This is a genomic window from Myxococcales bacterium, from assembly GCA_016703425.1.
Lineage (GTDB): Bacteria > Myxococcota_A > Polyangia > Polyangiales > Polyangiaceae > JADJCA01.
Map to the genome: position 1 here is coordinate 1 of JADJCA010000016.1, position 57671 is coordinate 57671.

General features: G+C 68.4%; 53 protein-coding genes (1 of these 53 running past the window's edge). 31 read left to right on the forward strand and 22 right to left on the reverse strand.

The features are described 5' to 3' along the window. The 4 genes from IPG50_28560 to IPG50_28575 form a co-directional block, all read left to right on the forward strand. A partial coding sequence (locus IPG50_28560) for a DUF1016 domain-containing protein (protein ID MBK6696117.1) occupies positions 1-172 on the forward strand: 172 nt, incomplete at its 5' end. 38 nt (positions 173-210) lie between these two features. Then, complete coding sequence (locus IPG50_28565) at positions 211-1287, forward strand: hypothetical protein (protein ID MBK6696118.1); 1077 nt, start codon at positions 211-213, stop codon at positions 1285-1287. Positions 1288-1632: 345 nt separating this feature from the next. After that, positions 1633-2598: a hypothetical protein gene (locus tag IPG50_28570; GenBank protein MBK6696119.1), complete on the forward strand. Its 966-nt coding sequence runs from the start codon at positions 1633-1635 to the stop codon at positions 2596-2598. Further along, complete coding sequence (locus IPG50_28575) at positions 2595-3173, forward strand: hypothetical protein (protein ID MBK6696120.1); 579 nt, start codon at positions 2595-2597, stop codon at positions 3171-3173. Before IPG50_28570 ends, IPG50_28575 begins: the two co-directional genes overlap by 4 nt. Positions 3174-3314: 141 nt before the next feature. On the opposite strand, the gene IPG50_28580 is transcribed toward IPG50_28575, so the two are convergent. From IPG50_28580 to IPG50_28605, 6 genes are all read right to left on the reverse strand, one after another. Then, positions 3315-3659: a four helix bundle protein gene (locus IPG50_28580; protein ID MBK6696121.1), complete on the reverse strand. Its 345-nt coding sequence runs from the start codon at positions 3657-3659 to the stop codon at positions 3315-3317. Between the two features lie 317 nt (positions 3660-3976). After that, the gene (locus IPG50_28585) at positions 3977-4378 is read right to left on the reverse strand and encodes a transposase (protein MBK6696122.1); all 402 of its coding nucleotides are present in this window, start codon (positions 4376-4378) and stop codon (positions 3977-3979) included. A 911-nt stretch (positions 4379-5289) separates the two neighbouring features. Then, entirely contained in the window at positions 5290-5598 is a 309-nt protein-coding gene (locus IPG50_28590; protein MBK6696123.1) for a hypothetical protein, read from the reverse strand. 14 nt (positions 5599-5612) lie between these two features. After that, positions 5613-6431 carry a ParA family protein gene (locus IPG50_28595; protein ID MBK6696124.1) on the reverse strand — a complete coding sequence of 273 codons (819 nt, stop codon included), beginning with the start codon at positions 6429-6431 and terminating at the stop codon, positions 5613-5615. A gap of 622 nt (positions 6432-7053) precedes the next feature. After that, positions 7054-8616, reverse strand: a complete 1563-nt coding sequence (gene purH, locus IPG50_28600; protein ID MBK6696125.1) for a bifunctional phosphoribosylaminoimidazolecarboxamide formyltransferase/IMP cyclohydrolase — start codon at positions 8614-8616, stop codon at positions 7054-7056. 163 nt (positions 8617-8779) lie between these two features. Further along, positions 8780-9451 (reverse strand): hypothetical protein, encoded by a 672-nt coding sequence (locus IPG50_28605; protein ID MBK6696126.1) that lies wholly within the window; start codon positions 9449-9451, stop codon positions 8780-8782. A gap of 726 nt (positions 9452-10177) precedes the next feature. Between IPG50_28605 and IPG50_28610 the strand changes: the two genes are divergently transcribed. The 4 genes from IPG50_28610 to IPG50_28625 are packed head-to-tail and all read left to right on the forward strand — an operon-like array spanning position 10178 to position 14557. Next, entirely contained in the window at positions 10178-11035 is an 858-nt protein-coding gene (locus IPG50_28610) for an alpha/beta hydrolase (GenBank protein ID MBK6696127.1), read from the forward strand. Next, positions 11023-11901 (forward strand): ABC transporter permease, encoded by an 879-nt coding sequence (locus tag IPG50_28615; protein MBK6696128.1) that lies wholly within the window; start codon positions 11023-11025, stop codon positions 11899-11901. Before IPG50_28610 ends, IPG50_28615 begins: the two co-directional genes overlap by 13 nt. Continuing rightward, the gene (locus IPG50_28620; GenBank protein MBK6696129.1) at positions 11898-13574 is read left to right on the forward strand and encodes an ABC transporter substrate-binding protein; all 1677 of its coding nucleotides are present in this window, start codon (positions 11898-11900) and stop codon (positions 13572-13574) included. Before IPG50_28615 ends, IPG50_28620 begins: the two co-directional genes overlap by 4 nt. Further along, positions 13571-14557: an ABC transporter permease gene (locus IPG50_28625; protein MBK6696130.1), complete on the forward strand. Its 987-nt coding sequence runs from the start codon at positions 13571-13573 to the stop codon at positions 14555-14557. Before IPG50_28620 ends, IPG50_28625 begins: the two co-directional genes overlap by 4 nt. A 46-nt stretch (positions 14558-14603) precedes the next feature. On the opposite strand, the gene IPG50_28630 is transcribed toward IPG50_28625, so the two are convergent. After that, positions 14604-17081 (reverse strand): response regulator, encoded by a 2478-nt coding sequence (locus IPG50_28630; protein MBK6696131.1) that lies wholly within the window; start codon positions 17079-17081, stop codon positions 14604-14606. 152 nt (positions 17082-17233) lie between these two features. Further along, positions 17234-18457 (reverse strand): SPFH domain-containing protein, encoded by a 1224-nt coding sequence (locus IPG50_28635; protein MBK6696132.1) that lies wholly within the window; start codon positions 18455-18457, stop codon positions 17234-17236. Positions 18458-18667: 210 nt separating this feature from the next. Between IPG50_28635 and IPG50_28640 the strand changes: the two genes are divergently transcribed. From IPG50_28640 to IPG50_28650, 3 genes are read left to right on the forward strand one after another with little or no spacing between them, the layout of a single operon-like run. Beyond that, on the forward strand, positions 18668-19828 hold the full coding sequence (locus IPG50_28640; GenBank protein ID MBK6696133.1) for a hypothetical protein: 1161 nt from the start codon (positions 18668-18670) through the stop codon (positions 19826-19828). After that, positions 19825-21345 (forward strand): hypothetical protein, encoded by a 1521-nt coding sequence (locus IPG50_28645; protein ID MBK6696134.1) that lies wholly within the window; start codon positions 19825-19827, stop codon positions 21343-21345. The genes IPG50_28640 and IPG50_28645 overlap by 4 nt, the downstream gene beginning before the upstream one ends. After that, positions 21342-22679, forward strand: coding sequence for a hypothetical protein (locus IPG50_28650; GenBank protein MBK6696135.1), 1338 nt, complete (start codon positions 21342-21344; stop codon positions 22677-22679). Before IPG50_28645 ends, IPG50_28650 begins: the two co-directional genes overlap by 4 nt. A gap of 12 nt (positions 22680-22691) precedes the next feature. Here IPG50_28650 and IPG50_28655 read toward each other — a convergent pair whose 3' ends face one another. Further along, entirely contained in the window at positions 22692-23372 is a 681-nt protein-coding gene (locus IPG50_28655; GenBank protein ID MBK6696136.1) for a hypothetical protein, read from the reverse strand. Between the two features lie 153 nt (positions 23373-23525). On the opposite strand from IPG50_28655, the gene IPG50_28660 reads away from it, so the two are divergent. The 11 genes from IPG50_28660 to IPG50_28710 all read left to right on the forward strand — a co-directional run bounded on the left by IPG50_28660 (position 23526) and on the right by IPG50_28710 (position 35193). Continuing rightward, positions 23526-25490 carry a glycosyltransferase family 39 protein gene (locus IPG50_28660; protein MBK6696137.1) on the forward strand — a complete coding sequence of 655 codons (1965 nt, stop codon included), beginning with the start codon at positions 23526-23528 and terminating at the stop codon, positions 25488-25490. Between the two features lie 121 nt (positions 25491-25611). After that, positions 25612-25830, forward strand: a complete 219-nt coding sequence (locus tag IPG50_28665; GenBank protein ID MBK6696138.1) for a hypothetical protein — start codon at positions 25612-25614, stop codon at positions 25828-25830. Positions 25831-25904: 74 nt separating this feature from the next. Beyond that, on the forward strand, positions 25905-26231 hold the full coding sequence (locus tag IPG50_28670; protein MBK6696139.1) for an S-adenosylmethionine decarboxylase: 327 nt from the start codon (positions 25905-25907) through the stop codon (positions 26229-26231). Next, on the forward strand, positions 26228-28651 hold the full coding sequence (locus tag IPG50_28675) for a DUF4178 domain-containing protein (protein ID MBK6696140.1): 2424 nt from the start codon (positions 26228-26230) through the stop codon (positions 28649-28651). The genes IPG50_28670 and IPG50_28675 overlap by 4 nt, the downstream gene beginning before the upstream one ends. Then, positions 28648-28821, forward strand: coding sequence for a hypothetical protein (locus IPG50_28680; protein MBK6696141.1), 174 nt, complete (start codon positions 28648-28650; stop codon positions 28819-28821). Before IPG50_28675 ends, IPG50_28680 begins: the two co-directional genes overlap by 4 nt. A 6-nt stretch (positions 28822-28827) precedes the next feature. Continuing rightward, positions 28828-29043 (forward strand): DUF350 domain-containing protein, encoded by a 216-nt coding sequence (locus tag IPG50_28685; protein ID MBK6696142.1) that lies wholly within the window; start codon positions 28828-28830, stop codon positions 29041-29043. 39 nt (positions 29044-29082) lie between these two features. Further along, complete coding sequence (locus tag IPG50_28690; GenBank protein MBK6696143.1) at positions 29083-30681, forward strand: polyamine aminopropyltransferase; 1599 nt, start codon at positions 29083-29085, stop codon at positions 30679-30681. 119 nt (positions 30682-30800) lie between these two features. Beyond that, positions 30801-32306 carry an FAD-dependent oxidoreductase gene (locus IPG50_28695; protein ID MBK6696144.1) on the forward strand — a complete coding sequence of 502 codons (1506 nt, stop codon included), beginning with the start codon at positions 30801-30803 and terminating at the stop codon, positions 32304-32306. Continuing rightward, on the forward strand, positions 32303-33466 hold the full coding sequence (locus IPG50_28700; GenBank protein MBK6696145.1) for a hypothetical protein: 1164 nt from the start codon (positions 32303-32305) through the stop codon (positions 33464-33466). The genes IPG50_28695 and IPG50_28700 overlap by 4 nt, the downstream gene beginning before the upstream one ends. A 131-nt stretch (positions 33467-33597) precedes the next feature. Continuing rightward, entirely contained in the window at positions 33598-34545 is a 948-nt protein-coding gene (locus tag IPG50_28705) for a polysaccharide deacetylase family protein (GenBank protein MBK6696146.1), read from the forward strand. 87 nt (positions 34546-34632) lie between these two features. Beyond that, on the forward strand, positions 34633-35193 hold the full coding sequence (locus tag IPG50_28710) for a hypothetical protein (protein MBK6696147.1): 561 nt from the start codon (positions 34633-34635) through the stop codon (positions 35191-35193). 114 nt (positions 35194-35307) lie between these two features. Here the strand turns inward: IPG50_28710 and IPG50_28715 are convergent, their stop codons facing one another. From IPG50_28715 to IPG50_28730, 4 genes are all read right to left on the reverse strand, one after another. Further along, positions 35308-35682: a response regulator gene (locus IPG50_28715; protein ID MBK6696148.1), complete on the reverse strand. Its 375-nt coding sequence runs from the start codon at positions 35680-35682 to the stop codon at positions 35308-35310. Positions 35683-35719: 37 nt separating this feature from the next. Continuing rightward, positions 35720-37282 carry a PAS domain S-box protein gene (locus tag IPG50_28720; GenBank protein MBK6696149.1) on the reverse strand — a complete coding sequence of 521 codons (1563 nt, stop codon included), beginning with the start codon at positions 37280-37282 and terminating at the stop codon, positions 35720-35722. A gap of 137 nt (positions 37283-37419) precedes the next feature. Further along, the gene (locus tag IPG50_28725) at positions 37420-38052 is read right to left on the reverse strand and encodes a hypothetical protein (protein MBK6696150.1); all 633 of its coding nucleotides are present in this window, start codon (positions 38050-38052) and stop codon (positions 37420-37422) included. After that, complete coding sequence (locus IPG50_28730; protein MBK6696151.1) at positions 38049-38459, reverse strand: hypothetical protein; 411 nt, start codon at positions 38457-38459, stop codon at positions 38049-38051. The genes IPG50_28725 and IPG50_28730 overlap by 4 nt, the downstream gene beginning before the upstream one ends. A gap of 174 nt (positions 38460-38633) precedes the next feature. Between IPG50_28730 and IPG50_28735 the strand changes: the two genes are divergently transcribed. After that, a complete protein-coding gene (locus IPG50_28735; GenBank protein MBK6696152.1) occupies positions 38634-39323 on the forward strand; it encodes a DNA-binding response regulator in 690 nt (229 codons plus the stop codon). 146 nt (positions 39324-39469) lie between these two features. On the opposite strand, the gene IPG50_28740 is transcribed toward IPG50_28735, so the two are convergent. From IPG50_28740 to IPG50_28750, 3 genes are all read right to left on the reverse strand, one after another. Further along, on the reverse strand, positions 39470-41296 hold the full coding sequence (locus tag IPG50_28740) for a PAS domain S-box protein (protein ID MBK6696153.1): 1827 nt from the start codon (positions 41294-41296) through the stop codon (positions 39470-39472). 204 nt (positions 41297-41500) lie between these two features. Then, positions 41501-42268: a protein phosphatase 2C domain-containing protein gene (locus tag IPG50_28745; GenBank protein MBK6696154.1), complete on the reverse strand. Its 768-nt coding sequence runs from the start codon at positions 42266-42268 to the stop codon at positions 41501-41503. A gap of 44 nt (positions 42269-42312) precedes the next feature. Next, positions 42313-42816 (reverse strand): hypothetical protein, encoded by a 504-nt coding sequence (locus IPG50_28750; protein ID MBK6696155.1) that lies wholly within the window; start codon positions 42814-42816, stop codon positions 42313-42315. A gap of 65 nt (positions 42817-42881) precedes the next feature. On the opposite strand from IPG50_28750, the gene IPG50_28755 reads away from it, so the two are divergent. Continuing rightward, positions 42882-43556: a site-2 protease family protein gene (locus IPG50_28755; protein ID MBK6696156.1), complete on the forward strand. Its 675-nt coding sequence runs from the start codon at positions 42882-42884 to the stop codon at positions 43554-43556. Positions 43557-43631: 75 nt separating this feature from the next. Then, a complete protein-coding gene (locus IPG50_28760; GenBank protein MBK6696157.1) occupies positions 43632-44117 on the forward strand; it encodes a hypothetical protein in 486 nt (161 codons plus the stop codon). A gap of 3 nt (positions 44118-44120) precedes the next feature. Here IPG50_28760 and IPG50_28765 read toward each other — a convergent pair whose 3' ends face one another. Then, complete coding sequence (locus IPG50_28765) at positions 44121-45872, reverse strand: IgGFc-binding protein (GenBank protein MBK6696158.1); 1752 nt, start codon at positions 45870-45872, stop codon at positions 44121-44123. Between the two features lie 118 nt (positions 45873-45990). On the opposite strand from IPG50_28765, the gene IPG50_28770 reads away from it, so the two are divergent. After that, positions 45991-47100 carry an S-(hydroxymethyl)glutathione dehydrogenase/class III alcohol dehydrogenase gene (locus IPG50_28770; protein ID MBK6696159.1) on the forward strand — a complete coding sequence of 370 codons (1110 nt, stop codon included), beginning with the start codon at positions 45991-45993 and terminating at the stop codon, positions 47098-47100. A gap of 3 nt (positions 47101-47103) precedes the next feature. Here IPG50_28770 and IPG50_28775 read toward each other — a convergent pair whose 3' ends face one another. Further along, on the reverse strand, positions 47104-48501 hold the full coding sequence (locus IPG50_28775) for a diguanylate cyclase (protein ID MBK6696160.1): 1398 nt from the start codon (positions 48499-48501) through the stop codon (positions 47104-47106). 63 nt (positions 48502-48564) lie between these two features. Further along, positions 48565-49320, reverse strand: coding sequence for a hypothetical protein (locus tag IPG50_28780; protein MBK6696161.1), 756 nt, complete (start codon positions 49318-49320; stop codon positions 48565-48567). Between the two features lie 137 nt (positions 49321-49457). Here IPG50_28780 and IPG50_28785 point away from each other — a divergent pair, with 137 nt between their 5' ends. From IPG50_28785 to IPG50_28800, 4 genes are all read left to right on the forward strand, one after another. Then, a complete protein-coding gene (locus IPG50_28785) occupies positions 49458-49814 on the forward strand; it encodes a hypothetical protein (GenBank protein ID MBK6696162.1) in 357 nt (118 codons plus the stop codon). Between the two features lie 310 nt (positions 49815-50124). Further along, complete coding sequence (gene purE / locus IPG50_28790) at positions 50125-50673, forward strand: 5-(carboxyamino)imidazole ribonucleotide mutase (protein ID MBK6696163.1); 549 nt, start codon at positions 50125-50127, stop codon at positions 50671-50673. Beyond that, positions 50670-51857 carry an ATP-grasp domain-containing protein gene (locus tag IPG50_28795; protein ID MBK6696164.1) on the forward strand — a complete coding sequence of 396 codons (1188 nt, stop codon included), beginning with the start codon at positions 50670-50672 and terminating at the stop codon, positions 51855-51857. The genes purE and IPG50_28795 overlap by 4 nt, the downstream gene beginning before the upstream one ends. A 109-nt stretch (positions 51858-51966) precedes the next feature. Beyond that, a complete protein-coding gene (locus IPG50_28800; GenBank protein ID MBK6696165.1) occupies positions 51967-52467 on the forward strand; it encodes a glutaredoxin family protein in 501 nt (166 codons plus the stop codon). A 53-nt stretch (positions 52468-52520) separates the two neighbouring features. On the opposite strand, the gene IPG50_28805 is transcribed toward IPG50_28800, so the two are convergent. Beyond that, the gene (locus tag IPG50_28805) at positions 52521-53273 is read right to left on the reverse strand and encodes a hypothetical protein (protein ID MBK6696166.1); all 753 of its coding nucleotides are present in this window, start codon (positions 53271-53273) and stop codon (positions 52521-52523) included. Between the two features lie 262 nt (positions 53274-53535). Between IPG50_28805 and IPG50_28810 the strand changes: the two genes are divergently transcribed. Next, positions 53536-54552, forward strand: a complete 1017-nt coding sequence (locus IPG50_28810) for a PilT/PilU family type 4a pilus ATPase (GenBank protein ID MBK6696167.1) — start codon at positions 53536-53538, stop codon at positions 54550-54552. 54 nt (positions 54553-54606) lie between these two features. Here IPG50_28810 and IPG50_28815 read toward each other — a convergent pair whose 3' ends face one another. Together IPG50_28815 and IPG50_28820 are read right to left on the reverse strand one after the other, a co-directional pair. Continuing rightward, on the reverse strand, positions 54607-57222 hold the full coding sequence (locus tag IPG50_28815; protein MBK6696168.1) for a hypothetical protein: 2616 nt from the start codon (positions 57220-57222) through the stop codon (positions 54607-54609). Between the two features lie 113 nt (positions 57223-57335). Next, positions 57336-57671: the end of a hypothetical protein gene (locus IPG50_28820; GenBank protein MBK6696169.1), read on the reverse strand. It continues 384 nt past the right edge of the window; only the last 336 of its 720 coding nucleotides appear in the window; its start codon lies off the right edge, out of view; its stop codon occupies positions 57336-57338.

The following is a 57671-nucleotide window of genomic DNA, read 5'->3' on the forward strand; positions in this document are numbered from 1 at the left end:
GAAAGACGACGAGGTCGTCGAGTACGCGCTCGCCCGGACCACGTCGCCGACGATCGTCGCTGAGTACCAGACGATGCTGCCGTCGAAGGCGGTGTTGCGCCGCAAACTCCATGAACTCTACGCGGAGCTCTCGAAGCCTCCCCGCAAGGGCGCCAAGGCACGGAGCCAATGACGACGAACGCGCGCCCCCCCCAGCGCTACACTCCCCCCGTGACGCCCCCGCCTCCCCTCGCTTCGCTGTCCGCCCTCGCCGCCCGGCGCGCGCGCATCCATGAGGCGCTCGCGGACGCCGGCTCGTACAAGCTGCAGCGCGCCGGCACCGTCCTCGCGCTCGCGCCCGCGCGCGAGGCCTACGCGCTCGCCGAGGGAGAGCCGGCGCTCGCCGTTTGGTCCGCCCTCGCCGCGTACCGCCTCGCGCACCTCGTGATGCGGCAGGAACGAACCCCGGACGTCCTCGAGGAGGCCGACGCGCTCTTCGTGGAAGCGGGACGACACGCGTCGCTCGGCCCTTACCCGCACGTCTATCGGCTCGCGGTGCTCCACCGCCTCGCGGCGCCGCCGCGCACCGTCGAGGCCGCCTTCAAGAGAGCCGTCGACGCGTACGCGGCCTGGACGCGGCCTGCGTCGCGAGCGGCCCGCACCGATGCGGACCGCAACCACACGGCCGGCAACCACACGGGCCGAGCCGAAGGCGAGCCGAGCGAGGACGCGCTGCTCTTGCCTGGCACCATCCAGACCGAGCTTTTCGCGCTCCTCGAGCTGTCGGGCTACTTCCTCGGTCTCGCTCGCGAGCCCCTCGACGGGCGCGGTGCGCGGCTCGATGAGCCGGTCTTTCAGGCGCCGCACTGGCGCTTGGTCGGGCCCGATCCAGCGCTCGGCGACGTCCTCGTCTCCAAAGCCACCGCCGACGCGGAGCTCCTAGACCTCGCGCCGCGCGTGGGCGCCGCCTTCGTCTTCCGGCTACCCGCGAATCGCAACAAGGCGACCCTCACCGTCGGCACGCGTGACCCGAGCCCCTTGCCCCACCGGGCGGCGCGTCTCCTCGCGTGCCTGTTGCGACACGACGCGCGCGACATGGATACGCTGGTCGCGCGCGTCATGGGTGAAGAGGGCTCGGGCGCCGCCTTTCGCCAAGTGAAGGCGCGGCTGCGGCAGCAGCTCGAGGACGCCGGTGTTGCGCTGCCCGCCGAGCTCATCGTCGAAGGGCCGGGCAAGCCTCCTCGCCTCGCGCCGAGCCTCGTGGCCCTCGGCGCCGTGAGCGAGCAGGCGTACCTCGACCGCGAGTAGACAGGGACTGCTCGCCAACGCTCGGTCTTCACGCCGCGCGGGCGAGTGCCCGGGGGGCGCGTTCTTGCTGGGGTGGGGGGGGGCGGCTCCCCTGGGGGGGGGGGGCTCGGCGCGGGGGCGCTGCGTGCGGCGCCGAGCGTGGGCGGGGGGCTTCGGGGACTGGCGTGTTCTGGCGCGACGGGGCGGTAGGGGGCTCTTTGGCGTCGGCTCGCTGGCCCTGACAGGCCGGGAAAGCCGACTTGCCTAGGGGGGGGCTGAGGCGTTCGCGAGGGCAGCCGCAGCCGGGCCCTGTCACGCGCTTGTCACGCCCTCGGTCGCAAGGTGTTCGATGAAAGGAGGTGGCCAATGGCCCACCACGATTCCCTCATCGACGTCTTCTACCGACCCGAGCTCACGGCCTCCGACGCCGCGAGCAATTTCTCCAAGAGCCCGACCAAACCGCGCCGCTTCGTCGAGTGGCTCGCAAGCTCGGCAATGGCCCGCGCCCAGGCGGTGCGCATCCGCGAGGACTTCGCGCCGCTCGAACCGCGGGACTTCCTCGTGGCCCACGAGCGCGACTACGTCGAGGGCTTCTTCGCGGGCGAGGCGCCCCACGCGTCGTCGAACGGCCTCGCGTGGACGCCCGCCTTCGCCGAGACCGTCCGCTACACGAACGCGAGCTTGCTCGCGGCCATCACGGCCGCGTGCGATCGGCCCTCGCGCATCGCGCTCAGCCCCACGAGCGGCTTCCACCACGCGACCCCGTCGGGCGGCGGAGGCTTCTGCACCTTCAGCGGGCAAGTGCTCGCCGGCCTCCGGCTCTATCGCGAGCGGGGCCTCCGCGGCGCGTGGCTCGATCTCGATGGGCACTTCGGCAACAGCATCGAGGACTCGCGCAGCTTCGCGCCCGACCTCGAGGCCGCCCTGCCCTTCAACGTGAACCCCGGCCATACCCACAGCGTCTACCTGGCCGATCTCGAGAAGTCGCTCTACACGGTGGGCCAGGCGGTGATGCGCGGCGAGATCGACTACGTCGCCTTCGCCCACGGCGCCGACTCGCACGAGGACGACGACCTCGGCGGCCAGTGCACGACGCGCGAGTGGCTCGACGCGAGCCGGCGCGTCTACTCGGCCGTCGCGCGTTGGTCCGAGCGGCTCGGCCGACCGGTGCCCCTCGCGCTCGCGCTCTTCGGCGGCTACCGCCGCGACGACTACGACTTCGTCTTGCGCCTGCACGCCGCGGATCTCGCCATCGGCCTCGACACGCTCGCCGGTACACGCTTCGCCTTCGATCCCGAGCGGCGCGACGAGCGGGCGGGAGGTGCGCGATGACGCGGCGCACGAGACGCCCGCGCAAGGCGCCGCGTTGGCGCGACGAGGTGCACCGCATGGAGGCCGAGCGGCGCCGCGCGCGCGTGGTTGCGCGCGCTCGCGCCCTGGCCGAGCGCCCCACGGAGGACGACGTCGCCGCGGCCCTCGCGCAGCTCGCGCGCGTGAAGGGCGACAAGAGCCTCGAGGCGTTCACGCTTTGGACCGTGGAGGACATGCGGCCCGAGGGGCGCGCGGCCGAGCTCGCTTCGTTGCGCCGTGCCGTCGATGCCGGCGAGGCGACGGGCACCGAGCTGTCTCAGCGGCTCGGCAGCTACCGCGAGGCGGGCGCCGCCGCGAGCCTCATCGGCGTCGGACGGGCGCGCAGCCCCGAAGCGGCGACGTTCGTGGCGGCCATGCAGCTCGGCAAGCGCGGCTACTCAGCCCGCGAAGCCGCCGCGACCTGCTCCCGCATGCATGTGGAGTACACGATCTTCTGCACCGAGCGCGGCCGCCGCGAACGAGGCGAGCACGGCGGCGCCATCCGCTGGAGCTTCGAGCGGCAGCTCCGGTGGATACGCGCGGCGCGCGAGGGGTGAAGGGACGCCGCCCTCGTGGCGGCCCTCCTGGCGCCCCTTGGCCTGGTGCTTCTTGGCGAACTCGCTTTGAAACTCGTCTGGCTAGGAGGTGCGGGCTTCGCGGTCGAGGACCTCACTTGCGAGGCCTCGACCGAAGCCGGGCTAGCGAATGAGGCGCGTGAGCATGGCGATGAGGGGGTGCGCGAGGGCTACGCACTCGGCGGCGGACTCGGGCGAGGCGTCTCCGCAGAGGGCGGCGAGCTCGACGGCTGCGACGGCTTCGACGGCCTCGCCGCGCGCGATGGTGAAGGCGCGAGCCTTGTCGGCGCGGCTAACGCGCCCAGCGCCTTCCGCGCAGTTGAGAGCGGCGCTCTTCGCCGCGCGCGTCGCTTCATCCCTGAGCTTCGCATCGCGAATGTTCGCGGCGCGGACGGCCAGCAGCAGCTTCACCGCGGCGCCATAGGCATGGAGTTTGTGGTGAGGAAGCCCCGGGAGTTGGTTGGTCATGCCTCCCCCCAGCGCAGACCGCGTGACAGCGCCACGCTCTTCCGCGCGTCACCGAGAAGCGCTGGCGCGCGGTGCGCGTCTAGGCAGGACCAACCAACTCTCGGGGCGATCGCACAAGCAGCAGCCCGTTGTTGCGGTGCATGCACACTACACGCTGAGCGGTCAAGGAGATAGGTGACAGTCCATGGAGATGGGTGACACTTTCGGCGGATGGATTTTCTACTCTGCGGCTATCGCTGATTCTTTCCCTATTTCTTCTGTGGCGACTGAGGGGATGAATCGCCTTTCTCTTTCGTCGTAGTGACCGAGGTCACGGGCTACCAAAAGCTCACCAGCCACTTCCCGTCCTCAACCTCTCGAAGTCCGACCTGCTCGTCGACGAGCGACGCCGTCAGGCTGAAGCGCCGACGCCGATCGATCGCGACAATGCCTCCCTTCCAAACGGGTCGAGTCATGTCGTGCAGGGGGTAACTGGGCTTGGGCACCTCGCCCTTCCAGACGCGCGGCGAAGGCTCGTACGCGCTGGCTGGGGTTCGATCGCCAAGCGCCTCGTGGGGCCGCTCTTCGTTGAAGCACGTGCGCCAAGCGTCAAAGCGTTCCTGTTGGCCGAGCAGCGTCCGAGCCGCAGGACGTGTCGTTTCTGCTTTCAACGTGCGATGCATCCGTTCGTGGCGTCCGTTCTGCTGCGGACACCCAGGCTCGATTCGCTCGTGGAGGATCCCGAGTCGCGAACCACGCTCCGAGTCGACTCAATCCAAAGAGCGCACGCGGCGAAACGAAGGCTCGCCGTTGTCGCTTCGAATAGCTCGCGGCAGGCCTTTTCCCTGAAGATGTGCTCGAGTGCCGCTCGCACGCCCTGCCGGCCGTCCCGTCGAAGGCCTCGCACACGAGCACGTACCGGCTGAAGGCGTCCGTGACCGTAAACGGGTAGCAGACCGTTCCGTCTCCGAGCTCAAACTGCCCTTTGAAGTCCATGCACCACAGCTCGTTGGGGCCCTTCGCGTCCGTCAGCGGCGCGCGATAAGCCCTCAGCCGCGACGACGTCGCGGCACTGTCAGCTGTTGGCGACGAAGCACGTTGGCAATCGTTGTTCGGCTCGGCAGCTCTACGCCGGGGTGCTCCGTTATCAGCAGCACCCTCAGCTTCTTCGGGCCCCACGTCGGATGTCGCCGCCGCGCGTCGACGATGAGGCTCACGAACTGTTCCGCCAGCGCCGTCGGCGTCGCCTGGGCCGTTGCGACAGGTCCACGAGCCCGGCATCGCCCCAAGCTTCGTAGCGCTCGACGTACTGTGCCGGTCTTCCGGCTCACGCCCACTCCCGACTCAGCTCCGTCATTCGCTCGCCCGCGCGGTAGCGAAGCACCAGTGAATTTCGTTGTTCCAAGACACTCTTCGCTTTCCAAACCACGGCACTTCCTGCCGTTGTTCGCATGCCGGAGTGTCACCTATCTCCTTGGACTGCTCTGTTACCTATCTCCTTAGACTGTACCCGCTCGACCTCGACCTCGACCTCGACCTCGACCTCGACCTCGACCTCGACCTCGACCTCGACCTCGACCTCGACCTCGACCTCGACCTCGACCTCGACCTCGACCTCGACCGCGACCTCAGCCTCGACCTAGCTCTCCCCTCAGATCCCCCGCGGAATCTTGTCGAGATCCACCTGATCCAGCGCCGCGCGAATGAGCGCGCTGCGGCTCGCCTTCGTCACGCCTCGCGACTTCAGCTCATCGACCATCGCGTCGAGCCGGTCGAGATCCTTCGTGTACATGGAGATGCAGATCACCTTGTAGTGCTGCGGCTTGGGCTGCGCCGTGCTGCGCGGCGCTCGTTCCATGCCGCCCACTTCGGGCTTGTAGAAGCTGCCCGAGAGCACACCTTGAACTTCGTCTGCGTCGAGCACGCGAGCCGCGTTCCCACCTTCATCACGAACCGTCATGGGTCACCTTTTCCTTACGCGCTCGCAGCGGCCGCGGGGGCCGCTCCTTTGTTGGCTTCTGAACCGATATTTTTTTGCGCCGCGGGGCCGTCGATCAGAAAGTCGACGAGGCGGCCGTAGTCTTCTGCGGCGTTCGAGTCGGGCGCATATTCGAAGATCGTCTTGCCTTGCGCCGGCGCCTCTTTGATCTTCGTCGCGGAGCGAATGGGCGTGAGGCACCGATCGCCGAAGTGTTGCGTCAGGGTCTCCACGGCGTCGCGGCAGATGCGCGCGCGCGCGTCGTAGAACGTGGGAAGCACGCCGAAGATTTGCACCGGGTGGTGCAGCAGCGAGTTCACGTTCTTCACGGTCTTGATGACCTGCCGCACGCCTACGAGCGAGAGGAAGTCGCAGGCGACGGGCACCAGGATCCCGTCGGCGAAGACGAGGGCGTTCTGGTTCATGAGCGAGAGCGACGGCGAGCAGTCGAGCACGATGACGTCGTACGCGTCGCACGCTGACACGAGGCGATCGCGAAGCACGCGATCGCGGTTCTGGCGTCCCGCGAGGTAGAGCTCGGCCGCCGCCAAGGTCTCGTTGGAGCCGAGCACGTCGAGGTTGGGCCGGACGTTGACGGCGGCGTCCTTGGCCTTCATGCCCATCACGACCACGTGGTAGAGCGACGTCTGCGGCGTCACGTCGAGGGACACGGCCACGTTGCCTTGCGAGTCGGTGTCGACGAGCAAGACGCGGAGGCCGCGCGCGGCGAGGCCCGCAGCCACGCTCACGCTCGTGGTGGTCTTCCCCGTGCCGCCCTTGTGGTTGAAGATGGCGATGCGCCGCGGCGCGTGCATGCCGCGCTTGAGCGGCGTGACTTGCGGGGCCGCGGGCGGCGGCGGACGAAGCGGTGAGCTAGCGCCGCTTCCAGGCGTCGCGAGGGACGCCGTCGGCGCCGCGCTGGTCAGCGGCGACGGCGGCGCGAGCGGCAGCGCGGGCTGCGGAACCGCGGAGAGCGCGCCGAGGCGCAGGCCGCCGGCTTCGGCCAAGAGCTGCGTCCGGCAGGGCTCCGAGCACGCGTAGGTGCGCTCGCCCTTCACGCGAAGGACCTGCGAAACGAGCTCGACGGTGAACCGCTTCGAGCACGCCGCGCAGTTGACGCCGCCTTCCAGCTCACCGCGCACCGCCTTGCCGTGGCAGTCTTGCGAGCAAAAGAACATGAAGCCGCCGTCCCGCTCTTCCATCTGGTAGCGGAACTGCACCTCGAACGCTCGCCGACAGACGCTGCAGCTCTCGGTCATCGCCATGGATCGCCTCACCGGTTGCGCGCGCCCTGGGCGCGCGTCTTCGTGCAAGCACGGTTTCCCCGTGCCTCGTCGGCAATCGCATGCTCAAACGGACTGGGCCAAATATTTGGCGGCCTCAGCCCGTGTGCTCGGGCCTCCCCGCGCGTGGCGTGGCCGTGACGACGCGCCTCGATCAGTGACGGAAGTGGCGAGCTCCCGTGAAGATCATCGCGATACCGTGGGCGTTCGCGGCCTTGATGACCTCCTCGTCCTTCACGCTGCCGCCCGGCTGAACGATGGCGACGACGCCGTGTTTGGCGGCAAGCTCGACGCCGTCGGGGAACGGGAAGAACGCATCGGAAGCCATGACGCTGCCCTTCGACTTCTCACCGGCTTTCTCAGCGGCGATCTGGACGGACATCACCCGCGACATCTGGCCGGCGCCAACGCCAACGGTGGCGAGGTCTTTGGCGAAGACGATGGCGTTCGACTTCACGTGTTTGCAAACGTTCCAGGCAAACTCCAGGCTCTTTCGCTCCTCGGCCGTCGGCTCGCGCGTCGTGACGACCTTGGCCGCCGAGAGCTCCGTCGCCGCCGTGACGTCACGCGACTGCACCACGAGTCCGCCCCCGACGCGCTTGTATTGGAGCGCCTCGTGTTTGGCGTCGAGCCACGTGCCCGTGGCGAGGAGCCGCAGGTTCTTCTTGGCCACGAGGATCTCGAGGGCGGCAGGCGCGAAGGAAGGCGCGACGACACACTCAAGGAAGGTCTCGGCGAGCAGCGTCGCGGTGGCGGCGTCGACCTCGCGGTTGAGGGCCACGATGCCGCCGAAGGCGCTCGTGGCGTCGGCATCGCGAGCCGCGCGGTACGCGTCGACGAGCTTCTCGCGAACCGCGACGCCGCACGGGTTGGCGTGTTTGACCACGACGGCCGTGGGCTCGCTAAACTCGCGCACCGCCTCGAGGGCCGCGTCGACATCCACGAGGTTGTTGAAGCTCAGCTCCTTGCCTCCAGCGCCGAGACCCTCGGCGCGAGCCAAAGTCCCGGCGGCAACCCCCTTTTCGGCGTAGAACGCACCCTTTTGGTGAGGGTTCTCGCCGTAGCGAAGGCCGTAGGCTCGCTCAAACGACAGCGTGAGGTAGCGCGGAAAGTCTGCCGCCGAACCGTCGGTATTCTTTCGTGAAAGGTAACCTGCGATAGCGCCGTCGTAGGCCGCCGTCAGCGCGAAGGCCTTGGCCGCGAGCTTCCCGCGCGTGGCGGCGCTCACGTCGCCGTGCTCGCGCAGCTCCTTCAAGACGAGGTCATAATCCGCGGGATCACACACGACTGTGACGCGCGCTTGATTCTTCGCGGCGGACCGAATCATCGAGGGTCCCCCGATGTCGATGTTCTCGATGGCCTCTTCGAAGGTCGCGTCCTTCGAGGAGACGACCTGTTCGAAGGGGTAGAGGTTAACGATCACGAGATCGATGGGACGGCCACCGAGGCGCTCGAGATCGTTCGCGTCGACGTCACCGCGCATCAAGATGCCGCCGTGGACGCGCGGATGCAGCGTCTTCACGCGCCCGCCCATGACCTCCGGCGAGCCCGTGTAGCTCTCCACCGTCTCGACCGCGATGCCCTCTGCGGCGATGGCCTTGGCCGTGCCCCCAGAGGAGAGGAGCTTTACGCCGAGCTCCGCGAGCCCCCGCGCGAAGGGCAGAAGGCCAGTCTTGTCAGACACCGAAACGAGCGCAGTGCGAGCCGTGGACGCCATGCCCAGAGGGGTACCTGCGTCGCTGGTAGAGGTCAACGACCGCCACAAAACGACTCGAGCCGCAGCGACCGAAGTCGCGTGCGGCTCGTAAGCAAAGAGAAACCTTCAGGCCGGATCAGGAGGGATTCAGGAGCGAATCAGGCGCGACAGACGAAAACTTTGTTCACTCGGCGTCGAATTCTGCGGCGACGAAGCCTTCGACGTCGAAGTCTTCCGCTTCGACCTCGGCCTCGGCCGTCTCTTCCTCGTCGTCGCTCTTGGCGAGGACCGGGAGGCGGCGGCGGCCGACGGGGCCTTCGTCGATGTAGTCGCGAAGGGCGTCCATGTCGCTCAGCGCCTGGAGCTTCGCGAGGCCCTTGACCTCGACTTGGCGGATGCGCTCGCGCGTGAGGTTCATGATGGCGCCGACTTCTTCGAGCGTGGTGCCGCCGCGGTCGGCGACATCGAGAGCGCAGGTTTCGTTCATGTCCCAAACCTCGAGATCGGGGAAATTGAGCTTGATGGCGCCGGTGCGAGCCGACACGTCCAAGAAGAGGTGGTGTTTGCAGGAGACGAAGGGGCACGGCCGCGCGCCGTTGGCGCAGTCGGCGCGGGTCTTGGGGCGCTCGACCTCGACTTCCGGGTAGAGCAGACGACCGAGCTCGAGCTCGCGCTTCGTCATACGCTTCACGCTGATGGTGCGCGCGCGCACTTCGCGCTTGCGACGCGAGCGGCGCTGTTCGCGCGTGACCGGCTCGCCATCGGCAGAGAGTTCGCTGCTCACGTCGAGCGCGAGGGCACCGTCGACACTGAGTTGCATGGTCCCTTCCGCAGCCGCAGTCGCGGTCGCGTCCATGTCGACCGTTTGCGCCTGCGATTGTTCAACGTTCATTGCGTTCTTCGGGTCCATAGCTCCTCCGGTCGTAGCGCCAAAACGCGTGCCTTCGTGCCGGAGGTCGCCTCCCTCGGCACGCACGAGCCCCCCGCGCTCGGTCCCGGGGGGGTCATCTTCGACTCCGAAGCGACCGCTCAGGGGAGCGCACCAGCCTGTCTCTTCCGCCACCCGTCGCCTGCCTGCTCCTGAGAGCAAGCGGCCTGACTGCGGGGTGTGCCCCCTCAAGAGGGGAAGCAGCGGAGATCGCGTTGGTGTCGATTCAGACGACGACGATCACGTCGTCCTCGACACGGAGCGAATACGCACCGCATCGTCGACGGATTGGACCCTAACCGATGCGAAAAGAAAGGGTCAACGTTGTCGGCGTCTTTTCATTTCGCGCTTTCCATAATGGAAGGGGTACGCACCTTTAGCCTCGCCGGGTGACAAAGAATGTCACGCTGAACGAGCCCCTGAGCACCGAAACGAGGTCCGTTTAGTTTGGGAATATCATGGCGTTGTACAGGGGTACCTGTGTGCCACAGTGGGTCCATTACGCCCCCTTCCCCGCATTATGACATCCATCGACCGCAGGCCCTGAAAGCGGCGCCTGCGGCGCGTTTTGCGCGCAAGTGGTGGCTCCGGGCGCGACGCGGCGAGTCTTTCTTGAATCAGACCGACTTGAGTCGGTCTAGGCTCCCCGCGCCCATGCCGAGCGCGACCCCGGTCGAGAATCCCCGCGTGGAGCTGAAGGATTTGGCGACCAAGACGGCGCGTATTCGCCTCGCGACGGCGGGCGAAGGCGCCGCCACGCCCGTCGTCCTGGTGCACGACGTGCTTCAGAGTCACCTCGCGTTCTCGTCGGTCGTGCCGCTCCTGGCGCGCCGCGGGCGATGCTTCGCGCTCGACTTGCCTGGCGCGGGCGAGAGCGAGAAGCCGAGCGCTGCGAAGTTCGCGTACAGCGTGAGCGCCCTCGCCGACGTGGTCGTGGACCTCGTCGCAAGCATGCGCTTGGGCCGCGTCGCGATCGTGGGCCACGGGGTTGGGGCCGCGATCGCCCTCGCTTGCGCGGCCGCCCACCCGGCCGTCGTGACCAAGCTCGTGCTCGTGGCGCCGGTCGTCTACGAAGGGGCGATAGGCCCGCTCGACCGTCTCGCGCGGATTCCACTCCTCGGTCCGATGGCCATCAAGCAGCTCGTCGGCTTCTCGGAGTTCCGGCGCTACTTCGCCAGCTACGTCTTCGCCGACGACGCGGCGGTGGCGGTGGACCGCATCCGCGCCCACTTCGAGTGTTTCAGCTCGCCGGCCGGTCGCGAGGCGACGCTCGCGACGCTGCGGGCGACCGCCGATCGGCGCTCGACGGTCGCGATCCTTCCCAGAGTCCGTCAGGAAACCCTCGTCGTCGCGGGCAGGCTCGATCGACTCGTACCCTTGGCTGACGGTCGGCGACTCGCTCGCGAGCTCGCGAGTGCGCGGCTCGTGGCCCTCGACGCCGGACACTCGCCACCGGAAGAGGTCCCCGAGGCGTTCGCGAAGGTCGTGGGAGACTTTCTTTGGCACGGCTGAGGGGGCTCCACCGCTTTCGCCGAAACCGAGGCGCCGTCGTCGGCCTCGGCCTGGTGGGGCTCGTGCTCCTCTTCGCTGCGCTCGGGCCGCTCTTCTCGAGCCACGATCCCTTTGCGAGCGACTTTGCCCACGGCGTCGACCCCGTCACCGGCCTGCCGGTCGGGCCGTCCTCGCGCTTCTGGTTGGGGACCGATCGGCTCTTTCGCGATCAGCTCGCGCGACTGGCGATGGGCGCGCGCTTGTCGCTCCTCATCGGCGTTGCCGCCACCGCAATTTCGACGCTCATCGGAGCGGCCGTCGGCATCGTGGCCGGGTGGTTCGAAGGGGAGCGCCCCTTTCACTTGGACGTCGACGGCATCCTGATGCGGGCCGTCGACGTGGGCCTCTCGTTCCCCTTTCTCCTCTTGGTCATGGCGCTCGGCGCGGCCATCGAGCAGACGACGTCGCTGACCATCTTGCTCGTGCTCGGCCTGACCGGCTGGCTCGGAACGGCGCGCATCGTTCGCGCGAAGACGTTGACGGTTCGGCGCCTCCTTTTCGTCGACGCCGCTCGAGCCCTCGGAGGAACGACCCCGCGCATCCTGCTCCGGCACGTCCTGCCCAACGTCGTCGGCCCCATCGTGGTCATCGCCACGGCGCAGGTAGCCCAGATGATCTTGGCGGAGAGCGTCCTGTCGTTCCTCGGCGCCGGCGTCATGCCGCCGACGCCAACGTGGGGCGGCATGTTGTCTGACGGACAAGAGGTCTTCACCGCCGCCCCGTGGCTCGTGTTCGTTCCCGCGGGAGCGATCTTGCTGACCGTGCTCGGATGGAACCTGGTGGGCGAAGGTCTGCGGGACGCCCTCGATCCGAGGGAGCAACCGTGACGCGCGCGCCCCTGGCTTGGCCGACGCTGCTCGCCCTCTCGCTCGCCGGCGCCGCGTGCACCGATCGGCTGCAAGGGCCGAAAGAGACGGGTAAGGCCTCGTCGCCAACACGCGGCGGCACGCTTCAGCTCGCGTCCTTCGGCGACATCCGCTCGCTCGATCCGGCGACCGCGTCGGACGCCCTCGCCGGGGTCATGGTGGAGCTGCTCTACGCGGGGCTCGTCGACTTTGACGACGACGGAAAGGTCATCCCCGACTTGGCGAGGTCCTACGAGATCTCGCCCGACGGACGCGAGTTTTCGTTTCACCTCCGCGAAGGTGTTCGCTTCCACGACGGCGCGCTGCTTTCGGCGTCCGACATCAAGCGCTCCATCGAGCGCGCGCTCCACAAGGACACGCCCAACAGCGCGGCCAGCTACTTCGATCGAATCGAGGGCTTCGACGCCTTTCGAGCGGGAAGCGTCGACACCTTGTCGGGCGTCGTCGTGACCGATCCGATGACGGTCAAGGTTCGCCTTCGCAGCAAGGACGCCATGTTCCTCCATGTGCTGGCGCTCCATTCGCTTCGCCCCGTCTGCAAGTCGGGCGGCTCGCGCTACGACGACGCGTGGAGCCCCTGCGGCGCGGGACCGTTTCGCTTGCCGCCGGGCGGTTGGCAACGCGGGCTCCGCGTCCACGTGGTGCGCCACGAGGAGTTCTACGACAAAGACGCGCCTCGCCTCGACGGCGTCGTCTTCACCTACGGCATGCAAGTCGTGACGCAACGGCTCAAGCTGGAGCGTGGCGAGCTCGACGTCCTCCGGGACCTCTCGCAAGGCGACATGGCCCGGTTCAAGGGCGACGCGAGGTGGCGTCCCCACACGCGACAAGAGCCGGCGCGGAGCATCTTCGGCGAAGCCATGAACACCGAACGGCCCCCCTTCGACAACGTTGAAGTGCGCCGCGCCGTGGCGGCGGCCATCAACCGCGACGAGTACCAAGCGCTGCGCTCCGGCTCGGTCGTCGCCACGGGCAAGGCCATTCCGCGCTCGGTCCCGGGCTTCAGCGCCGAGGTGGCGGGGCAGACCTTCGACCTCGAGCGCGCCCTCGCCCACATGAAGCGCGCCGGCTACCCCTACGATCCGGAGACCGGCAAAGGCGGCTACCCAAAGCCCATCTCGTACCTCGCCTACCGGCCCGGCTATTCGGAGCAGAGCGCGCAGCTGCTCAAACAACAGCTCGCGCGCATCGGCCTCCGCCTCGAGATAAGGCTCGTGAGCTTTGCGACTTACCTCACGTTGTCGCAGCGTCGCAACCAAGTCGACATGTCAGCGCAGGGCTGGAATCAGGACTATCCGGAGGCGCTCGACTTCTACGAGGCGCTCTTCTCCTCGCGGATGATCGCCGACGACCAAGCGTCCAACCCCGCGTTCTACAAGAACGCCGAGCTCGACGGGCTCATCGATCGCGCGCGCGAGGAGCTCGACCCCGAGGCGCGGCAGAAGCTCTACGACCGCGCACAAGCCATCGTTCGCGACGAAGCGCCTTGGGCCATGACGTACGAGAACCGCTGGCTCGTGGTCCAGCAGCCCTACGTTAAAGATCTCGTCCTGCACCCGGTGTGGATCTACGGGCTGCGTCGCACCTGGCTCGATCTCGCAGACTCGGCGAAACAAGAGCGAGGCAACCCATGAGCGGGTTTGTGAAGCGCCTCCTCGTCAGCGCCTTCGTCGTGTGGGCCGTCGCCTCGCTCACGTTCGTGATCAGCCACGTGCTGCCGGAAGATCCGGCTCGCCTCGCCGCCGGCGCACAAGCCCGTCCCGCCGACGTCGAGCGGCTGCGCGCTCAGCTCGGCCTCGACCGCTCCTTGCCGGTCCAATACGGCGCCTTCTTCGCGCGCCTCGTCCATCGCGGGAGCGCCGACGCGGCGGCCCACGCGACGTGCGCCTCGTGGGGCTTCGTGCACGTCGATCTCGGACGGAGCTACCAGAAGCGCCTCCCCGTGGTCGTCATCCTGGGCGAGCGGCTCCCGCGAACGCTCGCCCTCGCCGCCGTTGCCGTTGCGCTCCAAGCGCTCCTTGGCACAGCGCTGGGGACCTTCGCGGCGACGCGGCGTGGTCGCTGGTCCGACTCGCTCGTCGTGGGAACCACGCTCGTTGGCATCAGCGCGCCCACCTTCGTCATCGGTCTCATCTTGCAGTACGTGCTCGCGCACCGTCTTCGCCTCGTTCCCCTCGACGGCTTCGGAAAGACCTTCGCCGAACACGCGGCCTGCATCGTCTTGCCGGCGACGACCCTCGCGCTCTACGGCGCCGCGTCGTACGCGCGCATCGTGCGCGACGAGATGATCGGCCTTTTGGGCCAGGACTTCGTGCGCACAGCCCGCGCAAAAGGGCTCGGCGAGATCGCGGTCATTCGCCACGCGCTGCGCAACGCCGCCGGGACCATCGTCACCATCGTCGCCCTCGATCTGGGCGCGCTCGTCTCCGGCGCCGTCGTAACAGAGACGCTGTTCCGATGGCCGGGCATGGGCGCGCTGAGCGTGACGGCCCTCCTCGATCGGGACGGCCCCGTGCTTCTCGGCATCGTGCTCGTGTCGTCGACGGCGATCGTGTTGGCGGGCGCCGTCGCCGACCTCGCGGTGCGCCTGCTCGATCCGCGCATCCGGCGGCGCTAGAGCGCTTCGCTTTCAGGCGTTCCGGTCTTCGTCTAGAGCGGTCGCGTCATTGGAGCATCGCGCGGCACTCGGCGCGGCTCGCGCCCTTGCCTCGATCGACGCACGCCCGGTACGCGCCGCGGGCTTTGGCTCGGTTGCCTTGCGTGTCGTAGGCCGCGCCGAGCGTGAGCCAGGCTTCCGCGTTGGTCGGATCCAGCTCCGTCGCGCGCGTCGCCAGCTCGATGGCGGTCGTCGCGCGGCCGCGATCGAGGGCACGCTGCGCCTGCTTCACGAGCTCGGCCGGCGGCACGTCGGGGAGCGGCGCTGTCGACGGCGCCGTGGACGGCGCTGCCGAGGGCGCGCTGCTTGGCACGGACGTCGGCGGCGTCGACGCGGCGGGCGGTGCGCTGGCGACGGCGGGCGTCGGGAGCGCGCTGCGGCTGGGCTGGGGCGTGCTCAACGCCTCCGTCGGCACCGGCGGCGCCGAGGCGCTTGGGACCGGCAACGCGTACGGCGACGCCGCGTCGAGGGCCGGCGCGTGGCCCCTTCGCTGAAGGCGCGAGTGGGCGTCTTCGTAACGCATGTAGGCTACACCGAACACCAAGACTGACGCAAAGAGCGCCAAGAACACCAAGGCCTGTCGCTTGCTCGTGCGCGAGCGTTCCGCGAGGCGCGTCAGCGACGGGGCCGTCTCGTCGAGGGGCTCGTCGTAGATGATGGGGCCGCTGCTCTCGGCGTAGCGCGCCACGGCGTGCTCGCGCGCCTCCGAGCTCGCGGCCGTCGCGGGCCTCGCGGCGTCGTTGGCGACGTGGAGCGACACGACCCGATCGGGCGCGATGGGCGGCCCCTGCCCGGCGACCGGCTCGGCGTCCGCGCGCCCCTCGTCGGCGTCCTCATCGCCGTCGTCGTCGTCGTCGTCGTCTTCCTCGTCTCGCTCCTCATCGTCGGCATCTTCGTCGGCCTGAGGGCCTGCAGCCTCGTGGTGCCCCGCGGGAGCCTCGGGGTCCGCGCTTACGTTGTCCGGCGCGTCGTCGGCCGCCGCGGCGGCTACGCCGTCATTCTCGTTGGCGCGATCCACAGCGTCGCCGACGGGCCGCTCGCCCGTCGATTGGGGGAGCTCGGCCTCTTCGGCCTCCATCACGGGAGGCGGACTCGGGTCGGTGACCTCGGTGACCGGTGGCGTCAGCCGAACGCCAGCGAGATCATTGAGATCCTTGAGCTCGACCATGGGCGTCGGATCGGACGGCCCGAGAGGCCGATCGTCGACGACGACGCGCCCGAGGTCTTCCGGCGGCGGCAGCGTGCGCCCTCGCGCTCCCGTGAGCGGCGGCTTGACGGTCATCGCGTCGTGAATGATCGGCACGTTCAAGAGCGGCACGCCGCCCTTCTCCATGAGCGTCGGTCCGCCGGCCTGCATGTTCCGAAGCGGCATCGCGGCGACGACAGCGCCCTGTTCCGCCGGCGGCTGCAGCGACGCCTCGACCCCGATGACGGGACCGGCGCCTTCCGCCGGATCGGTGTCCGGCGGGAGCGAGTCGCCGGTGATGGCCGGCGGCGCCGGTTCGGGCGGTGGCGACAGGAACCGCGCCGGCGTCAGCGACACGGGAATGAGGAGGCCCTCGAAGTAGAGCTTCGAGATCGTCGACAACGTCGAGAGGTCTTCGAAGGGCGATGCGTCGACGATCTGCATCAGCGTCCTTCGGCCATCGAACAACCGGAGGATCCCGTTCAGCTCGTCGGGGATCTCGTTCAAGCGGTCGACGAGCGCGTCGACGTCGAGGGAATAGGCGGCCTGGAGCGGCGGGAGCTGCTCGAGGAGCCTCCCCCACTCGTCGACGCGGCGCATGCCCTCCATGAGGATGCCTTGCGTCGACGTCTCGACGATGTCCTCGCGCTCCACGGGACCGAACTCGACGATGAAGTCGCCGTCGTTCCAGACGAGCGCGCGGTAGACTGCCTCTTCGCCGCGTAGATGGCCGAGCTCGGCGTCGACGATCTTGCCGTCGCGGAAGTGAATCTGCGCCTTGGCGATGCCGTTCTGAATGTGGACGACGCCGGTCTTTCGCGAGACCTCGAAGGTCTGCATCAAGTCGACGATGGCCATGTCCTGAATGGACCCCGAGAAGCGCGTGCGCCCGCTCGTGGGCACCCGGGACGCGAACGCATCGCGATCGCGACGCGCGAGCATCAACCGCACGCGCGCGACGAGCTCGCGGAGGAAAATGGGCTTCGTGAGGTAGTCCTCAACGCCCAACTCGAGGCCGCGAATCTTGTCCTCGACGGACTTCTGACTCGTCAAGAAGACGATCGGCACCGAGCTCCACTCGGGGCGCTCCTTCATGCGCCGCACGAGCGCGTAGCCATCGAGCTTCGGCAACCGCGTATCGGAGATGACGAGGTCCGGTGCCCCGACTTCGAGCTTCGCCAGGGCCTCGAGGCCATCGCTCGCCACAGCGACGGAGTAGCCGGCCTTCCTCAGGTTGACCTCGAGGACGCGCAGGCTTCGCGCATCGGCGTCGACGAGCAGAAGCTGTTTCTTGGCCACGGATTGTCCTGGAAGGCCGGCAGGTGCCCGGCGGGGGGGAGGGTATCGCAACCGGCTCCCCGGGTGAAACACGGGCGTGAAACACGACAAAGGAAAACCCCCGCACGGCGTCGCGTGCGGGGGCTGGCCTTACGATTGCGCGGGCGTTTGCCTTACGGGTTCGACTGCGGTGCCGGGGGCGGCGCCGCGGTGCTCGTGCCACAACCGGCGCAGAACTTCGCCGCCGGCAGGAGCTCGCCGCCGCACGACGTGCAGAACTTCTTCGGCTGAGCCAGCGGCGTGCCGCACTCGGCGCAGAACTTCCCCTGGGCCTGCCGCGCGCCGCACTTGCCGCAGCTCACGGACGCCGCGTTCGGCGGGAAGTTTGGCTGCTGCATGCCGGCCTGCGGACCGGGCTGCTGCTGCTGCCCCTGGAAGTTGGGCATCATCGCGCCCGCCATGCCCATGCCGACGGCCGCCTGCGCGGCCATGCCCGCCACGCCGCCGTCGCCGACGCCGTGAGCAGCCATGCCTTGCCCCGCACCGATCATGGCCTGACCCGCCGCGTAGTTCTGGTAGTTGCCCGCGAGCTCTTTGACGTAGCGCGCGTCTTGGCCGAACTTCTGGTCGAGCTCGAACTGCTTCGCGGCAGCCGCCTTCTGCGCGATCGCCACGCCGCGGTTCGCCTTGGCGATCTCCGCGTTGGCCGCCACGAGCCGCTGCCGGTCTTCGTCGCTGAAGTTGATGTTGAAGGCACCCATCTGGTGGATGCGGATGCCCATCTCGTTCAGGTCCGGCGCCTTCGTCATGAAGGCCTCGGCGAGCTTCTGCGTGAGCGAAGTGGCCTGGAGGAGGCTCTTGCCCTCGATCTCGCACAGCTCTCCGAGCGTCGTCTTGACGCCGTTCATGAAGAGCCCCTTGCACCAGCGATCGGAGTCGGGATCGCCGCCGGCCTCTTGGCCGTGGTACCCGATGATGAACCGAACCGGGTCGACGACGACGACGGCGAACTCGCCAAAGATGCGCGGGTTCACCTGCTCGCTCGTCATCGGATCGATCATCTCGCCCAAGGGACCGCCGAAGGGGATCCCGCGCTTCGGCGTGATGCGTACGAAGTAGAGCTCGGCGATGAAGACGTTGCCGCCGGTGAAGTTGTTGACGAGGTTGTTGAGGAACGGAATGTTCTGCGTTTGCAGCGTGTGGCGGCCCGCCGGCAGCACGCCCACCACCCGCCCGTCCTTGAAGAAGACGGCGCACTCGTCGCTGTCGACGGTGAGCTGCGAGTACATCGGTACGTTCTGGTCGGGATGCTTGTAGACCAGCAGCGCCTTGTGCTCGTCGGGGCGCGCAATCATCATCTCGCGCACGCCGTTCTTGACGAAATCGAAGACTCCCATTCCCTGCTCCTCGTCCCTTGAGCTCGTGGCTCGTGTAAGACCCGCTGGAGAGGCTACACTGTCTCCCCTCCGTCGCCATCGCCCGTGCGCTTGACGCTGGAGGGTGGAGGATAATTCCGCTCCGCGACCCGCGAAAGGGGTGGGCGACCGATCTTGCTCGCTTATCCTGTTCGGGCACGTGACGTGCCACTCGCCGCTCGAGGACCTCCGATGGCTGACGCGACCGAAACCACCGCAAAGGGCGCCAAAGCACTCGCCGCCATCGACGCCGCGAGCCTGCCGCCTGCCGTGCAGCGGCTCCTCGACCCGAAGGGTCCCGCGCCGCTCCGCACCATGGCCGCGAAGGGCGTGGCGCCGGGCCTCAAGCCCCACGAGGCGCTCACCGCTGTGGCCATGCTCGCGGAAGGTGATCTGGGTCCCATCAGGGACGCCGCCCAGGCCACCCTCGACAATCTGCCGCCGGCGCTCTTGGCCGGTGCGCTGACGCCGAGCCTCGACCCGGCTGTCCTGCACATCGTCGCCGCGCGCGCCGCAAAGAACGCCGCCGTGATGGAGCGGGTCCTCGCGCTGCCGCAGATCTCGCTAGACAGCCTCGTCGAGGCCGCGGCCCGGGCCAGCGAGGCCGTCTCGGAGCTCATCGCTACCAACGAAGAGCGGCTCCTCAAGAACCCCGCCATCATCGAGAAGCTCTACATGAACCCGGCGACGCGCATGTCGACGGCGGACCGCATCCTTGAGCTTGCGGTGCGAAACAAGGTCGAGCTCAAGGGCATTCCCGCCTACGCCGAAGCCGCCGCCGCCATCATGAACGAGCTCATCGTCGAGCCCCAAGACGAGCCCAGCTTCGACGACATTCTGTTTCGCGAGGCCGAGGAGCTGGCCGAGAGTCTCGCCAACGTCGACCCCAACGACCTTCACGAGGTCGACGAGGCCACGGGCGAAGAAATCGTCGCCCAAAAGGGCGCAGACCTCTCGAAGAAGATCGATCAGTTCACGGTCTCGCAGAAGATCCGCAAGGCGATGCTCGGCAACGCGACCGATCGCGCGCTCCTCGTGCGCGACAAGAACCGCCTCGTCGCGCAGGCCGCCATCAAGAGCCCGAAGATTCAGGAGATGGAGGTTGCGCGAATCTCTGCGAGCCGCAGCGTCAGCGAAGACGTCCTCAGGACCATCGCCAACAGCCGCGAGTGGACGAGCTCGCACCAGATCAAGCTCAACCTGGTGTCGAACCCGCGAACGCCATTTGTGTTCGTCTCGAAGCTGATCCCGTTCCTTCGCGAACACGAGCTCAAGGCCCTCGCGAAGAGCAAGAATGTCCCGGGAGCGGTCGCCACGCTCGCGCGGCAGCAGCTATCGCGGAAACAACCTTGAGCGCGGTCGCTGGCGAGCGACCCCTGTCGGTGGGGCCGGTCGTCGCCACCGTCGTCCCCGCCAAGCCGACCACGTGGCTCTTCGTCCTTTTGGCGGCGACGCTCTTCTATTTCTATCCCGGCGGCGACCCCAACCAGGCGAGTCGCCTCCTCGCCATCGAGGCCATGGCCCGAGACGGTCGCCCCGACATCACGCTCGAGCACTCGCGGACCGTCGACAAAGGCGAAGTTGGCGGACGCTACTTCTCCGACAAGGCGCCCGGCATCGCTCTGCTCGGAGCGCCGCTCTACGCCGCGCTCCGCGCCGCCGAGGGCGCGGCCAGGGTCGACTCAAAGGCCCGCGTCGTGGCGCGCGTGCGGCTGCACGCGCTCGTGTTCCTCCTCTCGTCGTTGCCGGCGACGCTGACGGGGTTCGCCTTGGCGTCGCTGCTCCGTCGACTGGGCACCGGCGGGCTCCGCGCCGACCTGCTGGGCGTGTCGCTCGTGCTCGGCACGTTGCTCTTTCCGTACGGCACGACGCTCTTTGGGCACGCGCTCGCGGCGCTCCTGCTCTTCCTCGCGTTCTCCCTGGTGGCCCGCTGCGAGCTCGACGGTCGCATGCCGATGCCGCGTGGCGCGGCGACGGCGCTCGGAGCGCTCCTTTCGAGCGGGGTCGTGGTCGAATACCCGGTCGCGCTGCCGGCCTGCATCCTCGGGGTGTACGTCCTCGCCAGAGGCGGCCTGGTGCACGCAGGCCCAACCGCGATGGCGATGGCGACGGGAGGCGCCGCTCCCCTCGCGCTCCATGCGGCCTATTCGTATTGGGCCTTCGGCTCGCCGCTGGCCTTGCCCTACCGCTACGTCGTCGAGCCCATCTTCCGCGCTCACTCGACGGCGGGTGTCTTCGGCATGGGAGCTCCCTCCCTGACCGCCGCCTACGGCGCGTTGCTGAGCAGCTACCGCGGGCTCGCGTTCTACTGCCCCATGACGGTCCTCGTCTTCGCGGGCCTCGGCGCTTGGCTCTCGAGCGGAAAGCACCTCCGCGTGCTTTCGCTGTCGGCGGCGCTGCTCGCCGTCGGCGTCTTGGCCTCGGTCTCGTATTACGCGTGGGATGGCGGCTACGGCGTGGGGCCACGCCACCTCGTCCCGATGTGCCCGTTCTTCGTGCTGCCACTCGGCTTCTTGGTCGAGCGGGGCCGCGCGTGGCGCATGATCACGGCCGCCCTCGCCGCCGGCGGCATCCTCGCCATGCTCGCCGTCGTGGTCACCGACATGCACCTGCCGCAGGAAGACACGTGGCGGAGCAACCCGCTCTACGCGTACGTCGTGCCGCGGCTGCTGCGCGGCGAGCTAAACAGCGGCGTCGACGACGCGATCCGCATCGGACCGAGCGGCGACGCCGCGTTCAACGTCGGTTCACTCTTGGGCCTCGGCCCTTGGACCGCTGTCGTGGTTCCCGTCGCGGCATGGTGCCTGGCCGCTCTCTGGCTCCTCCGCGCGTCAGTCGGGCGGGGCAGCAGACTCGAGCCCTCGCGATGAAGCGCGGCGTGACCCTCGCGACCAGAGCCCTCGCGGCGACGTCGCTCTTTCTCGCGGCCTATGTGGTTTACGCGCACCTCGCGTCGTTCCGTCGCGGCCGCGAATACCGGGCGACGGCACGGATCGAGTCGTTCTCCTCGGAGGCGAAGCTCAAGGAGGCCTTTGCGCTCGACGCGACGCCGGGGCTCGACGCGCGCATCGAGGGGTCGACGCTTCGTGTGACGGGACGCTGCGATGGCGCGGGCTCGCGAGTCCAGTTGCTCCTCGCCCCGACGCGCCTCGTGAGCGCGGTCGCGCGCATGCGCTTTCGAGCCTTGGCCGATGCGCCGGTCGATGTGATGGTCGGTGTCACGCGCGAAGGCGCAAAGGGGCGCGAACTGCGATTCGGCGAGGTCCTGGGGATGTCGCGCGGCGCGCTCGCCTTCGTCGGAGACCAGGCGCCCCACGAGCCGCCTAAGGACGGCGACCGCCGCATCCTGACGCTCCCGAGCATGAGCGTGGCCTCGGCTGAGCCTGCGGTTCGTGAGGTTGCCCTCGGTCTCGAGCCCGAGCTAGGCGTGGCCGTCGGCTCGGTCGACGGCGCGGTGATTCAGAGCATCCCGGCCTATTGGTTCGACGGCGCGCTCGTTCGTCCAACGTTTTCAGTCGTGTGCCGAGACGCGAGCCCGCGCGTGGACATCGAGATTCACCAGGTCGCGTGGGAGCCCGTCGTACGTGACGTCAGGGTCGTCGACCTCGACGACGAGTTTCGCGGAACGGTCTTCGACCCGCGTTGGCGGGTCGCACGCCCCGCGACGCCGGATCTGGCCGACGTCCACGTCGGCACGGGCGGCGGCCTATCGCTGAGCGCCAAAGGGAAGTCGATCCTTGGGCCGACGCCGCTCTTCTCCCTCACGGCACCGCGGATGGCCCTCGAGTCCTTCGACGCGACACTCGACCTTCGTTTGACGCGCCTCGAGCGCGGGGCCGTCTACTTCGGCGTCGCGAACGGCCTCGGCGGTGTGTTCTTCCGGTCCTTCGACGTCGGCGTGACGGAGCGCGGCGGACGCTTGATCCCGTTCGTCACGGGACACTTTGGCGACGCGGGCCAGCTCCAATTCCGAACGCTCGACGGCAACGCGAGGCCCCTCGGGCCGGTGCAACTTGGGCTCCGCTACGACGCAGCCACGCGCTCGGCGCGCGCCTTCGTCGACGGACGACAGGTCTTCGAGGAGCGGAGCTTTCTTCAACCCTACGAACACGTGGCTTTCCACGTCGTCGCGAACTTGGATCACTCGAGCGGCGCCGTCGACGGCGTCGTGGAACGGGTGCAGCTTGCGCGAAAGGTCCGCTGAGGCGAGCGCTGCTCAGCCGCAGAAGAGGCGAATCAGCTCGAGCCCGCGGAGGAGAAACCCATCGACGCCGGTGCCAAACCAGAACGACGGACCGACGCCTTCGCAGGTGAGCGCCGCCTGGGTGGCGCACGCGGCGGTGAACTTCGAACAGACGGTTTGACGGGCGGCGATGCGGCAGTCGAGAAAATAGCTATTGGCGGCGCATTCACAGGCGTCGAATTCGCAGTCGAACTGCGCCTGGAACTGGGCCCCACAACCGGTGGCGCTCGGATCGTTGGTGACGCCGGCCACGCAACCCCCGAAGTTGTAGCGGCCACTCCCGCGCTGCACGTCGTAGATGATGGGGCCCAGCGTGGGATCGTTTTCTTGGCTGAGCGCGCAGGAGATGCAATCGGCGTTGGCGGGATCGCTCACGAAGGCCTGACACTCGGGCGCCTTCGCCTGACCGGCGAGGTAACAAGCCAGCACCGCTTGGCCTTGCGCCTCGGTGCACTTGCGTTGCTTGACGGGTCTCGGGGGATGCCACGGCTTCGGCTTGTAGGTAGCCATCTGCGCGGGGCACGTCGCCAGCGGGCCGCCATCGGCGCCGACGAGCTGCGTCTTCGACGTGCTCTTCTCGGGAACGTCACTGCAGGCCACGGCGAGGATCGCCACGCCGACAGCGCCCGCCACGACCAGCCGGGACCGCGTCAACGTCGATGCAGGTCCAGCCGCCACCACGAAAGCGAAGCAAGGACCGCCCCTTCGGTCAAGAAGGAGGCCATTTCGCGGCATCGCCGGGGCTCCGCATGGAGGAGACCGGCGCAAGCGCTTGTCAGCCGCCGCGAGCGTCGGTAAACCGCGGCCGTGCCCGCGAGCCCGCTCCCCAATCCTCCGTCCGGGAAGAGCTCCGGGAAGAGCACGCGCCGCGACGGTAGCCCCTGGTGGCAGCGTTTCGCGCTGCTCGCCTCCGTAGCCTCGGTCATCGGGGTCCACGCACCCCTCATCGCCTACAAGACCTTCGCCAACGTCGACGAAGCCTACGCGACGGCCCTCGCGGCGAGGCTCCTCGAAGGGCACAAGCTCTACCAGGGAGCCGTCAGCCAGCGCGGGCCGCTGATGTACTACCTCTTCGAGGCCTTCGCGTGGCTGCACGGCTGGGACAACATCGTGGCGCTGCGCCTTTGGGCCCTGGGCCTCGCGCTCCTGCACCTCGGGCTCGTCTACTTCCTCGGCACGAAGCTCTTCTCGAAGACGACCGGCGTCGTCGCGACGACCATCGCGAGTTATGCGCTCTCCTTCGGCTTCCCGCCTGAAGACGCGCTGGCGATCAACGGGGAGCCGCTCCAACTCCCCTTCTTCGTCCTCGCGGTCTACCTCGGGTGGTGCGCCGTCAAGGCGCAGCCCGGCTCACGTCAGCGGTTCACGCGCCTCGCCATCGCGGGGCTGCTCTTCGGCGTCGCCGTGAGCATCAAGCAGTCGGTGCTGCTCCATCCCGCCCCGGTGGGCCTGCTGCTCGCCCTCGATGCGCACCGACGGCGAGAGCCGCTCCGGCGCGTCGTCAAAGACCTCGCGGTGCTCGGCGCGATGACGCTCTTCGTGCCCGCGCTCTTCGCCTTGCACGCGCAGCTCACGGGCACGCTTCGCGACTTCTACTACTACACCGTCGTCTACAACCGCGACGTGCACCTCAAGCCCACGACGCGGCGCTTCGAGTGGCTGCCGCCGTTCTTCTTTCGACTCACGGGGCAGACGAGCTTCTTCATCGTCACGACGCTGCTGTTCGCGAGAACGCTTCCTTACGTGCGGCGGCGCCTCAGCGCGGCTCTCCGCGGAGGAGGCCGCCGCGCCTGGCTGTGGACGCTCTTCCGCGGCCACGGCGCCGAACACTACGTGGCCTGGCACCTCGCGCTCGCGGTCGTCGCGTCGTCGGCGATGTACCGGTTCTTCCCGCACTACTACGTGCAAGCCCTCCCCTTCCTCGCGGTGGCCATGGCGAAGGCCCTCCTCACGCCGTTCCGTCGGCGCCGGACCGCTTGGGGCGCGCGGACCATGGCGGTCGCCTTCGCGGCCTTCGTCGTCTTCGCGGCCACCTTCGGCACCATCTTCGGCGAGAAGGTCGACGGCCGCGTCTCCCACGACCGCACGTTCCAGGATGCTGCGAAATACATTGAGGCCACGACGAACCGTGACGATCGCCTCTTTGTCTGGGGCTTCTCGCCGTGGCTCTACCCCTATTCGCATCGCAGGCCCGCGGGCCGCTTCGTCTTCAGCACCTACGTGACGGGCTTCGTCCCTTGGTACTGGGAGAAGCTGAACGTGGAGAGCGCGCGCATCGTCCCCGGCAGCGTCGAGGCGCTCCTCGCCGACCTCGATCGCGAGAAGCCCGCCATCGTGGTCGACGCCGGCAGCGTCATGATGGCCCGCCCGATGCGCATGTTCGAGAAGCCGACGGCGTGGTTGTACCGGCACTATTGCTTCGAGGTTCGCTTCGGGGCCCTCGACCTCTACCGGCGCAAGGTCGACTCCGCCGACTGCGCCTACCCGCATTTTCCTCGTCCCGCCGGCGTCGTGGACTGGATGGGTCGGGGCATGGGCATTCCGTTGCCGATGACGCTCGACTTCGACGCCTCCGCTCGGCTCCCCATCGCGAATTTCTTAAAGCCCAATTGGTTCACGCGCGGACCGAAACCGCCCGGCCTCGCCGCGGTTCGCGACGCGAAACGGGACAAGGAAGAGGCGGAAGGCGCCGCCGAAGGGTTCTACGTCTTCGATCTCGAGCAGGAGACGGAGCCGGTCCCACCGGAAAAACGATACGAGCCGCGGCAATGATAACCCGAGCGGGCGGCGCCTCGCTCCGCTGCGCGCCAAATAGGCTGACCGGCGCCGCAGGAAACCCGGTATAAGAAGGCGAGTTATGGCGGGGAGTCGCCGAGAAAACGGGCCAGCCGTCATGACGGATGACCTCGTCCGAGCACTTTGGCTGGTGTTTCGCGCCGGCAAAGCGGTCAGTTGTCCATCCGACGACAACGCGATGGCGGTTGCCGTCGACGGCTCCATGGGCTGCTACCGCCTGGTCTGCGTCGCCTGCGGCACGGCGACGCCTTGGTTCGAGGCAAAAGGGGAGGGCATCCGCGTCCGCGCGCAGAGCAGCCCGCCGCCTATCGGGTAGTCATGAGCAGCGGGACGGGGAGCAAGGTCGAAGGGAACGTGATCGATCTCGGCACCGAATGGGTCGTCGAGGCGATGGAGTGCGATGGGCCTAGCCTGCGCGACCGCGCGCGCGTGGAGGCGTTCATCGACACGGTGATGGGCGCGCTCTCGCTCCGCGCGGCGGCGCCTCGGATGGTGCACGTGTTCCCGGGCCACGCGGGCGTCACAGCCCTCGAGCTCCTCACGGAATCGCATCTCGCGATCCACACGTTCCCCGAACACGGGGCCCTCACGCTCAACTTGTACTGCTGCAAGCGCCGACCTTCCTTCGATTGGGCCGTGGCCTTGCGCGAGGCCTTCGGTGCGAAGCGCGTCGTCGTGCGCGAGCTGCGGCGCGAGGTGGAGGGTCCGCGGCCATGAAGATCGAGCTCGTTCGGTCAGGGGCGTGCCCGAGCTGCGGCGCGCCGATCCAATTCGCGTCGAACTCAGCGGCGGCGCAGGTCTGCAAGAGCTGCAACTTCGTCGTCGCGCGCACGGACCGAGACCTTCGCGCCGTCGGCCGCGTCGCCGACCTCGTTCCCATCGCTTCGCCGCTGACGGTGGGCGCCATGGGCAAGCTCGGCAACGCCATGTTCCGGGTGGCCGGTCGCATGCAATACGACCGCGCCAACGCTCCGGGCGCCCCGTGGCAAGAGTTCTACCTCGAGCTCGACGGTGGCGCTCGGTGGGCGTGGCTCGCGCTCGCGCAGGGCAATTGGTACCTGATGTCGCTCTACGAGCACTCGCTCCACCTGCCGACGTACCAGCAGGCCCAACCGGGCGTCTCGATCACGCTCGGCGGCGGCGAGGTCTTCACCGTCGCCGAACGCTCCGCGCGGCGACCCATCTCGGGTGAGGGCGAGCTCCCCTTCCCCTTCGAGCCCGGCGTCGTCGAGTACTACGCAGACATGTCGGGCCCGCAAGGCGCCTTCGGGACCCTCGACTTCGGCACGGGGAACCCGCCCGAGCCGCCGCAGGTCTACTTCGGTCGGCAGATCGATCCGCGGACGATCTCGCTCGACGGCTCGGGCCCCGTCGGCGACGGCCCCAAGGCCGAGGTGACCTCGCTCAAGTGCCCCGGCTGCGGCGGCGATTTGCCGCTCGCCGAGCCCGATCGTTCGGAGCGCGTGGTCTGCCGCTATTGCGGCACGCAGTCGGACGTCAACGCCGGCGCCCTCATCGCGCTCAAGAAGCTGCCGATGCCGCCGGTGCAGCCGGCCATCGCGCTCGGCGCCAAGGGCACGCTCCGCGGCCAAGAGGTCACGGTGGTCGGCTTCATGGTTCGAGGCACGAGCGTCGTCGACGAAGACGGCGACGTGGAGCGCTTCTCGTGGCGCGAGTACCTGCTCTACTCCCACGGCGCCGCGGCGACAGCGGCGGGCCATCCGGCAGCGCCCGGCGCGGCCGCCGGCCCGGGCTTCCTCTTCCTCGTCGAAGAAGACGGCTCGTGGGAGCACATCGTGCCCATCGGCATGGGCGACCTCGGCAGGCCGAGCGCCGACGTGCGCACCTTCCAGAACCAAACGTTCCGCCACACGGAGACCGTCGAGGCCGACGTCGAGGCGGTGCTCGGCGAGTTCTATTGGAAGGTCGAGGTCGGCGAGCGCGTCCAAGCGTCAACGTTTGGCGGCCCGAGCCGAACGAAGATCAGCGAAGAGAGCACGGGGCAGGAGATCAGCTGCTCCTATTCGTCGCCGCTCCAATTGCCCGAGCTCCGCCACGCCTTCGGAACTCAGTTCCAGTCGGCAGCAGCGCCTGGCGGGCCGCGCCCCAACGTCGGGTGGAAACATCACCTCTTCTGGATCGGCATGTTGGTCCTCTGGCTCGCCGTCTCGGTCAGCGCCTGCGCGCGCTCGCACCAGGCGAAGGTGCTGACGACGCAGGTGCCGATCAAGTCGTCGTTGACGAAGAGCCTCGAGAAGACCCTCAAGGACTCGCTGGACCTCTCGAAGAAGAATGCGCGCCTCCTGGCCGACGGCGGCGTGAAGACCGCCGACCTGCGGATCGGAGCGGTGACCACCAAGCCGACGTCGTTCGAGACGGCGTCGGTCATCGAAGGCGTCAAGCCGCGCATCGCGCGATGTTTCCCGGGCGTCGTGACGGGCTCGTTCACGGTCAACGTGACCATGGGCCAAAAGGGCCTCGTCAAGACGGCCGAAGCCACGGCGGTCCAAGGCCTCGCGGCGGCGCCCGTGTCCTGCGCGCGCGTCTCCTTCCTGAGCACGCAGTGGAGCGGCGCGCCCGCCGGCGCGACGGTCACCATTCCCATTCAGTTCACGCCCGTCGCCGACGCGGTGACGCCGGCCACGAGCACCCCGCCTGCCGGCGCCGAACCCGACACCGCCGCCTTTAGCGATCCCTTCGATGTGCTGGCCGATGGCCGCAACATGAAGATCACGCTGAGCGCGCAGAACCTCTCGAACACCTGGGTTGGTCTCGAGGTCGCCTTGGTCCACGAGGCCACGGGCACGGTGTGGGAAGACGCCGTCGAGCTCGACTACTACTCGGGCGTCGAAGGCGGCGAGTCGTGGAGCGAAGGTAGCCGCAGCAAGACGCTCTGGTATTCGCGGATGCCGGCCGGCAAATATGTCCTCCGCGTGGACCCTGCGACCGACGCTGCGAAGCCCGCCCTCGGCCCCATCGGCGTGGAGGTGACGAGCGACGTGCCGCCCGCTGGCTACGTGATCATCGCGCTCTTCGGCATCAGCATCCTGTACATGCTGTCGACGTTTCTTCGAAAAGCCCGCCTCGCGGCCGATGCCGCCCGCGCGGCAAGCGCCGCCCAAGGGAGACCCGCATGATTTCAAAAATTCTCGGGGGCCTGTTCCTGGTCGGCTATTCGACCGTGATGTTCAGCGGGATCGACTTCTCGTCGCACCAGAAGAGCGAAGTGAGCCCAAGCATGCGACAGTCGCCTGGCGGCTATCGGACTTGGGCCTTTTGGCATGCCGGTTCCAGCGGAGGAAAGTGAAGAAAAATGGATAGCCTCGTCAAACACGTCGTTGCGTCACTGATCTTCACCGGCATCGGCATCGCCGTCTTCGGCGTCGCCTTCCTCATCATCCGTGCGATCACGCCCTTCTCGCTGCGCAAGGAGCTCGAAGAGGACCAGAACACGTCGGTCGGCATCGTGATCGGCTCGGTCATTCTGGGACTGTCGATCATCATCGCGGCTGCCATCCACGGCAGCTGACGTCTCCGGCGTCGGCAAGCGCTCCGGCCAGTTGTACCCATGGCTTCGCTCGCCCCAAGCCCGCCGGACCGAGAGCCGGACCGAGAACCCGACGTTAAGGCGGACGGCGAAGCGCCCGACGCGTCGCCGCCGCGGACCTGGCTGCTCTTCGCGACGGTCCTCGTCATCGCGACGGCGGGCATCGTCTACGAGCTCGTGGCGGGCGCCGTAGCGTCCTACGTCCTCGGCGATTCGGTCACCCAGTTCTCCCTCGTCATCGGCGTCTACCTGTCGGCCCTGGGCCTCGGCGCTTACGTGTCGAAGTTCATCACCAACGACCGGCTCGCGCACACGTTCGTGGAGGTCGAGCTCGCCACGGCCATCGTCGGCGGCGCGTCGGCTCCCCTGCTCTTCTTCGCTTTCGCGTACACGAAGGCGTTCGCCTTCGTTCTCTACGGAACCGTCACCGCCGTCGGAACCTTGGTCGGCCTCGAGCTGCCGCTGCTGATGCGGATCTTGCGCAAGCGCGTCGAGCTCAAAGAGCTCCTCGCGCGAGCCTTGACCTTCGACTACATCGGGGCGCTCGTCGGCTCGGTGCTCTTCTCGCTGGTGCTCGTGCCGCGGCTCGGTCTCGTGCGAACGTCGTTGGCGTTCGGAATGCTGAACGCCGCCGTCGGCGTCGCCTCGACGTGGTTCGTTGGCGGCTCCGAGGAGCGGCTGCGGGGCGCGCGGGTGCGCGGCTTCTTGGCCTTCGCCCTGCTCTTCGTGGGCTTCTTGCAGGCCGACAAGCTCACGGCCCTCGCGGAAGATCAGATCTACGCCGACGAGGTCATCTACGCGAAGCAGACGAGCTACCAGCGCATCGTCGTCACGCGCAACCAGAACTCTTTTCAGCTCTTTCTCAACGGCAACCTGCAGTTCGCGTCGGCCGACGAGTACCGCTACCACGAGGCCCTCGTTCACCCCGCCTTCACGGTGGCGGAGGAGAAGAGGCGCGTGCTCGTGCTCGGCGGCGGCGATGGCCTCGCGGTTCGCGAGATCTTGAAGCACCGCGAGGTCGAGTCGGTCACGCTGGTCGACATCGACCCGGCCATGACGGCCTTCGCGAAGAGCTTCTCTCTCTTGCGCGACCTCAACAAGGACTCCTTTGTCCACCCCAAGGTCCGCGTCATCAACACCGACGCCATGGTGTGGCTTGCCAGCGCCAGCGACATGTTCGACGTGGCGCTGGTCGACTTTCCCGACCCCAACAACTTCTCCCTCGGCAAGCTGTACACCACACGCTTCTACTCGCTGCTCAAGGCCCGGCTCGCGCCCGGTGCGGCCGTCGCCGTTCAATCGACCTCGCCGCTCTTCGCGCGAATCTCCTACTGGTGCATCGCGCACACCATGGAGGCGGCGGGCTTCGTCATTCGCCCGTACCACCTCGCCGTCCCGTCTTTCGGTGAGTGGGGCTTCGTTTTGGCCAAACTCGAGGGTTTCGCCACGCCCGACCAGCCACCGGCGGGCATGGAGCTGAAGTTCTTGAACGCCGAGGCCATGCGCTCGCTCTTTCTCGTGCCCGGCGACATGCGGGAGGAGCCGGGCGTCGAGGTCAACCGCCTCAACAACCAGATCCTCGTCCACTACTACGAGAAGGAGTGGCGCCGGTGGAACTGAAGGCGCCTGCCATCACACGGCGTCAGATCCTCGAAGCCTTTCTCACAGCTCCCGTCGCGGCCGCGGCGTGCCGGCGGCCACCGCCCCCGCCCATCGCCGGCGCGATGCTCGGCGCTTCGATGGACATCGGCCACAAGCTTCGCGCGGCGCTGCTCGTCGAGCCGAGCGAAGAGCGGCGCGTTGGCGTCGCCATCGTGGGCGGCGGTCCCAGCGGTCTCTCCACGGCGTGGCGCTTTGAGCGACTCGGCTTTCGCGACTACACGCTCTTCGATCTCGAACCGAGGGCCGGCGGCACGTCGACCTTCGGGACGTCAGGCGCGCTCTCGTACCCCTGGGGCGCTCACTACGTCCCGATGCCGTCGACGGAGAATCGCGCCCTCGTCTCGCTGCTTTCGGAGATGGGCGCGCTCGTCGGTAAGGACGAGAAGGACCAGCCCATCGGCGCCGAGGAGCAGCTCGTGCGGGCGCCCGAGGAGCGCATCTATCACCTCGGTCGCTGGTACGAGGGCCTCTACCTTCGCGCGGGAGCGTCCGAGGCGGACGCTCGCGAGCTCTCGGCCTTCGAGGCCGCCGTGGCGAAGCTCGTCGCCTTCCGCGATGCCAAAGGCCGAAAGGCGTTCACCATCCCCATCGCGCACTCGAGCGACGACGCGGAGATTCTCGCGCTCGATCGCATCACGATGGCGGATTGGATGCGGCAGCACGGCTTTCGCAGCCCGCGTCTCTTGTGGCTCGTCGACTACGCCTGCCGCGACGACTACGGCCTCCTGGCCGAGACCACGAGCGCGTGGGCCGGACTCTTCTACTTCGTCTCGCGGACCTTTGAAGAGGGCGACACGGCGGCCGAGCTCCTCGCATGGCCCCACGGCAACGGGCGCATCGTCGAGCACCTCGCGGGCGCCGTCGCACCGCGACTTCAGACCAACTCGCTCGTCGTCGACATCGATCCGAGAGACGATCACGTGGCGCTCCGCGTCCTCGACGTGAAGGAGAACCGCGTCCGCCGCTACGTCGCCGATCAGGTCGTCTTCGCGGCACCCAAGTTCACGGCACGGCACGTCATCAGGCCCTTCCGCGATGCGCCGCCGGCGCACGTCGCGTCGCTCGAGTACGGGGCCTGGATGGTCGCCAACCTCCACCTCCGCGATCGACCGCTCTCGCGCGGCTTCCCGCTCGCTTGGGACAACGTCCTCTACGACTCGCCGTCGCTCGGCTACGTCGTGGCAACCCACCAGGCTCTCGTCGACCACGGCCCCACGGTGTTCACGTATTACTACCCGCTGACCGAAGGCGGCGCCGCGGGCCGCAAGCGCCTCCTCGACCTCGATCATGCCGCGTGGTGCGACGTCGTCATGAGCGATCTCTCGCGAGCCCATGTGGGCCTCCGGGAGCGCGTCGAGGCCATCGACGTGTGGCGTTGGGGCCACGCGATGGCGCGACCCGGCGTCGGGTCGATGAGCGCGGCGGCGCGAGAGGCGCGGGCGCGTCCGCTTGGGCGAGTCTTCTTCGCGCACTCCGACGTCTCCGGCGTGGGTCTCTTCGAAGAAGCGCAGCACTGGGGCGTGCGGGCCGCCGAAGACGTGCTCGAGCGACGGGGGGCGACAGGCCTCCTGAGGCTCACGTGACGTCGGGCGTCGTCGACGCGGAGCGCCGCCGCATTCGCGTCGGGCCGTTCATGTGGGGCGCCGGCACCGACCTCGCGGTCTTCGGTGGCAGCGCCGCCGTCGCCCTCGGAGCCGTGCTCGCGTGGCGCGCCTTGGGACAGGACGCCGAGTTGCCCGAGTGGGGCTGGGTCGCGCTCGTCCTCGCCATCGACGTGGCCCACGTGTGGTCGACGATCTTTCGAACGTACCTGGACGGCGAGGAGCTGGCCCGGCGCCCCAGGCTCTACTTCTTTCTACCGATCGCGCTTTGGATCGCCGGCGCGCTCCTTCATGCGGCGTCACCGCTCGCCTTCTGGCGCACGCTCGCGTACCTCGCGGTCTTTCACTTCGTGCGGCAGCAGGCCGGTTGGGTCGCCATCTACCGCGCGCGGGCGGGCGAACGCTCGCGCATCGACCGCATCCTCGACGACGCGGCCATCTACCTCGGCACCGGCGTGCCGCTCCTCATCTGGCACGCGACCTTGCCGCGCCCGTTCTCGTGGTTTGTTCACGGCGACTTCGTCGGTACGCCCCGGCTCGCGGCGCTCATCACGCCGAGCGTCGCCCTCTTGCTCACGGCGCTTTCGTTGTTCGTCCTTCGCCAAGCACAGACCTTCGTCCGGGAGCGACGCATCAACCTCGGCAAGATCACCGTCGTGGGCACGACGGCGCTCCTCTGGTGGTGCGGGATCGTGGGGGCGCGCGGCGACTTCGAGTTCACGATCACCAACGTCGTGATCCACGGGGTCCCCTACTTTGCGCTCCTGTGGCACTACGCGCGCTTCCGCGCCGAGGAGCCGACGGGCGCGAAGACCTTGGGCGCTCGCGTCGTGGCTCACGGGCTCGTCGCGTTCTTCGGGGTCCTCTTGGCCTTGGCGTTCCTCGAGGAGATGGTTTGGGATCGGGCCGTCTGGCACGATCGGCCATGGCTCTTCGGCGGTAGCGAAGGCTTGCCCGGGAGCGGCGGCGGTAGCGCTCACGCGATGCCGAGCACCACCTCGTGGCTCATGACGCTCCTCGTTCCGCTGCTCGCGTTGCCTCAGGCGACGCACTACGCCCTCGACGCGTTCCTCTGGCGGCGCCGCGACACCGGACCCGCGCAGGCGCGAGCCTTGGGGTTTGGAGGACCCGCTCCCCGATAGCGCCCCGGCACTTTTTGACCCAGCCCCCGAGCACCAGGCCCCAACGCCTCGTCCTCCGCACCGTGCAACCCCGCGTTCGAGCCGGGTCCTTTGCCGTCTGACGATGGAACAGACTCTGCACCGAGAGGGCCATGCGCCGCCTTGCCGCTTCCCTTTTCTTGCTCGCGTCGGCCGGCGCCTGCGCCGGCGAGGGCAACGACGACGACCACGCCGACGAGGCCGCTGTCCGAGACAATGCCGCTGCTCAAGATCTCGTCATCGAGGGTCAACTTCGCGGCGCCACGCTCCCCCAAAAAGTCCTCCACCTTACCTTCGATGACGGCCCCGGACCTCGCACGGCGGAGCTCGCGGACTACCTCGCCGAAAGCCAGATCAAGGCGACCTTTTTCATCAACGGCACACGACTCGCGGCGCTCGGCGGCGCCGCACGGCACGTGGTGGCCCGCGGCCACTTGCTGGCAAATCACACCTACGGTCACTTGCTCCTGCCGCGGCAGTCGCCCGAGAGGATGGTGGATGAAATTCGTCGCGTCGACGACTTCATTGTCGACGCGCAGCCGGGACGCCCCGCCTACCTGCGCATGCCTTACGCCGGCTACAACGGCATCCTGGAACGGGCGCTCCAGCGTTCGCCCATGAACAAATACGTCGGTCCGATTCACTGGGACATCGGCACCTCGCTCACGGCGACGAGCGCCGCCGATTGGAACTGTTGGTCGACCAACGTCTCCATCGAGCGTTGCGGCGATCTCTACCTCGCGGAGATCCGCGCCAAAGGCCGCGGCATCGTCCTTTTCCACGACATTCACGGCAAGACCGTGGACATGGTCAAGCGCATCGTTCCGCAACTGCGCGAAGAGGGTTTCACGTTCACGGATCTCGAGTCGGTCCCACAGATAAAGGAGGCGGCGGCCACGGCTCGGAAGCCCCTCGGCGACAGCCAGTGCTTCTCCGGCACGCTCATGCGCGTCGTGGAGGAGGGCACCTGCGTGCGCTCCGACTTCGAGGGCAAGCCCTTCCGGTGCGCGTCCGGCGACTGGCGCTCCACGGCGCCCGACGCCTCGTGCCGATCACGGTAGCGCCTCGGATCCACGTCGAGTTCAGCGTGGGATCTTCTTGCCCTCGGGCTAACCGCTCCCACTATCCTACGATTCGTGGTTACCCCCGTGAGCACGCCGCCCGGCCCTCCCCCTCGCGTTGAGGGCGGCGTCTTGCTGCAGGCCGCGCTACTCGTGGCAGGCGGGCTCCTCGCGTGCTCCTGGGTGGTCGGCTTCTTCGTGTGCCACGCGGTCGTGGCGTCGTCGGGTCGCGCCGCTCGCCCGCTCGCCGAGCTCTTTGACGGCCCAACGCTCGTCACCGCAGCGCTCTTTGCGGCGTTCTACGCCATTTGTCTCCGCGCCTACGTTCGGCAGCGTGCGGGCGGCGCCGGTGGGGTCGTTCCGCGCGTGGTCCGCGCCGTCCCGTACCTCATCGCGGTCGGCTTGGCCGTGGGACTCTACACAGGCCAACGCGCCGCGAGCGCGTGGCAGGCCTCCGTCCTCTCGTCAGCCCAAGGCACGTGCGACGACCTCCTCGGAGCAGGGCGCATCGTGCCGGCGGCGCTCGACACCTGCATCGACACGGCCCTCCTCTGCGGTCGCGAGCCGCCGGGCCGCATTGCCCCGATGGGGCTCACGCGGGCCTCAGCGTGCGTCCTCGAGAAGCTGCAGGTCCCGGCAGCGCGGTAGATCAAGCTCGGCGCTCCTCTCCGTGGATTGGCGACACTCTTGCGCCCCGTGGACCGTTCCTCTGGCGGCGCAGGCGTTGGGTCTGGCGGCCGCGCGTAGCTTTGCGTCCACGCCTCAGACGCTTCCGACCGGCGGACCGGCGTCAAGCACCTCGCGGATCTTCCGACGCAGCGCATCGGGCGTGATCGGCTTCTGCAGGAACGCGATGCCCGACTCCAGAACGCCGTGGTGAACGATCGCGTTCTCCGTATAGCCCGACATGTAGAGGACCCGCATTTCAGGCCGCAGCGGCGCAAGCCGGTCAGCGACCTGGCGGCCGCTCATGCGAGGCATCACGACGTCGGTCAGGAGCAGATGAATGGTCGCCGGGAATTTTTCGGCCACGAGGAACGCTTCGCCGCCGTTGGCCGCCTCGAGCACGGCGTAGCCGGCCTTGCGCAAGATGGCGCGTGTGGCGCTCCTGACCTGTTCGTCGTCTTCGACGAGCAAGACCGTCTCCGATCCTCGAGGGTCAGCGGTGGCGGCGCTACCGACGAGTCTGGCTCGACATCGGGCGCGCGCGCGGCAGGTAGATCTTGAACGTGGTTCCCTTGCCGGGCTCGCTGTAGACCCAGATGTGCCCACCGCTCTGTTTGACGATTCCGTGGACCGTCGACAAGCCGAGCCCGGTGCCCTTGCCTCGGTCTTTGGTCGTGAAAAACGGCTCGAAGATTCGCTCGCGCGTCGCGGCGTCCATTCCTCGCCCCGTGTCGGATGCCGCCAGCATGACGTGAGGCCCTGGGCTAACGTCGACGTGCGTAGCCGCGTATTCGGCATCTAGCGTCACGTTCGAGGTCTCAATCGTCAGACGGCCGCCTTGCTCCATCGCGTCGCGGGCATTAACCACCAGGTTCACGATGACCTGCTCCATCTGCCCTAGGTCCGCGTACACGCTCCACAGCGCGTCCGCCGGAAACAGCGAGAGTTCGCAGGCGTCTCCGAGCACACGCCCCAACATGCGTTGCATGTCGAGCAGCATGTGATTGAGGTTCAGCACGCGCGGCCGCAGGACCTGTTTGCGACCGAAGGCCAAGAGCTGCCGCGTCAGCTCGGTCGCGCGCTGCGCCGCGGTTCGAATCTCGTCGATGTCGCCGGCCATCGGGTCTTCGGGGGCCAGCGTCTCGAAGACGATCTGCGAGTAGGCGAGGATGACCGACAGCAGGTTGTTGAAGTCGTGCGCCACGCCACCCGCCAGCACGCCAACGGCCTGCAGCTTCTGGCTCTGCCGGAGCTGCTCCTCCAGGTGGCCGAGGGATTGTTCCATCCGCTTGCGCTCCGTGATGTCGCGGATGACGGCAAGCGCAGCGGGACGCCCTTCGTGAGCGAACGAAGCAAGCGATATGTCCACCGGCACCTCGGTGCCGTCACTCCGAAGCGCAACCAGGTTTCGCCCCCGCCCATGGCCCGCGGGCGGCGCGGCGAAGTAGCCTTCCCGATGCCCAATGTGCGCCGCCCTCACGCGGGCCGGGAGCAACGCCTCGATCGTGAGCCCCATGAGCGCGCCCAGCTCGTAGCCGAAGAGCCGTTCCGCCGCGGGGTTCGCGAGCAGGACGCGCCCATCGGGCGCGGCGACGACGATGGCGTCGGGCGCCGCCGCGTAGAGCTCCTCCAACAGCGACGCGCGTTGACCCTCGTGCGCGGCGAGCCGCTCTTGGGCGCGGCGGAGAGCGGTCTCGGAGCACTTGCGCGCGGTAATGTCGACAACGAGACCGAGCGAACCTCCGGACATACCGCACGCGCCAAGATGGGGGCTCGCGTCGACGAGAAGCCAGACGTCCGAGCCATCGGCGTGCTTTAGGCGGAGCTCGAAGCACGCTGCGATGCCTCGACCTCGCCACGGTCCCGGTTCGTCGGCGGGCTCGCTCTGCTCGGCGACCGTGAACTCCGCCAGCAAGTGACCAACCATCGCCGCAGGTGTCACGCCCAACATCGCAGCCATCCCGGCGTTGACGAACAGCACGCGGTCGTCGGCGCCGACGACCACGACACCAACGTTGGCCGTGGCCGTGACACCTTCGACGATGCCCGTGGCAAGCTCCTCCCCCGTCACAATGCGCTCAGCGTATCCCCGTAGTGCACGCACCCTGGGCACGGATCGAACGCCCACGCAGCGATCACCCCAAAGCATCATGTGCGTCCACCCCACTTCGCGCCTGCACAAGTTCGCGCGTCCACACCTCGACGGTCTCAGCACACCTCCGCGAGGACCTCACCCTCGTGGCGCGAGAGCCGCTCGATCATCGACGCCGTCATTCGAGCGCCCGCGCGGAGCAGGAGGACGCCCTTTGGGCCGAGCAGATCGCGAGCCAACACCATGCCCTCTCGCAAGTGAGCGACGGCTACGCGGCTCGTGCCCCGCCACTTGAGGCCCACGAAGAAGACGACCTCGAAGGAGGTGCACTCGAGCGCGACGCGTTGCCCGACGACGCGCGCGGCTTCGATCTCCGCGAGTTCGTCGGCGGTGGTCGGGTACGGCAAGCCGCTCGTCAGGTTGAAGCCATCCAAGACGAAGCTCTCTTTGACGGCGCCCATGGCGATGTTGGTGAGCTCGGAGACGAATTCGGCCGCCAGCTCGGGGTCGTCGATGGGCTCTCCCAGCATTCGCTCGGCGATCCCGCGCGCGGCGTCCGGTCCCACCAACAGCGTGACCAACAGCTCGACCTCGCGCTGCACGTCGATGAGACGCACGGAGAAGGCGTGGCCGCAGGGGAAGAGGACGAGATCGCCCACACCAAGCGTCTCGCGGAGGCTCGTGCCCATGGCCGCCTGAAGCGTATCGGCAAGGCGGCGCCACGCCATCGTTCCTGTCGCGGCGCTCATCCTCCCTCCGCCTTCAAGGGCCTCGTCACAGGACTGCTCACGGGCGTCCCCGCGGCGGCGCGGGCCAGCCCCAAGCGCGCGGCCTGGGCCGCAGCGTCACGCGTGCGGCCGTCGCGCTCGCCGTATCGCTCGCGCCGCGTCCCTACGATTCGGCGCCAGAAGGCGAGCGCGACAACCGGCTGACTCCGCCGTTCGACGACCCGCGCCAGACGCTCGAGGAGCACGTCGAGCCACACGTGGCTGGGCCCCTCCTCGGCATCGGTTTGAACGAACTCCACGGCGGCGCGCAAGAAGAAGTCGGCTTCTTCAAGCGCGCCGCGCCGCTCGAGCTCCTCCGCCATGGCGCCAAACACCTGACAGATGCGCTCCCGAGCCTCGCTCGAGACGTATTGCGAACGAACGAACATGCGTTTCCCCTCTCCAACGACGGAACGGCACGACCCACGGCGCGCTCGATGGCCGGACCGCGGGCATTCGGGCGTCCGATCCACGCTGGCCACTTGCGAGCAGCCAGTTCGGCCATCCCAATGGCCCAGCCGCGCAAGGCGTGTCACCCGCTTGTCACTGGCGCCGCCTGACGAATGAGGCTCTACTTGACGGCGTTGTCAGGCGCGCCATTCCCTAGGCTCCTCGTCGTTGAAGACGATCCCATCGTGGCGGAGGACATTCGCGCGACCGCCGCCGGGGCTGGCTATGACGTGCGCGCCGTCGTGGCCGCGGTCGACGACGCAGAGCGCGCCCTCGATGAGCACTGCCCGGATGCCGTCATCGTCGACATCGGTCTCGAACGCGGCAGCGGCCTCTCGCTCGGCGCGAGCCTTAGCCGCCGCAACGTCCCCTTCCTTTACCTCACGGGCCGCAGCGACGCGAAGACCACGCGCGCCGCCGCCGACACGAACCCAGTGGGCTACGTGGTGAAGCCGTTTTCGCAGCAACAGCTCCTCGCCGCGATGATCGTGGGCTTCGAGGGCGGAGCCGCAGACCGCGCGCGACGCCTGGGTGCCGCCGTTCAGCGCATAGCCGCCGAGGTGGTCGAGCTCGGCCTGGCGTCGCCCTCGTCGCGGACGGAAGTGAGGCCCGTTCCCGGCCTCACCGACCTCTCACGACGCGAATGGGAGGTGCTCCGCGAGCTGCTCGCACACAATCGCGTCCCCGCCATCGCTCGCAAGCTCTTCATCAGCCAAGCAACCGTGCGCAATCACCTCAAGGCGATCTTCGCGAAGCTGGGGGTTCACTCGCAGCAAGAGCTCTTGCAGCGTCTCGTTTCGTAGCGCTGCCGCGCGGGAAGCGCACCGTTACGCGCGTTCCGCCTCCGGGTCTCTCCTCCCAACGCGCGTCTCCACCGAGCCGGAGCGCGAGCTGCTGCACGAGACGGGCGCCGAGCGACGCCGGCTCAGCCGGGCAGCCCACCCCGTCATCATCCACGACGAGGAGCGCGTCGTCGCCGGCCGTGTCGAGCACCACGGTCACGAAGCCGTCGCGCCCGCGGAGGCCGTGGCGGGAAGGCGTTGGTGATGAGCTCGCTGAGGAGCAGGCCCAAGTCGAGGTACCGCTCCGAAGGCAATCCCAGCGGCTCCGAGCTAACTCGAACCGCGAGCTGCGTTGCCGTACCGTGGACCTCGGCGACCAACTTCGCTAGCTGGCCAAGGTAGCTCAGCATATCGAGATCGCCATCGACCTCCGCCTCGCTCAGCTTTTCGTGAACGAGCGCCACAGCCTCGATTCGATGCAGCGCGGCTGCGAGAAGCGCCTGCGTTGCCGGATCGCGAAGTGAACCGAAATGCACGCGGAGCATGCTCGCGATGGTCTGGAGGTTGTTCTTCACGCGGTGGTGGAACTCGTCGAGGAGCTCCTTGCGGTAGGTGGCCTCGGCCTCGAGGCGCGCGTTCTCTCGTAGCGCAGCAGTCGCCCGCTCTTCGTCGGTGATGTCGCGCAGCACCGAGACGAAGACGGGCCCCCCGGGCGTCTCGAGCCTCGTGACGTGCGCGCGAGAGGTAAAGACGGTGCCGTCTTTCCGGCGACTCGCAAGCGTGCCCGACCAGGAGCCCTGGCGCGCGAGTCCCGCTAAGATCGCTTCGCGGAGCGCGGCGTTTCCCTCGTTGGTGAGCGCGTTCAACGATCCTACGGGGCGCCCCAAGAGCTCGCCGGCCGCGTAGCCGAACGTGCGTTCGAGCGCGGGATTGGCGAAGCGAATGGCGTACGTTTCGTCGATAAAGAGGACGCCTTCGCTGAGGGAGCTCAGCACGAGCGAGTGCGTCTGAAGTTCTTGACGAGCTGCGACGCGATGCGACACATCCTGGACGGTCCCACTGCGCTTTCCCCCTTCGGCGTGAGCGCAGCGAAGCCGCAACCAGCGCGTGACCCCGCCGGGGCGAGGCACGCGGACGAGTGCTTCGGTGGTCGCCCCAGTCGGGCATGGGCCGAGACACTCGCGCACGAGCGCCTGATCCTCCGGCTGGACACGCGCGAAGGCGTCATCCAAGTCCATTTCCGTCGCGGGGTCGAGTTCGAGCAGCCGACACAGTTCCGGTGACACGACGAGGGTCGAGTCAGCCCGCTCGGCCCAGCTTCCCAGCCGGGCGATGCGCTGCGCCTCATGAAGACTCTCCTCGCTCTGCCGAAGTTTCGTGAGCGCGCGAGCCTCGGCGGCACCGCTCGTGACGAAGCCGGCTACGGCGACGACCCGCCCGCCGCGGACGACCGGCGACATGTGCACGCGAACCGGCTCGATCTCCGGGGCCGCACTCATCGGTCCGCCCTCATCGAACGAAGAGGCCTCGCCGGCCGTCGCGCGTGCGAACGCCGCGCGCGCTGCGTCGGCGAAGGCTGGACGGGCTGCGATCCACGGCACCTCCCAGAGCTTGAGCCGATGGCTCGTCCGGCCTGACGCGGCCCAGCTCGCCGACTTCCCAGCGAGCCAGTGCCCGTCGAGTGCGTAGACCGCTACATGTTCGGGCCACGCCTCCAGGAGCGGGCCAACGTCGCTCATGGGGGGGGGCGGCGCGATAACGACGGAGGCGCCCATGCCATCGGACACGCGCTCCCAGCGAACCTCCTCAGCCGCCACGGTCGACGCGAGGATGGCGTCGATCTCGTCGGGAAACCGAAGACCCACCGCGGTCTGCGCAGGAAACGCGCGCGCCCAGGCACAATTTTCGCGAATGGTCATGCCGGTGGCGTCGACGAGCAACGCCAACAGCGACTCACTGGCGAGAAGAGCTTCGAAGACCTCGCCAACGGACATCCGTTCATCCGCGTTCGAGCACATCGATCCGACGGCCATTTTGCACGATTCCCTGCCCTCGTCGAGGCAGGCTAGTGTGCGGATCGCGGGCTCGTCGCGGCCACTCGAAAAGCCCCCGTACTGGCTAGTGAGTCGGCCCAGTGCGGCCATTCCGAAACGGCAGCCAATCGGCCCGGCGGACTCCGCAAGCCAGCGGCCCGGGCCTCAGCGCACGCGCCTCACGAGAACGGCCGTCGTGTCGTCGCGCATTCGACCGTTGAGCTCGCCAAGGACAGCGAGGCGCCGCTGCAGCCGTCCGGCCTGCGCCGTCAACATCGCGTCGGCTTCGAACTGATCGATGCCGCCCTGGCGGTCACCGTTCTTCAGCGGCAAGTCGGGCGTGCGTTCGAGGTCGACGAGACCGTCGGTGCCGATGAGAAGCGTATCCACCTGCTCGACGTTGGCCTGCACGTAGAGCTCGGGGATGGCGCCGCGCGAAGGCCCCTCCATGATGAGGTACCCCACGTAGGGCGGCGCGTTGTCGGGCCCCGGATCGATGATCTGCACGTCACCGTTGAGCGAGACGACGCCGTCGCCGACGCCGAACACAGACACGCGCGTGCCATCGATGGCGAGGCCAAGGAAGCCGAAGAGCAGCGTCTCGGCGATGAACTCTTCGCGCTCCCTGTCATCGGGGCACGCCCCGCGAGCGACGTTGTCGAGGTACGTGACGAGCGCGCGCGTCGTGCCGTAGGCGAGCTCCATCCCGGCCTTCCCGGCCTGCATGCGTCGGGCGATCTCGCCCGCGAGGAACTGCGCGCCGAGCCGCGCGCCGACCTCCGAGTAGCGAGACGACGAGCAGCCGTCGGTCACGACCGCTGCGAGCCGCTGTTCCTCGATGCGTACGGCGAAGCCGTCCTGGTTGTTGCGCCCCTTCTGAACGTGCTCACGCCCGATGACGGAGCCAGCGACGACGCCAAAAACAACACCCATGGGCGCGGACAAGCGTAAGCGCTGTCCGCCTGTGGCGTCACGTTTCAGTCGTCCTTGGCTCCCTGCGCGATCCACCGGCGCACCACGAGGCGCACCTCAGCCGGAAGCAGCTCGTTGTCGCGGGGCATGGCTTGTCCGCAGCTCTTTCCCTCGCAGGAGGCGTCGAGGAGGCAGTGATCGCCGTCCAGTTTGCGCATGAGGTAGCCCTTGGTCGGCTCGCCGGGCACCACGAGCGGCATCGAGGTGAGCTCCGAGGACGCTTCAAGGAGCCCCTTTCGGATCCGCGTCGCGTCGGGCACCTCGTCTTTGCCGCCCAGGTAGAGGCCCGCCGAGTTTCGCGCGAGCGCGTTGCCATGGCAGCTCGAAAACCCGCAACTCTGCGCGAACAGCGGCACCACCGCCGCCCGAAACGTCGTGGGCGGCGCGAGCAAGTCGGTCCCTGCGGGCAGCACGAACGCCTCGCACTTGACCGGGGCCGGCGGCGACTCCGACGTGCATGCGGCCGCCACGACCAAGGCCAGCGCCGGCGAAATCGTCCGAAGCGTCATGCGCCTGAAGCATGGTCGGTCCGGGCGGCTAGGACAAGGCCTGCGCGCTGGGGCATACTCGTTGGGTGCTCTCCTTCCGCCTTGCGCGCGTCCCGGTGCGGATTCACTTCTTCTTCTTCCTCACGGCGGCGATGCTCGCCGGAGGCAGACCCGGGCCCCTGCTCATCTCTTGGTTGGTCGTCGTCTTCGTGTCCGTCATGGTCCACGAGTTCGGCCACGCGCTGATGGGTCGTGCCTTCGGGCTCGTCCCGGAGATTGACCTGCACGGCATGGGCGGCACGACCTCCTGGACCGCAGGCCGGCCGCTCGGTCCCGGCCCGCACATCTTGATCAGCCTCGCGGGTCCCTTCGCGGGTTTGGCGCTCGGTGCCGTCGTGTGGGCGGCGTCAGGCTCCGTCGCGACGACGGCGCTGTCGAAGGCCATCGTCTCTCAGCTCATCTGGGTCAACGTCGCGTGGGGCGCCGTCAACCTCATCCCCATGCTCCCGCTCGACGGCGGCAACGTGATGGCCCGCACCCTCGATGCGCTCACCGGCGGGCGGGGCCGCAAGCCGGCGCACGTCGTGTCGGCGCTCATCGCCGTGGCCATCATCGGCTACGTCCTCGCAACGGGAGGCCTCACCGCGCTCTTGGCCGGAAACGTCGGCGCCGCCTGGCCCGCCATCCTCGCGACGCTCTTCCTGGTGCAGAACGTCCGAGCGCTGATGCCGCCCCCGGAGGATCGCGACGCGGAGTCCTAGAGCGATGGCTAGCTAGAGATCGGGACGCTCGACTGGTAGCCCTCGCGGCCAAGGACCTCTGGTATTCTCCGCGCCATGCCCGACCCGACCGAAGGCGTCCTGCGCGCCGTCCCCGAAGGCAGCCTTTCCCTCTCGAAAGCGGAGGCCGACGGGATCCTCGAGATCGCGTTCCTCGCCATCGCTGCCGACCGCAAGCTCCACGACGAGGAGCTCGTCGCCTTTCGCGCCGTGGCCGGTCGGCTGCGGCAGCTCTCGGGGAGCGCGGCCGCCCCCACGGTGAGCGACCGTGACTTCGAGCTCATCCTCGAGCGCTTCGGGCCCGACCTCGATCGCGAGGTGGCCGAAGAGCACCTTCGCGCACGCGGCGCCGAGCTCACGCGGCCGGAGGCGCGGAAGCTCGCGTACAAGGTGGCCTACGCGCTGGCGCTCTGCGATCTCGAGACCAGCGACGAAGAGTTCGAGTTCGATCTGCAGCTCATCGACGCCTTGGCCCTCACGACCGAAGAGGCCGACGCGCTCGAGGACGAGGTCTTGGACGCCTTCCAAGACATCCCGGAGTAGCGCTCACTTCACGACGGGAACGACGACCTCGTTGATCGGGGCGATGCTCGCGCCCGCGGGGTACGCGTAGCTGACCGTCTTGTCCCAACCCCACACGGTGAGACCGAAGGGCTGGTCGCTCTTGATGCTGTGTCGGCCGTTGTTGCATGCGCCGACGCCGTTGCCGGAGACGACCATGTCGAAGCGCGTGAATTGGAGGTCGCCGGTGTTGCCCACGGGCTGCCAGCCGACGAGCTTGCCGCCGCAATCGAGCTCCACGTCGGCGAAGCCCTTTGGGCCCTTGAGCCGCGTGATCACGAGGTTGGTGAAGCTCATCGTCGGATCGGTCATGAAGACGTACGAGCGCAGGTATTGTTCGGTCGCGACGGCCGAGACGAACTCCGGATCGCCCACGCCGAAATCGAGGCCGCTCGACTGCTGGCCCGTCATGTGGCCGGCCAAGTAGAAGGGGTGTGCGCCGTCTTGGCTCTTCACGACGAAGGCTGCGTTCGCGCGGAAGATGACGGACTGCCCGCTCTGGATCGTCGTTGGTGCGCCGACCGGCGGACTCGGCTCGTAGCTGAGCTGCGTTCCATCGACGACGCCGACGATGCGCCAGGGCGGCGCCTCTTCACGGCCTTGGAGCCGATCGCGATAGCGGGCGCCGATGTAGCGCGTGCCGAGCGCGCGCGCGGGGACCAACTGTTGGTGCGCCGAGTCGCACGCGTTGTCGGTCACCTCGATGTACATGCACGAGCTGCCGCCCCAAACGCCGACGGGCTTGTTGGCCTTGACGATCGACCCCGTCAGATCTTCGTTCTGCTTGAGCTGGAGGACCTGGCCTTTGGCCAGCGAGTAGGTCTGCGGCGTGTTGGCTGGCGACGGCGCGACGCCGGTGTCGCCGACGATGGCGGCGCTCGGGCGAACGGTCACCTCCGTGCCGTCTTCGGCCGCCGCGATCTGCAAGAAGGGCTGCGACAGCGAGCTCACCGGAACGGCGGGGCCTCGGGGAAATCCCGTCACGCCGACGTAGTTGTCGCCCCAAGCCGAGACCGGCACGAGCAAGGTCGCGCTCGAGATGTAGCTGGCCGCGCCTCCGTACGGGAACATGTCGTAGGCGACGACGGGCGCCGTCGTGCGGATCGAAAAGGCCTTCAGAATGGCGGTCTTGCTCGACGACGCGAGGCCGTTCGAGACAGCCGCCGTGACGCCAGCGGGGCAACGCGTCGCGGACGGAACACCGGGCGCCGCAAAGTCGGCGAGGAACAAGATCGCGACTTGCCCCGGAGGCAGTTGACCCGAGGGCAACGGATCGTAGCGAAGCGCCGGGCCTGAGCCGACGGGCACGCGCGCGAACGTGGAGACGTCGAGGTCTTTGCCGTCGTACGCGACGGCGAGGTTGAGCGGCGCCGTCCACGTGTTGGCCACGAAGGCCGCGAAACACGAGCCGTCGGCGCTGCCGTCGGTGCCCGGGTCAACGGCGTAGTACTCGCAGCCGAGCGTGCTCTTGTTGAGGCGGGCGCTCTCGCACGCGGGGATGCAGGAGCCGCCCGGCGTGCAGCCTTCACCCTCGGGGCAGCGTTTGATGACTTGGTCGTTGCAGTCGAGGACCTCGTGCAGGTCCGACGAGCAGCGCGTCCCTTGGCAGCCGGTGGGATTGAAGATGGGCGCGTCAACGCCGGCGTCGACGGGCGCAGCCTCATCCGACGAGCAAGCAACAAAGAGCGCCGAGGCGCCAAGGACGAGCGCAGAGAGCGCTCCACCAAGCCAGTTCATGTCTGCCCATTATGGCAAACATTCGGGGCGCGGGAGTGGCTATCACGGCGACCGCTTCGCCTACATCCGCCTTCGCCGGGCTTCCCTGGCCGCGGCCGTCGCGGGTACGTTGGCGCTCATGAAAACACGCGCTGCCGTTGCCTACGGTCCAGGCCAGCCGCTCAAGATCGAAGACGTTGAGCTCGAGGGCCCGAAGGCCGGTGAAGTCCTCGTGGAAATCAAGGCCACCGGGGTGTGTCACACCGACGAGTTCACCCGCTCCGGGCAAGACCCCGAGGGGCTCTTCCCGGTCATCTTCGGTCACGAGGGCGCCGGCGTCGTGGTGGACGTCGGCGCCGGCGTCACGTCCGTCGCGAAGGGCGATCACGTCATTCCGCTCTACACACCCGAGTGCCGCGGTTGCAAGTCGTGCCTCAGCCGCAAGACCAACTTGTGCACCGCCATCCGGGCCACGCAAGGCAAGGGCGTCATGCCCGACGGCACGAGCCGCTTCTCCATCGGCAAGGAGAAGATCCATCACTACATGGGCTGCTCGACCTTCGCGAACCACATCGTGTTGCCGGAGATCGCGCTCGCCAAGGTGCGGCCCGACGCGCCCTTCGAGAAGATTTGCTACATCGGGTGCGGCGTCACGACGGGCATCGGCGCGGTGATCTACACGGCGAAGGTCGAGCCCGGCGCGAGCGTCGTCGTCTTTGGGCTGGGCGGCATCGGCCTCAACGTCATTCAGGGCGCGCGCATGGCAGGCGCCGATGTCATCGTCGGCGTCGACATCAACCCGAAGCGCGAGGCGCTCGCGCGAAAGTTCGGCCTCACGCACTTCGTCGACCCGCGCGCCATCAAGGGTGATCTCGTGGCTCACCTCGTCGAGCTCACCAAAGGTGGCGCCGACTACAGCTTCGAGTGCGTGGGCAACGTCGACCTCATGCGGCAGGCGCTCGAGTGTTGCCACCGTGGTTGGGGCGAGTCGATCATCATCGGCGTCGCCGGCGCGGGGCAAGAGATCAAGACCCGGCCGTTCCAGCTCGTCACCGGTCGCGTCTGGAAGGGCTCCGCCTTTGGCGGCGCGCGCGGCCGGACCGACGTGCCACGGATCGTCGACTGGTACATGGACAAGAAGATCGACATCGACAGCCTCGTGACCCACACGCTGCCCCTCGAGCGCATCAACGAGGCCTTCGATCTGATGCACTCGGGCGAGTCGATTCGGACCGTCGTGACCTTCTGAGCGTCAGACCGACTCGACGCGGTTCCGCCCCTTCGACTTCGCCTGGTACATCGCGCGGTCGGCCCGGACCAAGAGCCCGTCGAGATCTTCGTTCGGGCCGAGGCTCGCGACGCCGATGGACGACGTGACGTTGAACGTGCGGTCGGGTAGCGCGATGGCGCGGTCGGCGATTTGGCGCCGGAGACGCTCGGCCATCACGCGGGCGCCCGACGCCGCCGTGTGCGAAAGAGCCACCACGAACTCCTCGCCGCCCCACCGCGCCACCAGATCGCTCTTTCTCACCGTCTGCGCCAGCGCCCCTGCCGTGGTGGAGAGCACGAGATCCCCGACCGCATGACCGTAGACGTCGTTGACCTGTTTGAAGTGATCGAGGTCGAGCAAGAGCAGCGAGAGCGGCGACGAGTGACGATGCGCCAGCGACACGTCGCGAGCCACCACCTCCACGAAGGCTCGACGGTTTAGGAGGCCCGTGAGGCTGTCGGTCGCGGCAAGCCGCTGGGCGTCGGTGACGAGCGTCGCCATGCGGAGCGGCCCGCCCAATTCGCGGGCGACGAGCCCAACCACGCGCTCATCGTCGGGCCCGAAGCGGTGGCCTGCCGGCGCGACCCACATGCGCCCGAGGCGCTCCTCGCCGAAATCGATGGCGTGGAGGACAGCGCCCTGCCCTGGCGCGTCGGTGCTCGCAAGTCCTTCTGGCAGAAACACGAGACCGTCCAGGGCGCCGAGCGCCCCTTGCGCCTCTTCGCAGAGCGCCTTCGCGAGCTCGGACCGACCAACGACGATGGTCACGGCGGCACCGGCGCGCGACGCCGGGCGCGCCTCGAGGGCGATGCACCGCAAGTCGACGAGCTGGGCCAGGAGCCGCGCGACGCCCGACGCCAGCGCTTCGTAGCTGCCGGCGCTCGCGAGCGAGCGGACCTCACCGGCGAGGACCGAATCGTAGAGCGCTCCGTCGAGGAGGTGCGCGAGGCGGTTCTGCATGCTCCCCGGTGCGGCGGGCCGACGCCGCGACGACGGTGGCGGGCGAACGCGCCCGGCCTGACTCCGCACCAGACTGTCGACGACGTGGAGCAGCTCGCCGACGCCCTGCTTGGTCACGAAGGCCGCGGCGCCGGAGCGATCGGCCCAAAAGCGCGAGCGCTTGTCGTCGGAGGCCGTCAAGAGGACCACCGGCACGTGGGCCGTCTCCGGCTCGGCGCGGAGCATGCGGCAAAGCTGCAGGCCGCTCATGCCCGGCATCCACAGATCCGTGATGACCACGTCGGGCGGGTCGGCCAGGGTGAGATCGGCGCCGGCGTAAGCGTCGCTCACGGAGCGAACCTCGTGCCCCGCCGCCTCGAGGCGCGGGCGCAAGAGGCTGAGCACGCTAGGGCTGTCGTCGACCAAAACGATGCGCGCCACGTGATCCCCCGAGCGAACAGCCTAAGCCGCCCGGGCCGTGAACGCACCTTAGTTGCGAAACGCTTACGGGCAGGTGGTGCCGCAGACGCTCCGCGCGGTGTCGGTGCAGTTCTGGTCCCAGGTGCCGTATTCGAGATCGCAGCAGAACGGGTCGGTGACGCAGACGTCGGCCACGCACGGGCTGCACGTCGCCGCGAGCGGCGTCCCTGAGACGCACGGGCCATGGGCGCACGCGGCACCGGACGTCGGCGCGTCGACGCCGCATGGCGCGAAGGGATTCGGGCATGGCCGGCAGTAGCCGTAGTCGGAGACGACCTGATCGCAATACATGTTCACGCGGTGGTCGGAGGCGCCGAAGACCTGGTCCATCAAGAGCACCGTCGCCACCGCCCCCAAGGGGCCGAAGGCCTGGGCCGCCACCTGATCGACGTCGATGGGGGCGCACTCCGAGTCCTTGCGGCAAGGCGCGCACACACCGCAGGAACGCTCTGGAAGGATCTGCACGCTCGCACAAGCGTGCATGCCGTAGGGCACGACGGCGTCCTTGACGCTCTGGAAGCCGGTCACGTCGCGGATCACCTTGCCGACGTTGAAGTCGACGGACACTCCGGCGCAGTTGGCGTCGGTCGAGCAGAGGTTGGTCACCTTGTTCCACGGATCGGGCAACGTGAGGCCGGGCCCAAGCTGATCACAGCCCGCGGCCTTGAGGCCGCAGCGACCGTCGCCGCCGCCAATCGGCAAGTGGCACGCCGTGGCGCTGCCGTCGCAGCCGGCGCAATCGGCGTCCGTGAGGCACGAGCCGAGCTTCTTTCGGGGCAACCCGCAGGGCTTCTCGCAGGTGCCCTTGGCGCTGCAATTTTGACCGGCGGGACACGGCACGCCCGTGCCGCACTGGGTGCATCGCCCTTGGTCGCGCGCGTGCCTCGAAGCCCGGCGCGCCGCACTGCGAGCAATCTGTGTTGGTCGCGCACGTCGCGGGGCAGCGGGCGGCGCAGCGGCTCTGGACGCAGACCTCGTTGGCCACGCAACGCGTCGAATCGGACGGCGTGCACCCGACGCACCGCTTCGTGGCGCCGTCGCAGAGGCGGTGTTTCGGATCGCAGGCGCCGCAGTCGGCGGAGGTCGCGCAGGCGACCGTCGGGTTGCCCTGCGGATCCACGGGGCACTCGAGCGCCGACGGCACGCAATCGCCGAAGTTCGTGCACTTCTGGCCGGCGGGGCACTGGCGACCGCCGGCGGCGGGGCCGCACGCCACACACACGCGGCCCGCCACGTCGCAGACCGTCTTGCCGCCGCTGCAGCCGCCGCACTGATCGTCGCTGCGGCAGCTCTGCTCGAGGCAGAGGCCGCCGGCGTCCACCTCCGACGGGTCGGACGTCCCGCCCGAGGTCCCGCAGGCGATGGCCAAGAGAAGGAAGGTCGTGGTGCCGAGCGAGACGGCTACGCGGGGTACAAAGCGCATGAGGTCAACATGATGCGCCTCCGGCGGGAGCGTTTCCACGGATTCGTCGAGGCCTGGGGCCCCACGCCGTTCTCCTCCCATTCCCCTCGCGCCCATGGCGCCGTGCGGGGTAGAAAGGTGCGAGGGTGCAAGCCGGCCGGCTGCGCGTGCGGAGAGTTCAAATGGGGAAACAGCGCGCCATCGTCTCGTTGGTCATGGGCAGCGATTCCGACTGGGAGACGCTCGCGCCGGCAGCCGAAGTGCTCACGCGTTTTGCGATCCCCTTTGAGGTCGGCGTTCGGAGCGCGCACCGCACGCCGGAGCGCATGGTCGAATACGCCAAAGGCGCCGAGGCCCGAGGCCTTCGAATCATCATCGCGGCCGCCGGCGGCGCCGCTCACCTGCCGGGCATGATCGCGTCGCTCACGCACCTCCCGGTGCTCGGCGTCCCTGTCGCCACGCGAACGCTCTCCGGCGTCGACAGCCTCCTGTCGATCGTTCAGATGCCGTCGGGCGTCCCAACGGCCACCTTCGCCATCGGCCCCGCCGGCGCCATCAACGCCGCCATCTTCGCGCTTCGAGTGCTCGCGGCCACCGACGCGAACGCGGCGCGCGCGCTGCGCACTTTGCGCGCCGAGGGTGAGGACAAGGCGCTCGCGGGCGACGCGCGCGTGCGAGCTCTCGTTGCGGCCCCGAAAGGGCGCTCGACCAAGGCGAAGCCGCGTCCATGACCACCGTTGGCATCTTGGGCGGCGGGCAGCTCGGCTCGATGCTCGGCACCGCGCTCCTCGACCTCGGCGCCGAGGTGCGGTTCTACGACCCCGACTCCGACGCCCCCGCGGCGCGCCGCTTTCGCGACGTCACGCAGGCGCCGTGGACCGACGAAAAAGCGCTCGCGCAGTTTGCCGCGCGATGCGACGTGGTGACCTACGAGATGGAACACGTCGAGATCAGCGAGGGCCTCCGCGCGCTCGCTGACACGACGCGGCTCTGCCCGTCGCTCCGCGTCTTGGCGACGGCGCAAGATCGCGCCCTCGAGAAGGCCCACTTGGCGGCGAACGCGCTCCCGCACGCGTCCTTCGAGGTCGCCCGCGGGAAGGCCGAAGCGGCGCGCGTCGCGGCGCTGTTTCCCCTCCCCTTCATCGTGAAGACAGCGCGCGGCGGCTACGACGGCAAAGGGCAGAGCTTCGTGAAGGACGCCGACGGCGCTCGCGCGCTCACCTTTGACGACGACACGGTCTACGTCTTCGAAGAGGCCTTGGACCTGGTCTTGGAGGTGAGCTGCATCGTGGGCCGCGACGCCGCCGGCGCCGCCGTCGTGTTTCCGACCTTCGAGAACGTCCACGCGGAGCACATCCTCGACGTGACGCTCGTGCCGGCGCGCCTCCCCAGCGCGCTCCGGGCCGCGCTCGAGGATACGGCGCGCCGCATGGCCGACTCGCTCGACGTGGTGGGCCTGCTCACGGTGGAGTTCTTCGTGACGAAGGCCGGCTCGAGTCGGTCGCGCGGCGTTCCCGTCGGCGAGCTCGAGTTCTTCGTGAACGAGATCGCGCCGCGGCCACACAACTCGGGCCACGTCACCCGCAAGGCGTGCTCGCTCAGCCAGTTCGAGTTGCTCGCGCGCATCTTGCTGGGCGTTCCCTTGACGAAGCCTGAGCTGCTCGGCCCGGCGACCTACGTCATGGGCAACCTCTTGGGCGACGTGTGGCTCGATCAGAGCGCCGCGCTCGAAGACCTCGACCTCCGCGCCGTCGCCAACTTCCCCGACGTCGACGAGGTGGTCCTCTACGGAAAGCGCGAAGCTCGGCGCCGCCGAAAGATGGGGCACTTCATTTGCCACGCCCCCGCCCCGGAGACCGCGGTCGCCCGCGCCCGCGCCTTCCGCGAGGCCCTTCGTCGAACGTCCTCGACGTAGGCAACGCGGCCCGCGTTTGGCGCCGGCGTTGGCCCCAATTTGGCGGGGATTTGCCTCGCCTCTAGGCAAGGACTCGACAGCGGCCCCGGGCGCGATAAATTGACGGGGCATGTCCCGAGTCGCCGCGCTCCTCGTCTTGGCCCTCGCAGCCGCCGGCTGCCAACGAGGCGCGTCGCTCGAGGAGCCAGCGCCAGGGCAGCAGCCACGCGCCGCGATCGCCCCCGCTCGTGCGCCCGCGGCACCGCCAACCGACAAGCCACTGCTGGACAAGCCGGCCGCGATCCCGGCGCACGTCCACAACCAGGACAAGCGCGGCGAGTACGAGCAACGCGTCGCCGATGCGCGGCGCACCGTCGACATCACGCTCTACGGGGCCTCGTGGTGCCCCTCGTGCAAGCAAGCGCGCGCGTGGCTCGACCAAAACGGAATGGCCTACGCCGAGCACGACATCCACAGCAGCGAGGAAGCGGGCCGCACCATGAGGCGCCTCAACCCGGCCGGCACGATCCCTGTGATCGATGTTGAGGGCGAGGTCGTCGTGGGCTTCGCGCCGGACGCCGTCGATCGCGCCATTCGCCGCAAAGCCGAACGCCGCGTCCAGAGGCTCTGAACGCGGCGCACCGACGACTCGCTCGTGGGGTCTCTCGTTCGTGGGTAGCTAGTTCACTTGGCCAATGCGGCCGCGATGTCCGCGTCGAGTTGAGCTTGTTCAGAAGCGGCCCCGTTGAGGAAGCTCGCGCTGTATCGCTTGATGAGCTTGCCGTCGCGACCGATGAGGAACTTCGCGAAGTTCCACTCGATCTTGCCAGCGGCGCCGGGCTGCGCCTTGAGCCACGTGTAGAGCGGGTGCTCGGCGCCAAACTTTGCGTCCGTGTTCACGGTGATCTTCTCGAACATCGGGAACGAGACGCCGTATTTGGTCGTGCACGCGGTGATCTCGACGGCGTCGCCGGGCTCCTGCCCACCAAACTGGTTGCACGGAAAGCCGAGCACGAAGAAGCCTGCGTCGCGGTGCTTCTCGTAGGGCGCCTGAAGCGGCCCGTATTGCGGCGTGTTGCCGCACTTGGACGCGACGTTGGTGACGAGCATGACTTTGTTTCGGTAGCGGCACAGTGGCACGGTCTCGGTGGCGGCGAGATCCTGGGCGCTGAACGCGTAGATCTGATTCGCGGGCCCCGGATCGCAGGTCGTCGGGAGCCCGGAGTCGAAGGTCGAGCCGGTCGTCGACGCCGGCGCCGGTGTCTTCGGTGCCGGCGAGCTCGCGGTGGCGGTCGCCGTCGTGGTGGCTGCGGGGCTCTGCCGGCAGCCGTCTCGGGCTCCGAGCCCTGGCAACCAAGGCCGGCAGAGAGCGCGCTTCCACACAGAACCGCGGACGAGATCAGCAAGGCACGCAGTCGTTTCCTCCTTGAAGGCCATCCACTGTCGCACGAGCCGCGCCTTCGGGCCACCACACGAGCGATGTCTGCGGTCACACCCCAACCACACTCCCCGCACCTTGTCCGCTGCGAGCGAGATCCTCCGTCAGCGAGCGTTTGATGGGGCTTGGTCAGGCGGTGGTTTGCGCCGACGAAGAGGCACGCGGAGGCGCGGAAAAGCCGTGTAGGCTCCTCCCACTCATGAACCTCGAGCAGTTCCAGCGGCTCCTCGCGGCCGGTGTGCAGCACACGGCGCAAGCGACATCCACCTGCGCGTTGGCGACCCGCCCATTTATCGAGTGCGCGGCGCCGCCGGCGCGCCTCAAATACGATCGGTTGACCCCGAAGACACGATCGCGATCTGCGCGTTCATCGTTCAGGACTCGGATCTGCGCCAGCAGCTCGACCGCATTCAGGAGTACGACACGAGCTTCGCGCTGCCGGGCATCGCTCGGTTTCGCGTGAACATCTATCGGCAGCGGGGCTCGCTCTCGCTCGTCTTGCGCATCATCCCCGGCGACGTACCGACGCTCGATGGGCTCGGTCTCCCCAAGGTCATTCGCACCATCGCCGAAAACGAGCGCGGCTTGGTCCTCGTGACGGGCGCCACCGGCTCGGGCAAGTCGTCGACGTTGGCGGCGATGATCCGGCACATCAACGAGACGCGGCGCGTCCACATCGTGACCATCGAAGATCCCATCGAGTTCCTTCACAAGAACGAGAAGGCCTCGATCACGCAGCGCGAAGTGGGCCCCGACACGAAGAACTTCAACGTGGCGCTCCGCGCCGCGCTCCGGCAGGACCCCGACGTGATCCTCGTCGGCGAGATCCGCGACGCCGAGTCCGTCGACATCGCGCTCAAGGCCTCCGAGACGGGCCACATGGTCTACTCCACCATTCACACGACGGACGCGACGAAGACCATCGGTCGCATCCTCGCGATGTTTCCGCCCGAGGAGCAGAACGTGGTGCGGTTCCGCCTCGCCGACGCGCTCCGGGCCACCGTCTCGCAGCGCCTCCTTCCGCGGTCCGACGGCAAAGGCCGCGTCGTCGCCTGCGAGATCATGACCGTCACCGGCACGATCCAGGACTACCTCCGCGATCCGACGAAGAGCTCCGGCATCAAGGATCTCATCGAGAAGGGCCGCTCCCAATACGGCATGCAGTCGTTCGACCAGCACTTGGTCGAGCTCTACAAGGCCAACGTCATCAGCCACGAAGTGGCGATGGCCGCCTCGAGCAACCCGAGCGACTTCCAGCGGAACCTCGCGTTCGAGTGAGGGGCGCTGCGCGCCTCGCGCGATGGCCCCGCGCCTAGAGCGTCGCGCGGTCGTTCATCCACTACAAACGTTTTCGGCAGCCATAAGAGGCCCGGCGAGTGAGCCGAGGAAATAGACTTTCGTGATGTGGCCCGCGAGGAGGCCGCTGACGAACCAGTGATCTTCGGGAGCTCGGCCATAGCTGACGATCGACGTCGTCCCTGGGCCGGCCTCGTCATACCAGACGCGCGGCTCGCCTCCACCGCGCGCGTGGGTCTCGTCGAAGTAGGTCTCCATCGCAAAGGCGTACTCGCGCCCCCGAACGACAAACGAGTAGACGAGATACGTGTCGTCGGACCATTGGCTGAAATAGCCAACCACCCGCGCCACGGCACGTCGTCCGCCGAAGCCATTGCGCAACCGGAGCAAACGCGCCGGCGTGGCGGCACGCGAGAAATAGTCCGCGATCGTGAGGCCCGCGAAGAAGCTCTCTTCGGCCGACTCGGTTGCGGCGCCCTCGTCGGTCGTTTGCTCCGTCGGCGCCGCGCGGCCGCTCGCCCCGCGAAGCGAGAGCCAGGTTTCGTGCGTCTCCTCCATGGCGGCTAGTTGATAGACATCGACCTCGGTGCCGAGCGACGCGAGGTAGCGAAGGCGCGTGCTCAGCGCTGCGCGGACCTCGTCGTTCACGAGATCACTCAGCGCGCGCGCCGCGCCGGCCTGCGGGATCGCTAGCACGGCTTCCACGAGCGGCCCCGTCGCGCGAACGCGCAGGTAGCGCTCGGCGATCCCGTGGACGCGCGCGCGCCATCTCGGGTCGACGGCCTCCGGCCAACGCAGGACGAGGCCCAGCGAGAAGGGCGCCGTGGGAGCGCTCGCGAGCACGTCGAGGAGCTCGTCGAAGCTCGGGACCCGTCTGTTCTCCACGAGCTGGCCGCGTCCGACTGGTATTGGGTCGCGCGCCACCGGCCAGACATGCTCGGACAGGCGCAGCTGGTCGTCCGTCGACAGGGTGAGGCTTGCCTCGAGGAAGACGCGGCGCGAGACGCTGCGGCCCAATCGAAGGGGAACGTCGCTGATCAGATCGGCGATGTTCCGCCAGGGGACGCTGCCCTCGTGGTGAAGGCCGAGGCCTTGCGTGCGATCTGCGATGGCACGGAGGAGCGAGCGATACGCGAAGCGCAGCTCCTCGGTGGAGAGATCGAGCTGTTCGATCGCCTCGCAGACGACGTCACCCGCCGGCGAGGAGGCGCTCTGCAGGAGTTGAAGGAGCCACGGAACGAGCGGGCGGCGCCCATCCTCGGCCACGTCGTTGGTCATGAATCGGACGACGGCCCGGAACATGTCGTCGACGGGTCCGGCTTCGCGGTGAGGAACCGAGCTACGCGGGAGCCGATGACGCGCCCAACCGCGCGGCTGGCGCTGCAGCGGCGTGTCGAGAGCGGCCAACGCCGCGTCGCTTGCAGCGCGGTAGTCCCAGTGCTCGGTTAGCGCGTCGACGTACGCGGCGACGGGTGGCCTGATCACGTCCCGGTCGCTCGGCGACGGCTCAGGTGTGGCGAGCAGCGCCGTGAGTCTCCATCGCAGGACTTCCATGATCGCTTGAACGTGTTCAGTCGAGGTTCTCAGCGCCGATAGCTCGCTCCGGTCGAGTGCGGCCTTGCCGCTAGTGACCCGTCCGCCGCCGTCCGCAGCGAGGAGCGCGTCGGTTAGCCCGGTGGCGCGGTAGATGAGATGCCACAGCTCGGACCACCACGGGGGCGCCTCCGTGCCCCAGTTGTGGCCCGCCCAGTGCATCTCTGTCCTTCGGTAACAGACCAATCGGTGCGACACGGCGCAGACGAGCGGACCGGACGGGTCGTCCTTCAGGTAGCCAATCGCGATCTTGGCGAGCGTCGCGAGGGTTTCATCGGTCTCCGCCTCCGCCCACCAAAAGAGCAGCGCGAGCGACAGCGGCCTCGTCGGCTCACGAGCGACCTCGTCGAGCAAGGCGTCCCAGTCGCGCACCGAGGACGAGTCTCGCTTCCGACCGTGCGGCGGGCGCGCCACGAAGCCCGCCTTCAGCCACACGTCGCGGCCGAGCAACCTTTGCTCCTCCTCCGAGAGCGACAGCGTTGCCTCGAGGAAGATTCGGCGCTCGATTTCAGCACCGATTCGCATTGGGAGGTCGTTGAGCTGTGCGCTGACGCGCTCCCACTGCGGGACGTCCTCCTCCCGATCCGTAAGCAGGGCCGCTGCACCAGCGAGCGAGACCAAGACGGACTGATAGCCGGCCCGCAGCTCGTCCGCGGAGAGGACCAGCCGGTCGCTGCCCGCCACCGCGCGGTCGCGGTCCATGCTGCGCGCGGCCTTTTGCAGGTCGAGGAGCCACGGGACGAGGGCTCGGTTGCCGTCCGTGCCGATCGCTTGCACCAGATAGTCGACGACGCGCGCGAACGACTGGTTCTCCGCCAACGTGAGAGGGGCGCCGGCCGCGGCGAGTGCGGGCGCCCGGTAGCTCTTCGGAGCGCTGGGCAAAGAAGCCCAGCGGGCTTCACGGGCCGCCGCCATCGCCCCCGCGAAGGATCCCGTCTCGAAGAGGACGTCAATGTAGCGAGCGACAGGCCCAACGACCGCGCGACGGGCGTCAGCGGTCATCCCCGGGGTCCCGGCGAAGAGCTTCTCGATGGGCGGCGGTGTAGATCGGCTCGACATGCCCAGCTTCCAACGCGCGAGCCTACACGCGCCGCCGCGATGTGCGAACTGTCGCTATCAGGTCGGTCCCGGCGAACAACCGAGCGTGCGATGCGCCTCGCGCGCTGCCTCGCCTACAGCGTTGGCTCGAACTCGCAGCGCGCCGCCGCGATTCGACCCACTGTCGCGGTGATTCGGTTCGTCAGCTCGGTCTGCGGTGCGACGGGACCGGCGGCGTCGCCGAGGGTCACCTCCCAGCGCGAGGACGACTTGGTGCACGGCACGCCGTCAAAGGCGACCTGGAGCGACAGCCGCGAGGGCCGCCAGCTTGAGAGCGACCACTCTGCGACGTCGGCCCGCCCAAACGACGTCGACGGATCACTCGAAGCAGCGGCCGCGCTACCGATGGCTGCGCCGATCGAGAATGCGTCGAGGCCCGCTCGATGGGTGACGGTGAGGGTCCGGGGCTG

Bases quoted from the DNA above. Each gene is read 5' to 3' on its own strand.
- IPG50_28765 (MBK6696158.1), bottom strand. From the start codon at position 45,872: ATGAACTGGCTTGGTGGAGCGCTCTCTGCGCTCGTCCTTGGCGCCTCG.
- IPG50_28730 (MBK6696151.1), bottom strand. From the start codon at position 38,459: ATGTTCGTTCGTTCGCAATACGTCTCGAGCGAGGCTCGGGAGCGCATC.
- IPG50_28805 (MBK6696166.1), bottom strand. From the start codon at position 53,273: ATGGCCTTCAAGGAGGAAACGACTGCGTGCCTTGCTGATCTCGTCCGC.
- IPG50_28740 (MBK6696153.1), bottom strand. From the start codon at position 41,296: ATGTCCGTTGGCGAGGTCTTCGAAGCTCTTCTCGCCAGTGAGTCGCTG.
- IPG50_28680 (MBK6696141.1), top strand. From the start codon at position 28,648: ATGATTTCAAAAATTCTCGGGGGCCTGTTCCTGGTCGGCTATTCGACC.
- IPG50_28575 (MBK6696120.1), top strand. From the start codon at position 2,595: ATGACGCGGCGCACGAGACGCCCGCGCAAGGCGCCGCGTTGGCGCGAC.
- IPG50_28610 (MBK6696127.1), top strand. From the start codon at position 10,178: ATGCCGAGCGCGACCCCGGTCGAGAATCCCCGCGTGGAGCTGAAGGAT.
- IPG50_28675 (MBK6696140.1), top strand. From the start codon at position 26,228: ATGAAGATCGAGCTCGTTCGGTCAGGGGCGTGCCCGAGCTGCGGCGCG.
- IPG50_28665 (MBK6696138.1), top strand. From the start codon at position 25,612: ATGACGGATGACCTCGTCCGAGCACTTTGGCTGGTGTTTCGCGCCGGC.
- IPG50_28800 (MBK6696165.1), top strand. From the start codon at position 51,967: ATGTCCCGAGTCGCCGCGCTCCTCGTCTTGGCCCTCGCAGCCGCCGGC.
- purH (MBK6696125.1), bottom strand. From the start codon at position 8,616: ATGGCGTCCACGGCTCGCACTGCGCTCGTTTCGGTGTCTGACAAGACT.
- IPG50_28735 (MBK6696152.1), top strand. From the start codon at position 38,634: ATGAGGCTCTACTTGACGGCGTTGTCAGGCGCGCCATTCCCTAGGCTC.
- IPG50_28750 (MBK6696155.1), bottom strand. From the start codon at position 42,816: ATGACGCTTCGGACGATTTCGCCGGCGCTGGCCTTGGTCGTGGCGGCC.
- IPG50_28640 (MBK6696133.1), top strand. From the start codon at position 18,668: ATGGCTGACGCGACCGAAACCACCGCAAAGGGCGCCAAAGCACTCGCC.
- IPG50_28670 (MBK6696139.1), top strand. From the start codon at position 25,905: ATGGAGTGCGATGGGCCTAGCCTGCGCGACCGCGCGCGCGTGGAGGCG.
- purE (MBK6696163.1), top strand. From the start codon at position 50,125: ATGGGGAAACAGCGCGCCATCGTCTCGTTGGTCATGGGCAGCGATTCC.
- IPG50_28635 (MBK6696132.1), bottom strand. From the start codon at position 18,457: ATGGGAGTCTTCGATTTCGTCAAGAACGGCGTGCGCGAGATGATGATT.
- IPG50_28605 (MBK6696126.1), bottom strand. From the start codon at position 9,451: ATGGACGCGACCGCGACTGCGGCTGCGGAAGGGACCATGCAACTCAGT.
- IPG50_28590 (MBK6696123.1), bottom strand. From the start codon at position 5,598: ATGACGGTTCGTGATGAAGGTGGGAACGCGGCTCGCGTGCTCGACGCA.
- IPG50_28745 (MBK6696154.1), bottom strand. From the start codon at position 42,268: ATGGGTGTTGTTTTTGGCGTCGTCGCTGGCTCCGTCATCGGGCGTGAG.
- IPG50_28695 (MBK6696144.1), top strand. From the start codon at position 30,801: ATGGACATCGGCCACAAGCTTCGCGCGGCGCTGCTCGTCGAGCCGAGC.
- IPG50_28795 (MBK6696164.1), top strand. From the start codon at position 50,670: ATGACCACCGTTGGCATCTTGGGCGGCGGGCAGCTCGGCTCGATGCTC.
- IPG50_28815 (MBK6696168.1), bottom strand. From the start codon at position 57,222: ATGTCGAGCCGATCTACACCGCCGCCCATCGAGAAGCTCTTCGCCGGG.
- IPG50_28770 (MBK6696159.1), top strand. From the start codon at position 45,991: ATGAAAACACGCGCTGCCGTTGCCTACGGTCCAGGCCAGCCGCTCAAG.
- IPG50_28760 (MBK6696157.1), top strand. From the start codon at position 43,632: ATGCCCGACCCGACCGAAGGCGTCCTGCGCGCCGTCCCCGAAGGCAGC.
- IPG50_28705 (MBK6696146.1), top strand. From the start codon at position 33,598: ATGCGCCGCCTTGCCGCTTCCCTTTTCTTGCTCGCGTCGGCCGGCGCC.
- IPG50_28690 (MBK6696143.1), top strand. From the start codon at position 29,083: ATGGCTTCGCTCGCCCCAAGCCCGCCGGACCGAGAGCCGGACCGAGAA.
- IPG50_28570 (MBK6696119.1), top strand. From the start codon at position 1,633: ATGGCCCACCACGATTCCCTCATCGACGTCTTCTACCGACCCGAGCTC.
- IPG50_28595 (MBK6696124.1), bottom strand. From the start codon at position 6,431: ATGCACGCGCCGCGGCGCATCGCCATCTTCAACCACAAGGGCGGCACG.
- IPG50_28625 (MBK6696130.1), top strand. From the start codon at position 13,571: ATGAGCGGGTTTGTGAAGCGCCTCCTCGTCAGCGCCTTCGTCGTGTGG.
- IPG50_28685 (MBK6696142.1), top strand. From the start codon at position 28,828: ATGGATAGCCTCGTCAAACACGTCGTTGCGTCACTGATCTTCACCGGC.
- IPG50_28725 (MBK6696150.1), bottom strand. From the start codon at position 38,052: ATGAGCGCCGCGACAGGAACGATGGCGTGGCGCCGCCTTGCCGATACG.
- IPG50_28650 (MBK6696135.1), top strand. From the start codon at position 21,342: ATGAAGCGCGGCGTGACCCTCGCGACCAGAGCCCTCGCGGCGACGTCG.
- IPG50_28580 (MBK6696121.1), bottom strand. From the start codon at position 3,659: ATGACCAACCAACTCCCGGGGCTTCCTCACCACAAACTCCATGCCTAT.